36 protein-coding genes are annotated in these 42,320 nt (G+C 48.2%); 18 read left to right on the top strand and 18 right to left on the bottom strand.

Annotation, left to right across the window (positions count from 1 at the left end; all coding sequences use genetic code 11):
- From BUB73_RS14880 to BUB73_RS14860, 5 genes are all read left to right on the top strand, one after another.
- Positions 1–204: transposase (locus tag BUB73_RS14880; RefSeq protein WP_139258420.1), on the top strand; the 204-nt coding region annotated here is incomplete at its 5' end.
- A gap of 231 nt (positions 205–435) precedes the next feature.
- On the top strand, positions 436–1,095 hold the full coding sequence (locus BUB73_RS14875) for a hypothetical protein (protein WP_088658915.1): 660 nt from the start codon (positions 436–438) through the stop codon (positions 1,093–1,095).
- 21 nt (positions 1,096–1,116) lie between these two features.
- Positions 1,117–1,767: a S41 family peptidase gene (locus BUB73_RS14870; protein WP_073287101.1), complete on the top strand. Its 651-nt coding sequence runs from the start codon at positions 1,117–1,119 to the stop codon at positions 1,765–1,767.
- A 286-nt stretch (positions 1,768–2,053) separates the two neighbouring features.
- Positions 2,054–3,061 (top strand): virulence RhuM family protein, encoded by a 1,008-nt coding sequence (locus BUB73_RS14865; RefSeq protein ID WP_073161239.1) that lies wholly within the window; start codon positions 2,054–2,056, stop codon positions 3,059–3,061.
- Between the two features lie 41 nt (positions 3,062–3,102).
- Complete coding sequence (locus BUB73_RS14860) at positions 3,103–4,452, top strand: DUF763 domain-containing protein (protein ID WP_073287098.1); 1,350 nt, start codon at positions 3,103–3,105, stop codon at positions 4,450–4,452.
- Between the two features lie 3 nt (positions 4,453–4,455).
- Here the strand turns inward: BUB73_RS14860 and BUB73_RS14855 are convergent, their stop codons facing one another.
- From BUB73_RS14855 to BUB73_RS17775, 5 genes are all read right to left on the bottom strand, one after another.
- Positions 4,456–4,671 (bottom strand): BrnA antitoxin family protein, encoded by a 216-nt coding sequence (locus BUB73_RS14855; protein ID WP_073161241.1) that lies wholly within the window; start codon positions 4,669–4,671, stop codon positions 4,456–4,458.
- Complete coding sequence (locus BUB73_RS14850; RefSeq protein ID WP_199173968.1) at positions 4,668–4,982, bottom strand: BrnT family toxin; 315 nt, start codon at positions 4,980–4,982, stop codon at positions 4,668–4,670. Before BUB73_RS14850 ends, BUB73_RS14855 begins: the two co-directional genes overlap by 4 nt.
- A gap of 308 nt (positions 4,983–5,290) precedes the next feature.
- Complete coding sequence (locus tag BUB73_RS14845; RefSeq protein ID WP_371523042.1) at positions 5,291–5,896, bottom strand: DUF1349 domain-containing protein; 606 nt, start codon at positions 5,894–5,896, stop codon at positions 5,291–5,293.
- Between the two features lie 5 nt (positions 5,897–5,901).
- On the bottom strand, positions 5,902–6,489 hold the full coding sequence (locus tag BUB73_RS14840) for a fibrobacter succinogenes major paralogous domain-containing protein (RefSeq protein ID WP_170932332.1): 588 nt from the start codon (positions 6,487–6,489) through the stop codon (positions 5,902–5,904).
- A gap of 113 nt (positions 6,490–6,602) precedes the next feature.
- Positions 6,603–8,168 (bottom strand): sialate O-acetylesterase, encoded by a 1,566-nt coding sequence (locus BUB73_RS17775; protein ID WP_249269397.1) that lies wholly within the window; start codon positions 8,166–8,168, stop codon positions 6,603–6,605.
- A gap of 132 nt (positions 8,169–8,300) precedes the next feature.
- Here BUB73_RS17775 and BUB73_RS14830 point away from each other — a divergent pair, with 132 nt between their 5' ends.
- Complete coding sequence (locus tag BUB73_RS14830) at positions 8,301–9,206, top strand: MBL fold metallo-hydrolase (protein WP_073287084.1); 906 nt, start codon at positions 8,301–8,303, stop codon at positions 9,204–9,206.
- A 92-nt stretch (positions 9,207–9,298) separates the two neighbouring features.
- Positions 9,299–10,696, top strand: a complete 1,398-nt coding sequence (locus BUB73_RS14825; protein WP_073287081.1) for a Na+/H+ antiporter NhaC family protein — start codon at positions 9,299–9,301, stop codon at positions 10,694–10,696.
- A 507-nt stretch (positions 10,697–11,203) separates the two neighbouring features.
- Here the strand turns inward: BUB73_RS14825 and BUB73_RS14820 are convergent.
- The gene (locus BUB73_RS14820; RefSeq protein WP_073287078.1) at positions 11,204–12,199 is read right to left on the bottom strand and encodes a hypothetical protein; all 996 of its coding nucleotides are present in this window, start codon (positions 12,197–12,199) and stop codon (positions 11,204–11,206) included.
- Between the two features lie 125 nt (positions 12,200–12,324).
- Here BUB73_RS14820 and BUB73_RS14815 point away from each other — a divergent pair, with 125 nt between their 5' ends.
- Positions 12,325–13,356 (top strand): hypothetical protein, encoded by a 1,032-nt coding sequence (locus BUB73_RS14815; protein ID WP_073161248.1) that lies wholly within the window; start codon positions 12,325–12,327, stop codon positions 13,354–13,356.
- Between the two features lie 70 nt (positions 13,357–13,426).
- On the opposite strand, the gene BUB73_RS14810 is transcribed toward BUB73_RS14815, so the two are convergent.
- Positions 13,427–13,981, bottom strand: coding sequence for a M48 family metalloprotease (locus BUB73_RS14810; protein WP_073237719.1), 555 nt, complete (start codon positions 13,979–13,981; stop codon positions 13,427–13,429).
- A 3-nt stretch (positions 13,982–13,984) separates the two neighbouring features.
- Positions 13,985–15,871, bottom strand: a complete 1,887-nt coding sequence (locus BUB73_RS14805) for a DUF4954 family protein (protein WP_073161250.1) — start codon at positions 15,869–15,871, stop codon at positions 13,985–13,987.
- Between the two features lie 28 nt (positions 15,872–15,899).
- Here BUB73_RS14805 and BUB73_RS14800 point away from each other — a divergent pair, with 28 nt between their 5' ends.
- Together BUB73_RS14800 and BUB73_RS14795 are read left to right on the top strand one after the other, a co-directional pair.
- A complete protein-coding gene (locus BUB73_RS14800) occupies positions 15,900–16,379 on the top strand; it encodes a hypothetical protein (RefSeq protein WP_073161251.1) in 480 nt (159 codons plus the stop codon).
- 1 nt (position 16,380) lies between these two features.
- On the top strand, positions 16,381–17,592 hold the full coding sequence (locus BUB73_RS14795) for a glycosyltransferase (protein ID WP_073287075.1): 1,212 nt from the start codon (positions 16,381–16,383) through the stop codon (positions 17,590–17,592).
- Between the two features lie 10 nt (positions 17,593–17,602).
- On the opposite strand, the gene BUB73_RS14790 is transcribed toward BUB73_RS14795, so the two are convergent.
- The 4 genes from BUB73_RS14790 to BUB73_RS14775 all read right to left on the bottom strand — a co-directional run bounded on the left by BUB73_RS14790 (position 17,603) and on the right by BUB73_RS14775 (position 22,902).
- On the bottom strand, positions 17,603–19,774 hold the full coding sequence (locus tag BUB73_RS14790; RefSeq protein WP_083539816.1) for an ATP-binding protein: 2,172 nt from the start codon (positions 19,772–19,774) through the stop codon (positions 17,603–17,605).
- 96 nt (positions 19,775–19,870) lie between these two features.
- Positions 19,871–20,485 (bottom strand): chromate transporter, encoded by a 615-nt coding sequence (locus BUB73_RS14785; RefSeq protein WP_073161254.1) that lies wholly within the window; start codon positions 20,483–20,485, stop codon positions 19,871–19,873.
- Positions 20,482–21,102, bottom strand: coding sequence for a chromate transporter (locus tag BUB73_RS14780; protein ID WP_083538281.1), 621 nt, complete (start codon positions 21,100–21,102; stop codon positions 20,482–20,484). Before BUB73_RS14780 ends, BUB73_RS14785 begins: the two co-directional genes overlap by 4 nt.
- A gap of 18 nt (positions 21,103–21,120) precedes the next feature.
- On the bottom strand, positions 21,121–22,902 hold the full coding sequence (locus BUB73_RS14775) for a DUF6788 family protein (protein WP_073287072.1): 1,782 nt from the start codon (positions 22,900–22,902) through the stop codon (positions 21,121–21,123).
- Between the two features lie 194 nt (positions 22,903–23,096).
- Here BUB73_RS14775 and BUB73_RS14770 point away from each other — a divergent pair, with 194 nt between their 5' ends.
- The 4 genes from BUB73_RS14770 to BUB73_RS14755 all read left to right on the top strand — a co-directional run bounded on the left by BUB73_RS14770 (position 23,097) and on the right by BUB73_RS14755 (position 28,200).
- Positions 23,097–25,565 carry a hypothetical protein gene (locus BUB73_RS14770; protein ID WP_073287069.1) on the top strand — a complete coding sequence of 823 codons (2,469 nt, stop codon included), beginning with the start codon at positions 23,097–23,099 and terminating at the stop codon, positions 25,563–25,565.
- Positions 25,566–25,707: 142 nt separating this feature from the next.
- Positions 25,708–25,950, top strand: coding sequence for a hypothetical protein (locus tag BUB73_RS14765; protein ID WP_073161259.1), 243 nt, complete (start codon positions 25,708–25,710; stop codon positions 25,948–25,950).
- A 16-nt stretch (positions 25,951–25,966) separates the two neighbouring features.
- On the top strand, positions 25,967–26,968 hold the full coding sequence (locus tag BUB73_RS14760; RefSeq protein ID WP_073287066.1) for a viperin family antiviral radical SAM protein: 1,002 nt from the start codon (positions 25,967–25,969) through the stop codon (positions 26,966–26,968).
- A gap of 488 nt (positions 26,969–27,456) precedes the next feature.
- Positions 27,457–28,200, top strand: coding sequence for a hypothetical protein (locus tag BUB73_RS14755; protein WP_073287063.1), 744 nt, complete (start codon positions 27,457–27,459; stop codon positions 28,198–28,200).
- Positions 28,201–28,272: 72 nt separating this feature from the next.
- On the opposite strand, the gene BUB73_RS14750 is transcribed toward BUB73_RS14755, so the two are convergent.
- Positions 28,273–29,523, bottom strand: a complete 1,251-nt coding sequence (locus tag BUB73_RS14750) for a dicarboxylate/amino acid:cation symporter (RefSeq protein WP_073287060.1) — start codon at positions 29,521–29,523, stop codon at positions 28,273–28,275.
- A 154-nt stretch (positions 29,524–29,677) separates the two neighbouring features.
- Here BUB73_RS14750 and BUB73_RS14745 point away from each other — a divergent pair, with 154 nt between their 5' ends.
- Positions 29,678–31,129, top strand: coding sequence for a hypothetical protein (locus BUB73_RS14745; RefSeq protein ID WP_073238843.1), 1,452 nt, complete (start codon positions 29,678–29,680; stop codon positions 31,127–31,129).
- Between the two features lie 212 nt (positions 31,130–31,341).
- The gene (locus BUB73_RS14740; RefSeq protein WP_073287057.1) at positions 31,342–32,913 is read left to right on the top strand and encodes a hypothetical protein; all 1,572 of its coding nucleotides are present in this window, start codon (positions 31,342–31,344) and stop codon (positions 32,911–32,913) included.
- Between the two features lie 41 nt (positions 32,914–32,954).
- On the opposite strand, the gene BUB73_RS14735 is transcribed toward BUB73_RS14740, so the two are convergent.
- From BUB73_RS14735 to BUB73_RS14720, 4 genes are all read right to left on the bottom strand, one after another.
- Entirely contained in the window at positions 32,955–35,774 is a 2,820-nt protein-coding gene (locus BUB73_RS14735) for an AAA family ATPase (protein ID WP_083539815.1), read from the bottom strand.
- Positions 35,774–36,958, bottom strand: coding sequence for an exonuclease SbcCD subunit D (locus BUB73_RS14730; RefSeq protein ID WP_073287051.1), 1,185 nt, complete (start codon positions 36,956–36,958; stop codon positions 35,774–35,776). Before BUB73_RS14730 ends, BUB73_RS14735 begins: the two co-directional genes overlap by 1 nt.
- 105 nt (positions 36,959–37,063) lie before the next feature.
- The gene (locus tag BUB73_RS14725) at positions 37,064–38,083 is read right to left on the bottom strand and encodes a DUF4435 domain-containing protein (RefSeq protein ID WP_073287048.1); all 1,020 of its coding nucleotides are present in this window, start codon (positions 38,081–38,083) and stop codon (positions 37,064–37,066) included.
- A 6-nt stretch (positions 38,084–38,089) separates the two neighbouring features.
- Entirely contained in the window at positions 38,090–39,622 is a 1,533-nt protein-coding gene (locus tag BUB73_RS14720; RefSeq protein WP_073161269.1) for an AAA family ATPase, read from the bottom strand.
- 146 nt (positions 39,623–39,768) lie between these two features.
- On the opposite strand from BUB73_RS14720, the gene BUB73_RS14715 reads away from it, so the two are divergent.
- The gene (locus tag BUB73_RS14715) at positions 39,769–40,767 is read left to right on the top strand and encodes a hypothetical protein (protein WP_073238829.1); all 999 of its coding nucleotides are present in this window, start codon (positions 39,769–39,771) and stop codon (positions 40,765–40,767) included.
- A 444-nt stretch (positions 40,768–41,211) separates the two neighbouring features.
- The gene (locus tag BUB73_RS14710) at positions 41,212–41,391 is read left to right on the top strand and encodes a hypothetical protein (protein ID WP_073287045.1); all 180 of its coding nucleotides are present in this window, start codon (positions 41,212–41,214) and stop codon (positions 41,389–41,391) included.
- 131 nt (positions 41,392–41,522) lie between these two features.
- On the opposite strand, the gene BUB73_RS14705 is transcribed toward BUB73_RS14710, so the two are convergent.
- Entirely contained in the window at positions 41,523–41,855 is a 333-nt protein-coding gene (locus BUB73_RS14705; RefSeq protein WP_073287043.1) for a hypothetical protein, read from the bottom strand.
- Positions 41,856–42,320 lie beyond the last annotated feature (465 nt).

Here is a 42,320-nt window from a genome sequence, read left to right as displayed (position 1 = left end):
CTCAACACAATCAGGCTGGGCGTGTCAAACGCAAGGATCGAGGCGACGAACAACAAGATAAAGCTACTGATACGGACTGCCTATGGCTTCAGGAACATGAACAACATGCTGTCGCTGATAATGTTGAGCTGTTCCTATGTAGATGTAAAGATAGCCTACGAATGGGAATCGGAATCGAGAGAATCATCTAGCAAGGCTGCCTAAATGCTTCCACACATGTTGATGATGCCTCACTTTTTTCATTAATTCACCTCCTAATGGTCATTGAATACAAACTATTTTTTCTTATTCAACAACAAAAAACATCGTTTGGCGCGCAAATATAAAAACATTTTTAATTGCATACAACTTAAAAAAAGATCGTTTTATTCATGATGCTTCAAAAGCGTTAGACAATTTGTTATCTTTTCACGAAAATCAAACATGTCATCTATTATGAAAAATCTTCTTTCAGTTGTCCTTATTCTTCTCACACATACTATTGCGCAGGCCGAATCTATCAGGAATGCCGATATTACAATCTGCGAAGTCATTAGTCATGCAGGTTTCGCAATAGTTGACGAAAAAACATTCAATGAAGCATTCAGTTATCTAAAAGATTCGTCCTTTACACAACTGAGTTTCACAGTAAATGTAAGTGGAATGATAGACTCTGTATACGAAAAGTATGATCGTGTACATGATATGAACAACACAACTACATCTGTTCCTATAATAGGAATCGTTGATCACAAAGTCACAACCGTAAAGGCTGTAAAACTGAAGAATAGCAAGCTAACCTTGCCCAAAGGCAACGATTCAACAATGGTAAGGCGATTTAAGTCGGACCTTGTCTTTATTCCCAGTAAAATATCCGTTACGCCAGGTGACATCATTGATATTAAAAATTACGGCGCTCTACTGAACGACACCTGTTACGTAGGAGAAACAACACAGCAAAAGGCGCTCGTTTACGGAGAATACTCTCTATCGTCCACACCATCTTCCCTACCAGCCAACAGTCATAAAAAAACAGCTAAGGTTATTTTGCATCACAATCGTGACGCCCAAGGCAAATTTTCAAAAAACGACTCCAAGTATTCAGTAAAGTTTTAACACCATTTTTTAGGAGGATAAATGATCAATGTAAGTAAAATAATTGCCACCTTTTTTTTCGCAATTGGCGTAGCTGTCGCATCCGAAAGTTTTGGCGGCATCGGCATTTCGTTTCAAAAAGAGAATGACGGCATCAAAATAGTTGACATTATTCCCAATACACCTGCAGCAGAAAGCAATCTCCAGGTCAGCGACCGGATTATAGCCATTGATGGAATTTCCTTAAAGGGAAAATCCAGCGAAGAAGCAAAACTTATGTTTCGCGGTCCCAAGAACAAGCCCATTGAAGTGACCTATGTCAATAACGGTGAAACCTACTCTACAGTTCTCTCTCGCATTCAAATTACCGTCAAGCCACTGAAAAACATTGAAGACTGGTACGACGGAAAAGAACAATTCAGCACCCACGAAGTCAAGGCCTTTGCTTCCTCTACGGAAAATGACAAGGAACTCCTGGCAGTCCTAAAGAAAGGATCGGTACTCCAGACGGAGGAATCAACTTCTGCAGACAATTTAGATGGCGTATACATCGAAAAGGCCCCAAAAGACGCACCTAAAAACAACAGAAGCGATATAACTAGGCCAGCAGCAAATAGAACTCAAACGCAACACTATCGCAACATCAACGGCGAAATTGTGAAAAAAGAGACTAAGCACTCCGTAAAGTTTTAATTCCCCGAGAGATTATTTCCAGCGGGAATAGCGTTCTCAACACAAAAAGAGCTAGGCTTCTTGGCTTAGCTCTTTTCATACAGTTTCGTCGGGTTAGTTGCGGACGCAACGGACGGAATAACCGTAGTCCTGTGGAGAGGTGGCATCAAGGGTCAGTTCAAGTGCAAATTCTCCCAAAACCGTCTAAACGTAAACTTGGGGCAACATTTGGGTTGGATTTAAACATTGAGGGTAAACAAAGTCAATTGGCTTGACACAGCCCCTTCTTTAGTGTACATTTGTATATATGAAAGAAGTCCGTCCTGAAGACAATTCCATATTGCTGTACAAAGATGAAAATGGCAAGACAAACGTCTCTGTCCGTTTTGCCGATGAAGATGTCTGGGTGACTCAGGTCCAGCTTGCGGAGCTCTACGAGACGACGCAACAAAACGTTAGTCTCCATATCGACAATATTTATAAGGACGGCGAATTGCCTCGCGAGTCAACTCACAAGGATTTCTTGTTAGTTCGGCAAGAAGGCAAGCGGAATGTTCAACGCGAAATTGCACACTACAATCTCGATATCATCATTGCCATCGGTTACCGCGTGCAATCTCCAGTGGCGACTCGATTCAGGACATGGGCCACAACGCGTCTGCACGAATTTATCCAAAAGGGTTTTGCGCTAGATGACGAACGATTGAAAAATGGCCGCAACCGCTATTTCAAGGAACTACTCCAGCGCATTCGCGACATCCGTTCCTCTGAACGAAATTTTTATCAGCAGGTGACAGACATTTACGCCACCGCCGTAGACTATGATCCCCGTAAAAAGATCACGCTGGATTTTTTTGCAACCGTGCAGAACAAATTGCACTATGCCGTTCACGAGCATACAGCCGCAGAACTGATTTACGAACGTGTGGATAGCGAAAAACCGTTTGTCGGCATGACTAACTTCAAGGGAAATTACGTTACCGAAGAAGATGTAAAAATCGCCAAGAATTATTTATCTGAAAAAGAATTACAACGTTTGAACCTGATGGTTTCTCAGTTCCTGGATTTTGCAGAATTGCAGGCCCTTGACGAAAAGCAAATGCGCATGCAGGACTGGATAGACGCCCTGGACAACCAGATTGTCATGAGCCAGAGAAAATTACTCGAGGGCAATGGTAAGATTTCTCACGAAGATGCCATGGAAAAAGCTGAACGCGAATACAAGCTCTTCAAGCGAAAGGAACTTGCAAATCTGAAAAGCGACTTTGACAACTTTTTGGAACTTCGCGAAAAGATTGCCTCTTATAAAGCATAGGAAACTTTAGCAGCACACAACCCAAACCTCAATAACTTATCATGCCTAAGCGTACTGGTGTTGCAGACTTGCCTTTGCATACGGGGACTGTTCCCCGTTGGCTCGCAGACCGTATGCGTGACTTGGGCAGACTCATTGCCGAATCCATTGTGGAGAATTACGGCAAGAAGGAATTTCTGGTTCGCCTAAGTGACCCGCTGTGGTTTCAGTCCTTCGGGGCGGTCATGGGCATGGACTGGCATTCCTCGGGAATTACCACCAGCGTGATGTATGCCCTGAAGCGTGGGCTGAACCCTATTGCAAGGGACCTTGGGATTTATGTGTGCGGCGGTCGCGGAAAGTTTTCGCGGGAGACTCCTACGGAACTGCTGCAGATTGCAGACCAGACCGGCGTGGACGGGAATTACCTGAAGCGCACCAGCTGTCTTTGCGCCAAGGTGGACAACACCGCGGTGCAAGACGGATTCCAGCTTTATCAGCATAATTTTATCGTGACGGATGAGGGCGACTGGGCGGTGGTTCAGCAGGGCATGAATACGGACGCCCGGGCTGCAAGACGTTACCACTGGTGTTCTTCTAACTTGCGTTCTTTTGTAGAAGAACCCCACGCAGGCGTGGTAGGCGAAAACCGCGGGCAGATTCTGAACTTGACTCATCAGGAAGCAGGCATTACCCGCAACTCCATTCTGGAACTGACTCACGAAAATCCCGACAGGATGATGCGTGAGATACAGCAGATTGTGGCTCCCAATTCTTCTGTCATTGTTTCGCCCCAAATGGATTTGTTCGCCCCGCCAGAATCCCAACTTGTTGACGCCTCCGGCAATCCCCTGTCAAGTGCAGCCCCGTGGGAAATCGCTCGCGCAGGAATGGACGTCGCAAGGGCAACCTGCCGAGACCCTATCGTCGCAAATTCTTCCCGGGATTGCATTATGCCCAACCGCCATGAAGTCCGCGCAGAAGATGTGGACCTGAAGCGCCTTGGGGGCGTACTTGCAACCGCCTACGAATCCAACCCCAAGGATTTTGAAAGTCTGCTGTTAACACCGGGACTTGGCCCCCGCACTTTGCAATCCCTCACTCTCGTCAGCGAAGTGATTAACGGAACTCCTTCCCGCTTTAGGGACCCTGCCCGCTATTCCTTCGCCCACGGTGGCAAGGATGGGCACCCCTTCCCTGTTCCCACCAGAGTTTACGACGAATCCATTCGCGTTCTGAAAGGCGCTATTGAAAAGGCGAAAATCGGCGACCGAGATAAAATGGATTGCCTCAACCGCCTTCACGCCACCCAGCTGGCCATCGAAAAAGACTGCGAACCCCTCGCCGACTTCGATAAAACTCTGGAGCATGAAAAAAACCACTCGCAGGAGTGGGGCGGCAGAACGGTTTAAGGCCTATTTCCATTCAATTGAAATCTTTCTCTTTTTGACAGCACAATCTGTCAAATAAGAATCAATCAAAGTCTGATAAGGAATGCCCTGATCCTTTGACATTTTCTTGAAATACTCAATGGTTGAAGAATTCAACCGAATGGTAATTTGTTTTTTTAATGCAGCCGCATAAGGATTTCTTACAGCCTTCATTTTTTCAAAATCATACTCTTTCTTCATGGTTCATCTCCTTTACGCGCATTCCAATAATACTGAAACTCTTTCTTCGTCGCTTTCCGGGCACTAATGATGCGATTGACAATCAAATCATCATCATCATTAACACGTTCCGTATAGACAACAATCAAGGTTCTTAGTTCAGAAGACAATCCTATAAGAATAGAACGATCTTCATCTTTTGAATGTTCTACATCAAAGAAAACTCTAGCATGATCATCTTCAAAGCAACTCTTGGCTTCTTCAAAAGATACGCCATGTTTTTTCCGATTTATCTCATTCTTCTTTTCATCCCACTCGAAATCTATTTCCATAATAGACCTCGATGTATAACTACAATATAATTACATTCAAAAATAAACGCAAGTGCCTGCAATGCGATTGCGGACGCATTTAACTCCATTCTGAGTATTTTCACTTTTTTCCTGAAGAACGCATTTCCCTTTGAGATTGATCTCTTGGGCCCTTGTCAAGGACGGACAGCACTTAGGAATTTATTCCTTAGTGCGCATGATCCCCTTTAGGGGAGATATAAAAAAAAATCAGTATTTCTGATTGAGTCAAATATACAAAAAAAATCCCACTCGCAAGAGTGGGGCGGAAGAACGGTTTAAGGAGCGTTCTAGATTTTTTCGTCTGGGGCTTGTCCGTTATGGGCAAGCCATTTGCATTCCGTCAATTCCATGTCGGTAAATACAGCCCTAAAGGAGGAATCTTCGGGACTGCAAGCGTAAATGCCAAACTGGATTTCGTCGGTAGCTTTCCACATGTGGCAAATTCGCATTTGTGAAAAGTTGGAACCGTCTTCGGAACATTCAATGCAGAAATCATTTTCGCGACGGCTGAAGCGATACCACATGGATTTAATATCGGCACTGATTGCGGTGGTAGCCCAGTCGGAATAGCCCATGTTGGTGGCCACACTTCCAAGATGCTGGAATTTTTCATTCTCGTATTCGATGGAAGCCTTCAGCCAGTTTTCGCTATCCAGATACATGGCCACGCCGCACTGGTCAAAACGCTTCTTGCTTTCGAAAGAAGTCTTCACGACGAAAGAGAAAAACTTCTCTGCAGTCTTGATTTGAAGAACCGGTGCGTTATCATTTCGGAAATGATAATAGGTTCTTTGCCAAAGGTCCGTATGAGGTTCCGTAATGATTTCAATAACATCATCCGTAATGGAAAACTTTTTCGGAGCCCTAGTCCAGAACCAATCCTTGGCATTCATTTTCATTATTCATCCTTCACACAGCGAACGGAAAGTCCGAAGTTCTTTGCATAAGGGTAGACGGAAACATCCTTGCGGCCAGCCATCATGTGGACGCCGATTGCTTTTTTGCTGGGCGCGGCATCACCATCCTGCAAGTTTGTGCCATCCTGCGACACACCCTCTTCCGTGGCGCTCCACAGATAAGCGTACATTGTCTGGCGATCGAAGCGACCGCGGTAATCGCGGAAACCCGAGGGCGTTGCGTTAAAGCCGTACTCGTCGGAACCGTTGCCGTAATGGCTCCAGCCTTCAGCGGATTTCAACTTGACGCCTGCGGAGTCCCGACCGCCTACGTCTGCGAAAAGCTGTTCAAATTCTGCGGCCGTGGGCAGGTGCCAACCGGCGGGGCAAACATCCTTCGCCACATCCCAAGTATAAAAACGGCCGTACTTGCGACAGTCGTAATTGAAACGTGTATAGCACCAACTTTCTTCCGCAGCAAAACTCTGGTTCTCCGCCATCCAAACCTGGGAACCAATTTTTACCGTCCTGTATTCCTGATTATCTCGGGAATCTTTTAAGATGTCCTGCGCAAATACTTGCAAACTCATCAGAAGGAATACAAATATGCCAAAGCGAAATTTCATCATCAGATATTAAAATAAAAAAAGCCGATGCCGATTTTCATCGGCATGACTTCAATCATCAGGAACATGAGCTTTTATCAACGATTCAATCGGACCGTTCGCCTAATTCCATCAGCAGATTGCAACAGGTAAATGCCCTTGTTATACCCTGCAGTCTTCAGGCTCGTTTCAAAAGCGGAGCCATCCACGCGGACACTTCCCAAGACCTTGCCCATCAAATCAAAGACTCGGTAATTCTTGGAAGCAGCATTCATTGCATAGCTACGGATAATTCCAACACTGGAATCAGGAGGAGTGATGGGGTCACCGGATACAGCGAACGTAATATAATCAATATCCATCCAGCTGCCCGTTACCGTGAATCGCAGGACATGTTCACCTTCGGTGAGGTTCACGCCACTGGCCGCAATAACACTGTTAAAATCATCGTAGTTGTCTTTGCCCTCATTCTTGGGGACCGCAATGGATTCCGTAATGTCCTTGCCATCCATGGAAAGCTTGAAACTGGAAGTATTGTTGGCGGAAGCTACGGAAGCAAATACATCGTACTTGCCGGTTTCTGCAACCTTCACCGTGTATTCCAGCCATTCCCCTTCCTGGTTGTAGCCCACCACAACCTTGTCGCCTTTCTTATAAAGGTCAACGCCAGTATCCTTGCGGTAACCGCTGTCGCCGTGATTTTCAGAATCGTTATCCTTGTAGGAATCGTTACCGGAACCTACGCCGGGAATGTCAAAATCTTCCGCCTGGATTCTTCCGGGAATAGTCGCCGCCACACCGTGAAACGGCTGCTGAGGCACAGGTTCAACAGGAGCACGGTTCATATGTTCCAGCATCACCTTAGCGTAACGCTTGCCAAATTCAATGTAACCGTCGCGGTTAAAATGATAGCTATCGCCAGCGCTTCCAAGACCAGATGAAGAAACCGGCCAGGCATTATCCATCACCTTGGTAATGCGCTGCACCTGACTTGTGCTAAAGCCCCTGCAGCAGCCATCTTCACGCATTTCGCCAGCCAGCAGCGGCACCGTATCGGAACTGAGTCCAAGATCGGTCAGCATGTCGTCGCGAATTTTCTTGAGGTCTTCGGCCCAATGGTTATTGTTCCAGTCCGATTCACCCTGGTGAACAATGATACCCTTGATGACACCATCCTTCTGGGCAATCTTTGCAAGATCAATAATTCGCTTGTACAGATTGCTATCGTAAGCCTTGGCCCAGTTAATAATCCAGTTTTCCTTTTGACGATCAGGATCTTCAAGATAAGCCTGCCAGTTGTCCTTATCGAACAACTTGAGTGCAGTACCACCCACAGCAACTGAAATAATGCCAACGGTTACATCGGGCAAGGAATCCACCAAGGTGCGGCCAAAATAATCTGCAACAGAAATGCTGGGAGGATTATCGCAGTTTGCCAACTGGGAAGTTGCATCGGTCCAAACACCCATGGTGCGACCCTTTGCGGGGCAATCCATAGAAGGCAAAAGTTTAAATCGTGGATAAGGCTTTGTTTCTGGTTCTGCAGCGCCTGCGGCACCCGCCATATTAGACTGACCAAAGGCAATGTAGATGTGGAAATTCGGATCGGGTGCAGCGCTCGCCAAAGTGGCCGCCGCAGCCAAGGACAAAATCAATTTTTTCATATTGGTACCCATACAATCTTAAGATACCCTTTTGCGCCACAAAAAAGCCCATATATATGGAACTTCTCCTGGACAAATTATCCACGAGGTCCGGCACTTTTTCAAGGGACATATTTTTTATCATTGTGCAGGATGAAAATTTCAGTTCTTATAGACAATCGTAAATTTTCGGGAAATCCAGGTGCCAAAACCGAAGTCTGTTCCTGCGACGCATTGACGCCGGAATGGGGACTCTCCGCATTCATTGAATTCAATGGTCATCGAATTCTTTTGGATACCGGAGCGTCAGCAAACTTTGCAGAAAACGCAACTGCACTGGGAGTAGATTTAAGCACCGTTGACGCAGGCGTTCTAAGCCACGCCCATTATGACCACGCCGGTGGCATGGAAGATTTTTTCAAGGCAAATGACCACGCCTGTTTTTACCTGCGGGAAGGTGCCGGCGAAAACTGCTACAGCAGGCATAAATTCCTCAAGCTGTTTTCCTATCAGAAATACATCGGCATACACCGCGGCTGGCTCAAGCGCTACGCAGACCGCATCAAGTTCGTTGGCAGTTCCTCTCGCGAAGCCGCGAGTAGTCCCACGGAAATCCTGCCGGGCGTTTTTCTGATAGGTCACAACGACACAATATTCAGCGCAGAAAGCCGCGCCGCAATCGCCGCCCGCAACGGCCTTTCCATCAAGCTGAACGGCAAATACATTCCCGACAGTTTCAATCACGAACAGAGCCTTGTCTTCGACACTCCTCAGGGCCTGTTCATCATGAACAGCTGCAGCCACGGCGGTGCCGACAACATCGTCAAGGAAATCCAGCTGGCCTTCCCCAACAAAAAGATTTACGCCATCCTGGGCGGTTTCCATTTATACAAGACGCCGGATTCTAAAGTCCGTGAATTTGCAGAACGCCTCCGCGCCCTCGATGTCCAGAAAATTTATACAGGCCACTGCACTGGCGATCGCGCCTACGAAATTTTAAAGGGCGTTCTCGGAGACCGCGCAGAGCAAATGTACACGGGCTTGGAAATAGAAATTTAGCCTTTCGGCTACACTCAAGGATATGGATCCTTCACTACGTTCAGGATGACGATTTTAAACAAATAATCAAAAACAATACTATCTTATTGAACATGAAAAACGAAAGTATTTCCCTCGACCATCTTGAAAACATCAAGGGCAATCCCAAGGCCCTTTTGCCGATCGCCATCTTCCTAGTGCTTTATCTTGGACTTGGCATCACCTTTGAATACGTCCTGAAGGTCCCCATGGGATTCTACAACATTCCCATTGTAGCAGCGTTCCTCATTGCCATTTTTGTGGCTTGCATTCAGAACCGCAAGTTGAATTTTGACAAGAAGATGAACGTGATGGCAGGCGCTTTAGGTGACCGCAACATTTTCCTCATGATTCTGGTGTTCCTGTGCGCCGGTATCTTCGCTGGAATTCTGGGGCGTTCCAGCGCCAGTGCGGCAGCCTACTTGCTATTGGATTTTATTCCGTCCCAGTTTGCGGTGGTGGTCTTGTTCGTAGTGGCGGCCTTCGTCTCTACCGCCATGGGAACTTCCGTAGGCACAATCGCGGTGGTTTCGCCAATCGCCATTGAAGTGGCAGGTGCCGCAGGATTCAGCATCCCCTTCTGCGTGGCATCTGTCATTGGCGGCGCCATGTTCGGCGATAACTTGAGCTTTATTTCTGACACCACCATCGCAGCCACCTCCACACAGGGCTGCAAGATGAAGGATAAGTTCAAGGTGAATTTCTGGATCGCCTTGCCTGCCGCCTTGGCAGCCATCGTGATTATTACAGCCATCTCCTTCGCCACCGACGCCCACGAAGTAGTAAGCGCCGACTACAAGCTGATCCAGCTGATGCCCTACGTTTTGGTACTGGCTTTGGCTCTGGTCGGCATCAACGTCTTCATGGTCTTGCTGGTGGGTATCGTAGCGGCCGCCGTCGTTATGGTAGGTAGCGGCGAGCTCAACTTTGTCGGACTTCTCTCCCACATCGGCAATGGAATTTCCGGCATGTACGAAACCATCATGGTAGCCGTTTTGGTCAGCGCCCTCTGCGGACTTATTCGCATTCACGGCGGATTCGCCGCTCTGCTGGATTTCATCCACAAGGTTTTCAAGGGCCATAGAAGCGGTCAGCTGGGCGTCGGCCTTCTGGTAAGCGCCATGGACGTAGCCACTGCCAACAACACCGTAGCCATCGTCATGGCGGCTCCCATCGCCAAGCAGATGAGCGACGAATACAGAATCTCCCCGCAAAAGACCGCCTCCCTCCTGGACATTTTCGGATGCATTTTGCAAGGTCTGCTCCCCTACGGTGCCCAGATGCTGGTAGCCCTTTCCGCCATCGCATCGGCAGCAACCGCAAATACCGCAGCCGGCGCAGTGGTCAACGGTGTCGAAGCGGTGAACGTCAGCGCCTTCGACATCATCCCCTACATGTTCTATCCCTTCCTGCTCTTGATCAGTGTGCTGGCCTTTATCGCCATCTCCCCCAAGAGAAAGAAGAATGTCTAAGGCCGCTTTTCACGCGATCCTGGCAATTCCACATTGGAATAGCGATTTGCAGCACTCCCCCTTGCGTCCACGAACATTCTGCCGTATATTATAGACATAGACCGGATGTTAACCGGAACGCGGGGCCTGCGGGACCTGCTGAGATAGAAACGAGTCGGCCCTTCGGCGCCGACCGTTTTTTTTGGGGACTTTTTTCAAAAATAGGTTACTAAACAAGCGTTTTAATACGATTTAGTAACCCCAATTTTAGTTTATTCAAAACGAGAACCACATTCACGAGCTATTTTACAAGGTGCACAGGTTACTACTATCTATTTTTTATCCATTTTAGTAACCCCAAAAACGTATTTTTCCTCATCAAAGTAGATAAAATAATTAATTTATACAAAATAAAGGTTACTAAATGAACTTTTCTTGCCCATTTAGTAACCTCAAAATGAAAATCTGACTTTTTAAAATCGCTTTTCGAATTTAGCGAATGGCACGAAGCCTTGTTCCCTCGCGGGGCTATTTCTTCTTTTTCTTGGCGGCCTTCACATTGGCGAGAGCGGCTTTCAAGGCTTCCTTTTCGGCCTGCTGTTCTTCGGGAGTGGGCTTGGTATCTTCAACCAGACGGTCGGCCCATTCATCCCAGAAGCGGCAACGTTCGCCGTCCAATTTCATCTTGGCGAATTTGACGGGTTCCGTTTCTACAGCCAGAGTTACAACAGATTCCTTGTAAGCCTGCGGGAGGCCAGAAACGTGAGCCATGCGCTGCTTCAGTTCCGCCACAGTAGCGTCAAGAATTTCTACGCCAAAGCGACGTTCAACGTAACGGCGGGTAATGAAGCCCATAGACATAAAGTAGTCGCCCTGGTTTCCTTCGGCAAGGTAATTGCGAACGCGAAGTTCCTTGAGAGCCAAGACCGCTTCTTCGTAAGGCGGCAGACGGGGAGCCGCACCCTGCTTGCGTAATTTCTTGTGCAGGAGCCAGCCAGCCACCACCAGCAAGATGGCACCAAGTACACCCAGCAAAATATACAGCCACTGAGGCAGGCGGGGGTCAGCCATGGGGTCTTCCACTTCCAGGATGTCCTCTTCTTCGCCGGTGGTGCGGGGAGCAACCTTCACGGCCACGGGGTCTGTATTGGTGCGCACGGTATCGCTACCCACAACAGCCAACACCTGCTGGGGAGCGATCATGAAATCGCCGCCGACAAAAGTGTTCAACGTTGCAAGCCAGGTAAATTTTGCAGTGCCCTTGGGCATACCCTCGGTAATACGTTCATTCTTCATTTCCTTCACTTCGAAGCTACCGAGATTTCCTACGAAGCTGGGCAAATCCACAATGGCGTTTTCGGGAGCGGTCACGGAGATTTCGTAATTGAACATATCACCGATAAACACCTGGGCGTTATCCACGTTGGCCTTGACACTTACATCGAAGGCGAAACTCCAGGAAGCCACAAGACATACCAGCAGGGCAATCAGCGAAAAACGACGTACCAAAATAATGTTCTTCATAAAAATTAGCGTTCCAAAACCGCGATTTCAATATTCTTCAAGGAATATACAAAATTTCGACTATGGCAAGCCAACCCAAAAATGTGGACTCGGGAAAGAAAAAGCTAGATTGAAAGAACTACGTTATGAATGGATCCGTTTTCAAGAAGCTGGCAATTGCGCTATTGGGCTGCACCCTTTTTTGGGGAGTGCCCGCCTGCGCGCAGACAGATTCTACGCAAACGGATTCCGCCCAAACAGCCACGGTCCAGACCGAGGCGGCCATTGACTCTAGCTTTCGAACCAGCGTAAACCACAACTTTACCTGGGCAGCCTTTGTACTGACTCACAAGGCGCTCCGCAATTCGGAATCCCTGCACAATTGGCCGTTCTTCCCGCTGGCAACCCCCATTGCCTGGAACAGCGATTTCCGTGCCGAAAAGGATCTGGGCAAACTGCTGACTTTGAAAGGAATGGTGGGTTCAAACCTGAGCATCATGGACCTGGGATTCAACAGCGACATTACCCTGGAAGCAATCCACTTGTTGGAGCTGGGCATATCCGCAAACATCCATTCCTCCTTCAACTACGGAAGTTACGCCACCTTCATGGGCGTATACAATGCTGAGGAAGGTGCGTTTGACAGGGATATGTTCATGACGGCTTTTTCCTACGGAATCAAATACCGAGTAGGCGCCACCATTCCCTTGATCGCCTTTTTGCCCAGGAGCAAATGGACCAGGATTGTATTGAGGCCAAACGCCAACTGGACCTTTACCAAGTACACCAATGCCGAAGAGGGTGAAATCTGGAAATGCGGTTCGGAGTATTCTGCAAACGGATACCGCTACCGGTATGGAGGAACATTAATTTATATGTTGCCATTCCAGCGATTCCCCATGCTCATGGTCAACGCCGGTGTAGGCGGATTTTTAAGGTCCACCAAATTTGACGAAGTTTACGATGGTTATGATCCCTACTTCAAGACCTTTAGCATCATGCCCATGCTGAGCATAAAGGTTAACGAAAAATGGAATGGCATGATCATGGCAAACTTCTCCAGGGATCGCAAATACAGGAATTACCATTACGAAGTCACTGAGGAACTTCTACAGGAAAGAATCGGAAGCGAGTGGGGCACAAAAGTCATCATGGCGACTTTTTCCCGAAAGTTCTAGGGGATCGACTAAACGCAAGCGGCCAAGCGATTTGGAATCTCACCTAGGCGAGACTTTGGCAGCCCGACGTTTAACGGCCCAGCAGTCTTTTCTTCCGCAACGCTGCAGACGGATGTTCACGATAAATTAACGAAAAAAGAATCGTATGCGGAATCTCGCAAGAGGCAAGTTCGCGCAGCGCCTTTTTAGCCACCTGCTTGTCAGTCGCTTCCAGAGCATACTTGTCGCATTCGTATTCCTGATTCCAGCAATAGAAATGGAACAGCACGCGGCCAGGAACCGCCACCACATGGAGCCAGAGGATAGCCGCCCACAGAGGCAAACCGTAGCGTCCCATCAGCATGGCCAACAGACCCACCGCAAGCATAAGCACCGCCACCTTGAAAAGGTTCCGCAAAACACTGTGGTGATAAACACCGTGAGCTTCTTCATGGAACTTCACGAAGTTCCCGACCAGAGGTTCCTTGCGGCTTTCGGGCAATGGTACAATATCGTTCACCAGAGGAATCAGGCGAAGCACCCCAAAGGCGCCAGCCTTCACCTGCGTCAGGCGGGCTTCACGCACTTCGAGAACAGCACGGGCCACCACCTCCACAGCAAGCAAAATCCAGAGGGCCACCATCATGGGCTAGACCTCAAGCTTTGAAACTTTAGCCACAGAGGTAAGCTTACGCAGCTTCTCTTCGACGCGGGCCTTTTCCCATTCCGTAAAGCCCTTGTCCACAGGATGGGCATCGTCGTAGTCGTCAAAGATTTCGCGACCGCGTTCGTTATCCTTGTCAAGACCGTGAGACACGCGTTCGAACCAGTCCTTTTCTAGCTGGCGGTAACGCTTCAGAAGATCTTCCAGAGTTTCGGGCAGGGGCACCACACGGACAACATCCTTGTTGGTTTCAGTTTCCGTCATAATCAGGCGGCGCAGTTCCTTGACCGGCTGCATCTGCAAATTGGCATCGCCCGCCACAAAGTTGATGATGGCATCCAGGACGTAACGTTCCAGATATTCCGCATAAGTATGCAGAGCCTGCTGACGTACTCGTTCACGCAAAAAGTTTTCGCCAAGGCCATCGATATGTTCCTTGGTGTAGACATCGCGAATAGTGGACACCTGCAAACGGCAATAGGCATCGTAAACATAGCGCACCGTTTCGGGGCTAAAGATGCTATAGAATCCGACAGGAATAATACCCTTGCCGCGAACGGAATACTTATAGGCATTACGGTCCAGGGCGTAGGCATTGCGGGCATAGTTCCAGCCCGGTACAATTTCGTTCAGGCGTGCAGGCACACCCATAAGCTGCGGATCGCCGGGGCGCACCAGGGAGAAGGGGAACTTCAAACGCTGGGGCATGGTGGTCACGCCGGTGGCAATCAACGAAAACGGTGACTCGCGATAGTTGGCGGGGAACTTGATGTTCACGCCCAGGCCAAAGAACATCCCCTGACCAGGCATCACTTCCTGATCGGGCATGCGGCCGGTATGGTTACTACCCACGTTGGCGCCATAACCCAGGTTGCCGCAACCATCGGGCCAGAGAGCAGCAATCAACAGGGAATGGTGATGCATCTGGGTCATGGGACCCATATAGGAACTGTTGACCTCACCCTCTTCGATATGGCAGCAGGGGGCGATAATAGAAGACTTGACGATGGCCTTGCAAGCCACCTTCACGCGGTTCATCAGAACGGATCCCTGAACTTCGGCACCGGTGTGGATGGTAACGCCCATCTGCACATTGGAGTTTTCAAGAATCACGGAGTCATAAACGTGGCTGGGATCTTCCAGAGAACTGAGCACCACAGAATTTCTGATCTTGGAAGCGCCTTCGATACGGGCGTGGGAACCAATCCAGCTGTTACGAATGATATTGGTATTGCTTACGACAGCGCCCTTACCCACCAGACCAAAGGGAAGATCCATCTCTTCGCGGTAGGCGGCCAGCTGTTCGGCAAAGGCCTTATTCACTTCGGCATCGGCCTTGTGGAAAAGCTGGGCATCCACAAGGTCCATGGTAATTTCCGGGAACACCAGAACAGAGCGGCCACCCATCTCGTTACCCACAGACATGGACGAACCGATTTTATAGCTGATCTTTCCACTGCTAACAATGGAACCTACGTTGTGTATGACAGCGCTACTGCGAACAAGAACGTTACTAAGCATGGCCACCTTATAGATCAGCGCATTCTCGATAATGCAACCATGGACCATGCTGTCATAGACACCTGTCGGGAACGAAACGTCACCCGGGAGCAACAAAGTTCCAAAAAAGCGGGGCAGGTACACCTCACCTACAAAAATGGACCGATGAATACGACCGGCATCGAAATCCGGTTCCACCATCACCTTATCCCAAGATTCAGAACGGTTGCCGTTACCTTCCAGAATCTGAATTTCTTCGGGAGTCAACGGGCGATATTTGGAAGTGGCGGCCTTAATTGCCTTGAAGTTTTCAACGGCAGCAGCCAAAACACTATTCTTCAGCACTTTTTTCAATTTCAACAGTCGTTGCATGGCACAAAAATAGCCTAAATTTGTGCCGATGATGAAAGACCTGCTATTCAATTTGATTGGAAAACACAAATACGATATTTCTATCTACACAGAAGAAATTTTTGAAAGACGTTGCCAAGAAGAAATTATCCGTAGCGATGAGGATAACAGTTCTTTCGTGTATATCGAATTTGACTTCGAAACCGTTCGCAAGGAACTGGGCAGCGACGAAGCCAACGATAAATTCTGGGAAGTCTTCCTAGCCTCCCTGCACAAGAGCAATCGCGGAAGCGACATTATCGGTTTCCTGGAAATGGGATCCGGACTAGGCATGCTCTTGCTGGATTCTAAAATCGAAGGCTGGAACAGAGTGAGGGGCCGTATCGAACAGATGGGATCCACCATGGGTTTCAATCAGGTCAACAAGCTGCTGAACAGCGTCGTAAAGCCCATCGTTTACCCAACCTGCATCCAGGTTTCTGGCGACACGACCACCATGAATGTCGTCAACGCAGATATCACAGGTTAAGATGGTCCGGAAAGTTCTTGTCATCGGCTCAGTCTATCCCCGCTTTCATGAAGACGCCGAAGTCCCCTGGCTCCGAGCCTCCATCGCCCACTTGAAAGAAGCGGGCATCGACGTACAAGTACTTGCTCCTACATACAAAGGTCTGAAGAGCCACGAAATTGACGGCGTGCCGGTCAACCGATTCCGCTACGCCCCCAAGGACTGGGAAATGCTGACCCACGAAGAAGGCGCCCCCAGCAAGATGGCCTCCAAGCCCTGGCTGCAGCTTCTGGCAATTCCCTATATCATCAGCGGTTTCTTCCGCTGCATCAGCCTTTGCCGCAAGTGGAAACCGGACGTGATTCACGCCCACTGGCCCTTCCCCCACGCCTACATCGCCCTAGGCGCCGCCAAGCTTTTTAGGATTCCCCTGGTGCTGAACTTTCATGGTGCGGAACTCCTTCTGATCCGAAAGAAGAAATGGGTGAAGCCCCTATTGAAATTTGCAATCGGTCAAGCGCAAGCTGTTTTTGCCAACAGCAGTTTTACCGCAGGCAAGATCAAGGCCATCCGCAACGTGAACGTGGAATGGAGCCCCTACGGAACAACGCTTGGTTCAGACGAGAGGGACGGCAAGCCCGAGAATCAGATGCACCCAGTCAACGGAAAGTTCAAGATTCTTTTCGTGGGTAGACATATTGAACGTAAAGGGATCTGCTACCTGATCGAGGCCGCCAAACACTTGCCTGCAGACAAGTTCGAAATCCGTATCGTCGGAGTAGGCGACCTGACCGAAGAACTGAAAAAGCAGGCGGCTCTGTTAGACGAGAGCGCAGGTCAACACTGCGACATCATTTTTACAGGTAAGCTTTCTCCTGCAGACCTGGAAGCGGAATACCGTAACGCCAATGTCTTTACCCTACCCGCCATCGTAGACCACAAGGGTGACACCGAAGGTTTGGGTGTGGTATTGATCGAAGCCATGGAACTGGGACTCCCTATCGTGGCAAGCAACGTAGGCGGAATTCCCGACGTAGTTGTAGACAACGTAAGTGGTCTGCTAGTTCCGGAAAAAGATCCGGTCGCCCTGGCCGACGCCTTCAAGCGACTGGCTGCCGAACCCGAACTGGTCCAGAAACTCCTTGCAGGTTCCCGCAAGCGAATCCAGGATTGCTTTACCTGGGACGGCATCATCCAGAGACAGATTGCCGTTTACAACAAAGTCATTAAATAATCAATAAAAGTTAGACGTAACAGGCCGGCTTTCTAAACCCTTCTGTCAAGTTCTTGATCAGGAGCTTCACGTCGATGGGCTTAGCCAGGTGACCATCCATACCAACCTCAAGAGCCTTCTTCTTGTCTTCTTCAAAGGCATTTGCAGTCATGGCATAAATGGGGATGTTGGCCTTCAGGCGGTTTTCCATATTCCTGATAACGCGGGTTGCCTTGTAGCCATCCATGTTGGGCATCTGGATATCCATGAGGATCAGGTCGTAGTAGCCCATTTCAGACTTACCCAGAGCATTGACACACTCGACACCGTCTTCCACATGATCCACCAGCAGGCCAAGGTCTTCGAGAATGGTCCTGGCGATTTCGGCGTTGAGTTCGTTATCTTCCGCCAGAAGGATTCGCTTACCCTTGAAGTCCATGTTATCTTCGTTCTGGCCAAGGCGCTTTTCCAGGAACTTTTCCGGAGAATCGATAATCTTGTGGGTGTTGATGACACGGAATGTGGTACCCTTTCCAAGTTCACTTTCCATCTCGATCTGGCCACCCATCAGGTCCACCAGCTTCTTCACGATAGACATGCCGAGACCCGTACCGGAAATACCGCAGTCCGTAGTGTTGCGTTCGCGGGTAAAGGAATCGTAAATCTTTTCCTGGAATTCCTTGGACATGCCGATACCGTTATCGCGGACGGTAGTCACATAGGTGCCGTAACCTTCGCGATCGCAGGGCAATTCTGTAAATTCAAGATGGATCTCGCCACCTTCACCGGTATACTTCACGGCGTTGCTGACCAGGTTCACCATGATCTGGCGAAGCTTGGCGGAATCCGCATACACATACCGGTGCTTGATATCCGATGTGGGATAAATCTTGATGTTCTTTCTCTTCAGCTCACCTTCGATAATGGCGTCGAAACTGTTGGAGGCATCCAGCACATCCATGAAGCCTTCGTCCAGCTGAACCTTTCCGCTATCGATACTGGCAAGATCCAAAACGTTGTTGATAATGGCCAGCAGGTATTCGCCAGAGAAGCGGATCTTCTTCAGGTAGTCCGCCACCACCACCGGATTGTTCACCACACCTTCCATCAGCCTTGCGAAACCAAGGACTGCATTCATGGGCGTACGGATGTCGTGGGACATGTTGCTCAGGAAGTTGGTCTTTGCGATGTTGGCCGCTTCAGCCCTTTCCAAGGCGTCCTTCAACTGCTTCTGTCTTGCGTTCTCGGCAGCCACTTCGGCATCGGTATTCACGTAGCCCACAGAAATTCTAGTGGGAGCTTCGTTGATGGCGTCAAACTTGATGACAATGAAGTTCACCCAGATGTAGTTGTGTTCCAGATCCAGGCAGCGGAACTTGGTAGAGAATCTCTTCTTGTCCTTCAGGCATTCCGTAATGTAATCCCTGCTGCTAAACTTGAGCATCTGTTCAAGATCTTCGGGATGGCAGAGGAACTGCATGGCGGTAACAAAACCATCGTAGAAGAGCGGGGTCCCCTGGCCGGTGAAATCCATAAATTCCTTGGAAGCTTTCTTACCGCCAATGTAAGCGTCAAACTGACCGGATTCCAGATCCACTACCATAAGCTGGTTGTATTCGCTGGCCAGACCGCCAATTGCAGAAATATCGTCTTCCAGCTGCTTTTCCAGAGCCTTCTCCTGCTTCTGGGCACGGGAGTACTGGATACCACGGAATATGGCGCTAGCAATAACGGAAAGAAGTATCAGGTGCTGGCTGTTCCTATGGGGGTTCTCCACAGACAATACGCCCACCACGCTATTCTTATATAGGAGGGGAGATACAACCAGGCGCTGAACGTTAGACTTGGAGAGAATGTCATAGGCTTCAGGACTTTCAGCACGGAAAGCCTCGTTGACTTCTACATAAAGACCGGTCTCATCCTTAAAATACTCATCCCACTTCCTGAAAGTGCTCTTTGCCGCGTTTCTAGGATTTTCCCTTACAGAAACGAGTCCTTCCTTACACCATTCATAGGTACTGATGGACACATCACTATTGCCGTCCACCTCGAAAATGCAGGTACGATCGGCATCGTAATGTTCATTCAAACGCTTCAAAAGGTCGTTAATGGTCACATTAACACCGTCAAAGCCGCTGAGCAGATACATAAACTCTTTTATTGCTGCAGCCTGTTCATCTAAAACGTTTGAAGATTTGTCCATAATCAATCACCTCGGCTTATGAAAATACAACTTTAAATTGTATTTATCAATATGCCATGTTGGAGTATGGGCATTTTTGTGGTGCTACACAACAACTTACAGAAGAACTGCACCAATAATGGCGGCCAAGACAATCATTTTTATAGGGCTGACTTTTATTTTGTGATGTCCAACCGAAAAACCCTTGGTCAAGACAAAGGAAATCACAAAAAGGGCCACGGCCACGGCAAACTGCTTCGCCTGAAGGGGATCGCCACCAAAATCAGCAAAGGGATTGCCAAAGTTCTCGCCATTCATGAGCATCAGGGTCGCCGAAAGCAACAAACCTACCACTACCGGACGCAGTCCATCAAAAATGGATCGCACCTTGGGGTGATTGGCATATTTCATAAAGAAACGGCTGATCAGGAGCATCAGGATCAAGGAAGGCAGCACTAGGGAGAAGGTTGCCGCCAGGCTCCCCAGGAAGCATACCCAAGGGTCCGCCCCGGTATTCTGCAGGGCCGTATAGCCGGCGTAAGTGGCACAGTTGATTCCTACGGGGCCGGGGGTCATCTGGCTAATGGCCACGATGTCGGTAAAGTCGGCAGAACTCATCCAGGGGTGATTGACCACCACATCCTGCTGAATCAACGAGAGCATGCCGTAACCGCCACCGAACCCGAACAGGCCGATCTTAAAGAATGTAATGAACAGCTGAAGGAAGATCATTTCTTGCCTCCGCGGCCCAGGATGTAGCCAGCGATTCCTGCCGCGATAATGATCAGGATGGGAGAAACTCCCAACTGCCAAATCAGCAGGGCACTCACAATGGGAACCCAGAAGGTGTAGCGGTTCAACTTCGCCTTCTTCGCCAGGTTGTAAGTGGGAACGGCAATCAGGGCGACCACCGCAGGACGAATGCCGCGGAATGCCGCCGCGATGATTTCATTATCCTTGAACTGATGGAAAAACAACGCGATCAGCAGAATGATAATGAAGGAGGGCAGCGCCGTGCCGATGCAACTTACAATGGCACCCTTCACGCGACGCAAACGGTAACCGATAAAGATGGCGATGTTTATAGCGAACACACCCGGACAGCTCTGGGCAATGGCCATCAGGTCCAGGAATTCTTCCTTGCCCACCCACTTCTTCTTCTCGATGATTTCCGCCTCGATCAGCGGAATCATGGCGTAACCGCCACCGATAGTAAACAGCCCTATCTTGAAGAAAGTCAGGAATGCGTCGAGATAGATGTTGCGGGAGACCGCGACGTCATTTGAGGCCTGTGCGGGATCCTGTGAAGGATGCTGCGCGGACTTTGACTGAGGCACTTTTTCGGGCATAGAACAAATTTAGCAAAACTAAAGTTCGCGCAAATATTCTTCCACATTCAAGTAATTAATACCATCAATCACCTGTGACGCGCCGCGGTAAATCACGTTCTTGCTTACAATGGTGCCGTAGCGGAACTCCGTATCGCGGCTCTTTTTTGCATCCTTCAAGTGGCGATACTGTTCTTTTGCCACAATTTCGGAATGCTTGATTTCATAGATTTCGCAGGTCGCGCTTTCAGGATCAGCAACAACCATATCGAACTCGCCGACCGCAAACTGCAACTTAAAAACATGGCAATCAGGTCGCGCCATTTTTGTTTCGAGCAGCACGATTTCTTCCATCATGCGGCCCTTGATTTCGTTGAGAATGCGCTCTGCAATAGACTTGCGCTCCACCAGTGAACAACTACGAAAGGCATCGTCCAGCAAAAGGGAATCAATCAGAGCCTTCGCCTGGGCATAGCGAAGTCCCGGCTGTGAAATCGTGGTCAATCGCTCCCGTTGATTGAAATTCCCAAAGTTTTCCACATCAATGTCAACCGTCAAATCCAGCAAGTCAAGGTATTCACGAATTTCCCGTACATGGTCCTGGGAAATAGCGACGCTCATTTCCTGACGATTTTTCACATCAAGATTCTTCATCAGGCGTGCAGTAACCTTCACCACATTCACTCGGTCCAAAATATCCGTAGGGTGGAACCTGTCTCTACGCAAATTCTTTGCCGACAAACTCAAATCACCGGAACGAAAATCACGGGTCAGCACATCCAAGGTAAAACGATGGTTGATGTCTTCTACAATGCGGTTGATGGCGTTGGTCAGCTCACCCGCCTCGTACAGAGATTTCAACGAACGAAAGTGACCTTCGTACTGGTAGCACTTCAGGGAATGCTGAATATTCTTCGCGATGGCGCTGTCCACATACTCATTGGCGCTCTTCACATTCGCAAAGGTAAAACGGTCCTTATTGTATTCACGGCCGCCCATGCTCATGGTACCGCCATATTGAATGTACTCGTCAATACCATTCAAACCAAGAACACGCTCAAATTCGCGATACGGAATAAATGTGGTGTGCAACATTTCCGCACGGTCGTAAAGCTGTTCATCCTCGGAAAAAACAAAACCCAGAGAGTCTGTACCCGAAAGAACAATCTTCATGCCGCAGGAAGCGAACACATCTGCAAACAGGGCCGCCCCCTCGATGAAATCGGCAAGCATCGTCACCTCATCGATGAACACATACTTGAAGCCCGCACCCTCCAGAATTTTAAGATCAGCGTTCAAGTCCGCAAGACTGTTCCTTGAATTTATCTGGACGAAAGCCGTCTTCACCAAGTCCCCAGGCGCCATCTCTCCAAACAGCTGGCGGATCAAAGTCGTCTTACCCGTGCGGCGAAGCCCATACAGAATGAAAACACGGTCATTGCCAGGACCATAAATGTAACCACGCAGACGTTCAAAGCCATCGCGTTTTTTCCACTGCAAAACATTGGCTGCAAAATTCGTGAGGGCAGCGCCAAGCTTCACATCCGTCTTGAAAGACTGTCCAGCCGAGCCATTCGTCACGGCGACAAGAGCTCCACCAGCAAAATAAGCCGCCCCATTATCGCGAAGCAGCAAGCCATTCGTAAGCGACGCTGCAACCGACTTCGCCGCCTTGCGTTGTTCAATCTCTGCCAAAAGCGACGGCAGTTCCTCATCCTTCACGCGGCGGGAACGCTGCTTGCCATCTTCCGTCCACTGGTAATACGCATAACGCTTACCGTTGATAGTCTTGTAGGTGATTCCGCCGACGCTCTTTGCCATAATGTTCCGCCCCTTTGCACTTCATCGCTTTTTAACTTAAAATTTAACTTAATAAGTTAAAAGAAGCAAAGCAGCTTGTTAAAAAAGAGGCCAACATATCAACATCTTTCTCTATTTATCCACAACTTTTTTTCAAAGACATTTGCTAAGCAAAAAGAAATAATATTGATTTGTAATGTGGAGGTAGTTTCCTTATGTCAATGAAAGAGTACAATGATTTTTTAGCCTGTCCCATGAGATTGAAAGAGCGGTTCCCTTCCTTAGAAGAGACTTTACTGGCATTAGATGATTTTCTTCCTTGTTCAAAAAAAATTTCAGGTTACGAAACAGACCATGAGGATTCTTTTGAAAAAGTAAAAATGAGAATCTCAAATTGTAACTTGGGAAGACAAAATATTCAAGTAAGAGACATTCAAATTTACCTAAACACATTTGAATTGAATTACAAAAAATTTAGAGATGACTTCATCTCTGTTGTAAAACATGAATTTGATCCACTATATGAAAAAAATGCACACTTGGTCGGTTTAATGCACCTTTTTTTTCGTGATACCTTTAATCTATGCGAAGACAACCATAGTGACATTTGGATCAAAGATCGTCCGAAAGAGAAAAAGCCTTTTACAAAGTGCATCAATGAAATAGAAAGGTTAAGTTCACCTTTACAGTTATCACAGCAAAACAATTCAGATGTCCTGGAAAACTATTATCAGTGGAAGCAAGGGGTTACTCCTCAAATTGATACCTTGCTCTCTTTTCTTGATCGTGTAGAGCAATCATCCATACAAAAGGTTTCTTTTTTCAGAGAAAAACTGCTGTCACTATGGTTCTGGCAAAAATCATTTGAAAAATACCCTTTTGAAAATACTTCCAAAGAAATACGACAAAAAATTGATAAAGATTGCATAGAAGCAGAGAAAACCTTTGAACTAGTCAAAGGTCCCAAAATGCCCTACTCCCTCAAAGATAATGACGAACGAATCAATAAATTAAAAGACTGTTGCCATTCTTATGTTTATCCTTACCTCATTCTTATGGATTTTAAACATCTGTTATTGCAACACAAAGACAAAGAGGCTCTTGTTCTTTTAGAAAAAATGGTTCCGCTCTATTTCTATAATGGTAGCCCTGAAGTTGAGGAATTAAATTCATCATGGGAATGGTATAGCCTATTCCTGTCTTTCATTGCTGATCTTTGCAGCCGTAATAACGTAGACAAAAACAAAAAGAAATCTTTAAAAGCTCTATTTAAAAGAATATACTCCATGGGATGTTTTCTAAAAATAGAACTTAACGAATTCAACTTGGAAGAAAAAGACAAAGAAACCATTATTATGAATCGATACCAAAAGCGATTCAAGGAATGGCCTCTTTTTCAATTTTCATACATTAAGCTTCCAAAATACAAGGCAACCATTCCCTCACCCGATTATAAAAAAGTGAACCAGAAAAAAATTTCATTCGGTAACACAAGCAATTGTCCCCAGCTCATTTTCTTTACCCAATTAAATGAACCCGAGATTGTTGAAAATCTGTTGGAAAAAGGCGCCTATGTCGCCAACACAAGTCCAGTGAATGATTCTGCGTTGTTTTGGAACCTTACCTATCTAAATTTATCCCAACATCTTTCCTACGGAAGGACTTACGTTTGTCCACCCAAATCCCCTCTGCTTTACGAAAACAAAGAATTAACCGAATACATATACGCAGACAAAGAGGCGCCCTACCATACATTTCTTGAATCATATAAGGCTTGCAAAAATATCGATGACTGCATCAATGATTCGTACAAGGTTTTTAAAGAACGAAAAGACAGCCAATGGAAAAATGCCTACAGAATTTTCAAGGCCCTCATTCCCCACTATAAACAAGACAAAGGTAATTCCCCTTCTAGAACTTTCCGGGAACTAACTTCATCCTATGAATCCATTCTAAATCAAGCAGCATGTTCCGGAAATTTAGAAGTTTTATGCAAGGTTATCGATTTGTACAAAATCTATTGTGGAAATGATCAAAAAAAATGGATCAACAAGCTTGCCGAAAAGGTTCAACCAAGGCCACCCATTTATTGGATTATCCGCCAATACCATTATATTTACGATTTGGATCTTTATCTTAAAGATTTTAAGGAGCGCCCTGACTCATCATTTTTTAGAAAACTCGGTCACAACGCAGACGAATTATTGGCAAAACATCGGAACATCACTGAACCAAATAATTCCGCAACCTTCGCAGAGCAAAGAATGGATGCCTTTGTCAAGCTAAATTCACCAATCGACTGTTGGGCGCAAAACCTTTTAGAAGTCTGGGAACGAAAATATATAAAGGAAACCCTATCCGAACAAAAAATGCTAAGCATGCTCAAACTACTGTTAGAAAACCATGCAAATCCTCAAGTCGCCATGGACGGAACAACCGTTCAACGACAAAAAGAGTACAACCCGATTTACGAAGCGATTGAAGTCGGTTGGCTCGATGGAGTACGGTTAATGATTGAGTCTGCCCAAAAACAGGAATCAGACTACGGCGCCCCTGATGTAGAGAAACTTAAAATTTACGCCCAAGAATGGGAAAAAAAATTCCGTTCCAACGATTATCCTAATCACGAATACAGATCAAATCGTTGCAGAGAAGTCAAAGAATACCTAGCTTCCTTGCAATAATAAAAAACAAGTAAACAGCAAAAACGGTGATTTTCATTGAAAATCGCCGTTTTTGCTGTTTAGAAAATTTTCGTCAACATTCTACAGTAGGATTTGGTTTCTCCTTTTACTCCATTTGTTCGCACCCAAAAAGGAGTTCTAAATGGCAAATCTGTCAACCGACAAAGAAATCAACACCCTCTGCAACCGCCTTTTGGCTACAGGCCTTTGGCAAGTCGTTCGCAAGGGAAAACATACGGTAATCAAGCATGTCGCAAAAGGAGCGAGAATGTTCTTCTCTGTTCCGTGTACCCCCAGCGATCCACGCGCCTATTCCAACTTCAAGAGAGACTACCTCAGATATCTACGCAACTATCTCATTCAAACAGGCACTATCATCCGATAAACCCAGGAGCCCACCAATGAACATCAAGACCATCGTCATCAACTGGCACATCACCGAATCTTGTAACTACAAGTGCAAATACTGTTTTGCGAAATGGAATCGAGTCAAGGAAATCTGGACAAACCCAGACAATGTCCGAAAGATACTTGAAAATCTTAAAAGCATTCGCCTCGAAGATTGCCTCTTCACCCAAAAGCGTCTCAATATCGTAGGCGGAGAGCCCATTCTGCAGCAGGAACGTCTTTGGCAGGTCATCAAAATGGCTCACGAAATGGACTTCGAAATTTCCATTATTACCAACGGAAGCCATCTTGAATACATCTGTCCCTTCGTCCACTTGATTTCCCAGGTAGGAGTTTCCATTGATTCCTTCGATCACAAAACCAATGTGAGAATAGGCAGGGAATGCAATGGTAAGACTATTTCCTTTCAGCAGTTGAAGGAAAAGTTGGAGGAACTCCGCACTCTTAATCCTGGCCTCAATATCAAAATCAACACCGTAGTGAACGAATACAACTTCAACGAAATTCTTGTGGACCGTATGGCCGAACTGAAAATTGACAAGTGGAAGATTCTTCGTCAGCTGCCTTTTGATGGAAAAGAAGGCATTTCTGATTTCAAGTTCAACACCTTCCTGTTCAACAATCTCAAGGAAGAAAAAATGCCAAAGAAAGATCCTCTGAGCAATTTCTTGGCGGCCTTCAGCGCACCCCAAAAACAAAACAACGTCATTTTCGTTGAAGACAACGATGTCATGACAGAAAGCTACCTGATGATCGCTCCCGACGGAAGACTTTTCCAGAATGGTCACAAGGAATACGAATACAGCCACCCCCTCACTGAAATTTCTATTGATGAAGCCCTGGAGGAAATCAACTTTGACCAGGAAAAGTTTAACAACCGTTATGAAAACTACGCCACCGAAGAGGCCAAATATCGCATGGAGGAGTTCTTCCTTATGAACGAATACGAAGACGTTTCTTTCGACTGCTGCTGCCCATTTGGAGACAAGGATTAAGTCACCACGCCCCAAGAGCATCCCTCAACGGCTCATAAATTTGGTGCAACCAGGTTATCAAGGAGACTGGAATCGGCAAATAATTACGCCCTTGATAGCTTTGGTTGCACCATCCCTATCACCACCAACGTCCAAAATTCACTGTCGTCTAATACTATTTATTGACCTACTAAAAAATTTTATCTAACTTTCGTTTTACATAGCGAGAAACCGCGACCGGATTTTTTTGAGCTTTGCTCTTATCTTCTAGACTGGAATCGGCAAAATTCACAAACGCAGAAGATAGCAGGCAAACGCTCACGTCCCATTGGGGCGTGGGTTGTTGTCGTTTATTTATGCGTAATGGCTTTGCCGAGCCTCAGTCTGTAAGTAAGCGAAGAACGACACCACGCCTTTTTTATTTGAACGAAATTCATTCTTCATAAAAAGTCGTCAAGTTCTTCTTAAGTTCGAAAAGGTTACATTCACAACAAAGTAAAGGAGCTTTTATGAAGAAAATATTACTTGCAGCAACCGTCACCGCATTTTTCGCAGCATGTTCTGACGATTCGTCATCATCAGCAGCAAACGATTCTTCTGTTTCCAGCATTTACGAACTGGGCGCTTGTAACAGTAGCAACAGAGGTGAAACAAAATACGTCCAGGATAAGGACGACAACTATGTGTGCATCGGTGGAGAATGGATTGCAGAAAAGGATGCCTCCACTCCTAAATCCAGCAATTCAGGAGGTTACGCGGATGCAATTACAAGTTCTGATTCCGGCGAAAATCCAAAGGAAGAAATCAAGGAACCTGCAAAGCAAGAAGTTTCCGTTTACACTACGGCGCGGACTACCCTAACCATCAACCTGCTCAAATACGAGCAGCTAAAAGCTATGGACGAAAAAGACAAGGAAGATGGCGAACCCCGAATTTCCTTTACCATAAAGTCCAGCAAAGACGGCATCGATGAAATGGATCCTGTCAAGACAACAACGATCAATCTCGGTAACGATGTGGGCTACTGGTTTGGCAGCAAGGAAGTTTCCGTACTATTGCCCAAGGGTATCAATATCATTCAGGTATGCCCCAAGTTTGTCGACGAAGACGCATTCTTTGACGACGAGGAATACACATCCACCAAATGCTACGCAATCAATGATGTAGGACAGAAAATCGACAAGACCATAAAACAGACCGACGACGGTTCTGCCTACTACACCATGGATTGGGAAGTAACGGTTACCTACTAAAATAAAATTTCACTAAAAAAATCCAGTCCCAAAATCTAGGGCTGGATTTTTTATACATAGTCTTAATTTATCTTACTTGCTCAGATCCTTGTTGGTCATGGCGCAGACGCAGGAGTCGGACCAGACGTTTTCAGCAGTCTCGATCATGTCGATGACAGCGTAAAGCGGGAGGATCACGCCCATGACGCCGATGTTTGCATTCATGCCCACCATGAGGGAAAGGGTCAGGAAGTAACAGCCCATGGGAACGCCAGCGTTACCCACTGCAGAAAGAACGGAAATGAACACCCAGGTGATCATGGTGCCGAGAGTCAGTTCCACACCGCTGTTCTGCATCACGAAAAGGCTGGTCACCAAAATGAAGGCGGCGCAACCGTTCATGTTGATGGTGGTGCAGATGGGGAGCACGAAGCGGGCCACTTCCGGCTTTACCTTCAGGTTGTCTTCGGCAGACTGCATGGTCACAGGCAACGTTGCGGCGGAACTCTTGGTAAAGAAAGCCATCATCACAGCGGGGCTCATCTTCTTGAGAACATGGATAGGATTCAGGCCGCGGGCAATAAGGAAAAGGGGCAGCACAATGAGGAACTGGATAGCGTTTCCGCCCATGACCACAGCCAGGTACTTACCCAGGGAACCCACCACCACGCCGGCATTCACCTGTGCAGAAAGCTGGGCGGCAAAGGCCACAACGCCAAGGGGCAAAGCCCAGACGAGAGCGCGGATCAAGGTAAACAGCAATTCGCGAAGACCGAGGATCACCTTCACAAGAGCATGCTTGTTATCAGAATCAGGCATAAAGGCGAGGCCCAGGCCCACGGCAGCGGCCACCATCAAGATACCCAGCACGTTACCGCTGAGGAAGGGCTGCACCACATTGTTGGGAACGATGCTGAGGAAATGATCGTAATAGCTCATGGCGCTCAGGTTCTGGGGAACTTCGGCGGCACCGCCACTGACCAGATCCATGGGCAGGTTGCCCGGTCCGATAATCTTATAGAGAAGCAGTCCCACGAAGGCGGCCGCAAAAGTGGTCAGCAAGGTGTAGATGATGGTACGGCCAAAAATGCGGCCGGTATTCTTCTGGACACCCAGGGCAGAAAGAGTGGTCATGAGGGCAAGCGCAATGGTAGGCACGGCCACAAACTGGAACAGGCGGGTATAAACAGAAGCGATGAAGTTAATCAGGTTCTGCAGACCTTCACTCTGGATCAGACCCAAAAGGGCACCAAGCACCAGCGCAACAACCCAGACAATAACCTGCGTCTTGACAGACTTGACTTTCCTGGCGGCTCCGGCCATAGCATTTTCGTTCTGAGACATTTGGACCTCACTAAAAAAAATCTGACCGAAAATTTAGAAAGATTAAAAATTCATATGGTAAAAACTTTTACATCTGTTATAAAAAATCAGACGGACCCATTTGACAAATAAACTCTCAATTTTTATCTATTCAGCAAATCTTTTTGGAGGTTTAATGAGGATTTCTTTTTTTAAAGGTCTGGCAAAAATTGCCGGCATCGTTCTCGTATTCGCAGCTACAATTTCCCTTTCCGCATGTTCCGGCGACAACGGCAGCGACGGTATCAACGGCGCAGACGGTAAAGATGGCAAAAACGGCAAGGACGCCAAGGAAGTCAACGTAGATTCCCTGGCAAGCGCCATCCGCGACGAAATCACCGGCACCCTGTGGGATTCCCTTTACGCAGAACCCTACGTAGACACCGTCTACAAGATTCTCTTCGACAACGCCTTTTCTGACGCCTGGATGGACTCCGTCCGCGAAGCCCTCATCGACAGCCTGAAGGAAGCCGATTTCGACTCCATGTACGCCAAGCTCTACGACAGCGTCTACGCCGATATCTACAGCCAGGCAGCCATCCGCACCCTCAATGCCTGGACATGGTCCGTCAAGAAGGACATCTACGGCGCCTTCGCCAATCAGTACCCCCTGATGTACAAGGACTACATCAATTCCAAGGGCGAAGTGCTTCCTGTGCCGGTATCCATCACCGTCAAGAACACCTGCGAAAACAGAACTTCGTTCAGCGAGCCGGAGATTCCCTGCCGCTGGAAGAAAATCACCGTCAAGTCCTGGATCGACGGATTCACTGACACAGCCAGCGTTACCGATTTCGTTAACCCCGACACCACAAGAATTTTCGCCCCCAGCCTCAAATTCAACAACAAGGCATTGGCTGCCCTTACCGCCCCCGAACAGGTGCAGATCCAGATCCGCGCCTACGCCCTGGAAAACGATCACGAAATCCTCTTCTATTCTTCATCTGAGCCGTCTACCATCCACCCCATGCAAATCAACGGCGCCGAATACGTCAACGTGCAAAACCGCTCGCTATGGAGCGCCGTATGGGTAACTCCCAACATGGACTCCATTACGGCAATCCACAAGGAACTGGAAGCCAAGCTGCCCAACGGATCCGTAAAGGCCTACCAGCTCTACGACGGCGACGAAAGCATGACCGAAAGTTCGGCACGATTGGTAAAGGCTGTATACGAAGTGCTCAGCGCCAAGGGCATCAACTACGTCAACAATACCGACGCAGGCTCCCCTGGCCAAAAAATCAAGTACCCCATCGAAGTGCTCCGTACCAAGCAGGCAAACTGCATCGAAGGCACCAACCTCTTCGCCAGCATCCTGGAATCCCTTGGAATGCACACCGTCATCGTCAACATCCCCGGTCATGCCTTCCTGGGCTGGTCCACCAACGAAGAGGACTCCAACTACAACTTCCTGGAAACCACCATGGCCTGGGGCAGTAAGCCATCCACCTTCGCTGCCGCCTACGAAAAGGGCATGTCCACCTTCACGAACGAACAGGAAGAAGACCACTTCACCGACGGCTCATCGGAAATCATCCTGATCGAGAATGCCAGGGCCTTCGGCATCAGGCCCAACGACATCCCGTAAAAAAGCAACAATTGTTTGCAAAATGAACTAATTTTCTAAAAAAGATTGAATTTATCTAAAAATGTGCTTATTATTGTAGGCACATTTTTTATATCGTCATTTTTTACATAACATAACAAAATCAAGAATAAACTATCACCCAAGGATAAGGAATAGAAATTTCCTTGTTTTTGGGGACGCATAAAAAACAAAGCTAACCTTTTAGAGGCAATATGAAACAGGCATTCACCTTGTCTGCTGTAGACCTTACTGTACTCAAAAATCATAACGTTCAACATTGCAATGGGCTCATCCCCCATACCTTCCACATCGAAATTCCACTTGAGGAACTCCCGCTAGAAAAAATCGCCACCATGACAGTTGGCCAATGGGGCTATAGGAACATCCACCGCGAAAGATTCAAGGAAGTTCCAAACCACTGGCTGCAAGATCTCATTACCTTTGGCTGCGACCAGACCGGCATCTGGAGCGACGTCACCACCTTCGCCAATACAGAATTTCAATCCTTCGAAATGAGACTGCCTTCGCCGTCCATGAACCTCCGGGTTATCCTTCGAAAAAAGGGGAAGAGTTGTAGCGCCAACATCTTTATCACAGCACACTTCCTGCCCGAGGACCTCAGGAATTTCTGGCATTCAGAAGACGCCGAAAAGTATTTCGAGATTTTACACCTTTTCCAGATTTACGCGATCCCCTCTCAATGGCCTCCGAAGATAAGCGTCTGCATCGGAGAACCTTGGCACGTCTGCCCCTGCATTATCGGATTCAAGATTTTCTACGAAACGATGTTCCGAAAACCAAACCCAATCAAAATTCCCGATTTCTACTTCGGCAACAAGGACAGTTCCTGGACGCTGAACATTTCAAAAATTAGCGGTCAAAAAATCGAAGGTTCAAAGCCCATCAAGGAAACCATCAAGACGCCCCACGGAACATTCAACATCACCCGCCCCGCCACCAAGGAAGAAGCCAAGCAACAGAAAAAAGAGGCCAAAAAGACCCGACAGGAAAAACTGCAGAACCGCATCGAGCGTCAAAAGCAGGAAATGGAAAGTCTCAGGGAACAGCTGACCGCAGCGCAAAAGGCCTGCGCCCTGGCAGCAGAATCCAGCCGGCAAGCCGCCAACCGCCAAAACCGTGAATTGGAAGAACTGCAGAAAAAGCTGGAGCGCCTCAAGAAATCCAAGGAAAGCGCCATCGCCATGAAGGATGCCGAAATCGACGAAATCCAGAAAATCGCCGACGAGATCATGACCGCCAGCGAGGACGCCCAAAAAGAGCTGATGAACGCAGACTGGCAAATCCAAAATCTGAACGCCCAAGTCCAGGGACTTAGGCAAAGACAATCAGGCTCAGGGATTATTGCAGGCCCCGCCCAGGAACAGGAAAAATTTAGCGGAGAGTTCGAAATCGCCCTCATGAGCGCCCTCCATTTCGCCATGGATAACGCCCCCATCAAGGGAAACTCCCACAACCTCCGCTGCCGAGACATCTGGCAGGCATTCATCCAGACAAATGCAGACGCGGAACAATCCTACAGGAACTACAAGGCCAACGCCTCGAACCTTCTCGCTTCCATCAAGAAGAACAACTTCTGGAAAAGTCTCCCCATGCTCACGCCACTGGGAATGTCCTGCGCCTTGCACACAAACAATCATGGCAAGATCAGATTTATGGATGGAGATGGCCGCTACTCCAGCGTCGTATCCAGTACCCCCAGCGAAACGGCTTCAGGTCCCAGCAATTGCGCCGAGGACCTTAAGCACGTATTCCTCTATTACTGATAGCGAAGTGCTAGGCAACCTCAACGCGCCTAGCACTCTGCCTATACATCTATGTTCACCCGGCTAACATGATTTTCGTCTTTCGTCACGCGAACGATCTTGTCAATTTTATTTTCAAGTTCATTTACATGGCTGATAATTCCTACCAGGCGATGCTCTCCGGCAAGGTTCTGCAAAACATGGATTGCAGACTTCAGGCTTTCATCATCCAAGGAGCCAAAGCCTTCATCCACAAACATGGTGTCCAACTGGATACCGCCTGCAGAACTCTGCACTTCATCGGCAAGCCCCAGGGCCAAGGAAAGCGATGCCAGGAAGCTTTCGCCACCGCTCAAGGTTTTCACTTCGCGCTGCTTCCCACTGACATGGTCAATGACATTCAGATCCAAGCCCGATTGAGCCCTGTTATTGGAAGCTTCCGTCCGACGGATCAATTGATACTGGCCATTTGACAGAATGGCAAAGCGCCTATTGGCACGACGGATAATGCGGTCGAAATAGGATGTCTGAACGTAAGTTTCAAGCATCAGCTTTTCGCGACCGCTAAGGCCACCGTTTGCCGTATCGGATAGATTCTTCAGCCACTGACGCTTCTTGCTGACTGATGCGAGCCGGGTCGCAGCGGTCCTGATATTATCAAGGGTAGACTTGTTCTGGGAAACTCTGCCCGATGCATTTTTCCAGGCTTCCGTTTTCTGAGTCAACAAATCCTTCAACTGTCTGCTAGCCTCTTCCAATTTAGGCAGGTCATATTCGGGAACGCCTTCCAGAGATTTCACAAAGGCATTGATCTGTCCCTTCAGTGCCTCCACATCACCGGAAGTCGCATTGTAGGCATTTACGGCGTTTTCCAGAGCCTTATTGGAGGTTACCAGATTAGTCCGCAACTTCTGAATTTCACTAGAGGCCGCATCCTTGCTTTCAAAGGCAAGATCCTTCAACTTTTCTGAAATGGACTTGTTCAAGGCTTCAATATCCTTGGCAACGGCATTATTGTCAAGGTTCAAATTTTCATTGGCAACGCGCAATTCTTCCAGTTTTTTTTCCTGAGCCGGAATTCCGGTTTCCTTATTTTCCAATTCCTGCTTGCGGTTCGCTTTTTTGATTTCGGCCTTCAGATCTTCACCCAAAGCATTCAAAGTATCGCGATTCTTCTGGAATTCATCGTTCCCACGGGACTTGGCCTCCTCAATAGGACATTCCCCGAAGAGTTTGTTCAATTCATCCTGAAGGGTTCCCCTCAAGCTATCGCAATTACCCTTCTGCTGAACGGCTGCAGCATTCTTGTCGTTACGAGAAACCTCTGCTACAGAAACCTGATTTTTCAATGTTTCCAATTCCGCCTGAGAGGGAGCCTCTTCAGACTTACAGGCCTTATGGGGATGATGAGTGGAACCGCATACCGGACATTCGCAGCCTTCTTCCAGATTAACAGCAAGGATACCTGCCTGTTCATTCAGGAAGGCTTGATTCTTACGTTCGTATTCATCTCGAAGGGCGGTATAGGCCTTTTGAGCATCCTGGAATTCATCCTGGGCATCCTGCAAATTCTTCATTTCGTCATTGTATTTCTTCTGCAGCCTACCCACATTCTGGATCTCGGCTTGACGTTTTTCCAGTTCCCTGATTTCCGCTTCCAGCCTTGCCTTGTTTTCACCGGCATTAGAAAGCGTTTCAAGTTCTTTCTTCAGGGTCTGAACTTCGGCATACTTCTTCTCGTAAGTAGCCTTGCCAGTTTTCAACTTGTCCAGACCTTTCTCCAAAGTAATCTTCTTTCCATCCAAATCCGTACGATTCTGTTCCAGGCCATCATACTGGGGTAGGGAATTTTGAATGGTGGTAATCTGCTCCTGAAGTTTCTCTCGCTCCGGCTGCAACGCTTCCTGTGCCGTCTTTGCCTTCAATTTTACATTCAGGTCCGCTTCCTTCACAGGAAGTTCTTCCTGGGCTTTCTGCAAGGCACTACGATTATTGACCGCAGTACTAGCCTTGCCCAGTTCCTTATCCTGATCAGAAATCCTGCTCCTAAGATTTTCCAGTTCACCAGCGCAGCTGTTGACTGTAGCCTCATCTTCCTTCACCAGATTCTGCAGCAAGACACAAACCTCTTCCCAATCCGCAATTTGCAAGTTCTGGGCCATGGCCTTCTTTTCAGAAACATCTGCAGCAAGGTTCGATTCTTCAGCACACTGGATTCCGGAAACATGAGTGCAGGCCGTCTGTACCAGGGAATCGCAATTCCTGCTGAAACTGGCCGCCTCTTCACTAAGCCTCTTCTGAAGCTTTTCAAAATTTTCCGTCTTGAAAATCTTGCGGAAAGTTTCGCGACGATTCTTGGTATCTTCCAGAAGAATCTTCATAAAATCGCCCTGGGCAATCATGGCGATCTGGGAAAACTGATCCCTGTCCAGGCCACCCATTACCGACTTTACAGCCTCCGCCACATCCCTGTCCTTGGACACGCTACGGCTAGTTTCAGAAACATGTCCATTTTCGTCAGGGTAATAGAACGTGACAGAAGCAGGCTTCGTCGTCATCCCCAGCCCTTTCACCTTAGGCGTTTCATATGCGGGATTGCGGCGAATACGGTAGTCCTTTCCGTCGTAGGCAAAAGTCAACTCCACCTCGGTGGAAGTTTCGGGCTTCGCATTGGTGCAGCGGAAAAGCTTTGCATCATCGCGATTTTCACCGCTAGCCTTTCCAAAAAGTGCGTAGGTAACGGCATCGAAAATAGTGGTTTTTCCGGCACCGGTATCACCGCTAATCAGATAAAGACCATGAGCGCCCAGCTTCGCAAAGTCAATCTCGGTACGTTCCGCATAAGGGCCAAAACCCGTAATCACAAGTTTTAACGGTCTCATTATCGGTTGCCCTCCCAAATAGATTTAATCAAATCCTTAACGAATTCGCTTTCCTCCTCATCCATTTCGCGATTGTTCATTTCCTTGAAGAAATCACTGAATACTTCCTCAGGAGTTTTCTGGTCTACATTCTCAGAATCAAGGTTAGCGACACTCCTCGTGCGGGAATTGTTATAAGTCAAAGCCATCAAGTTCGGATAATACCCACGCAACTTTGCAGCAGCATCCGACACATCGATTTCATCGGTAAGCACCGCATAGATGTAGTCGTCAAGACTCTTGCCCTCCCGCACCTGGGTTTCACGGAATTCCGCCGAAACCAGAGTTTCAAAACTCGCCTCGATCTTGCGAACATCTCGCATGGGTTTTAGCGGGATTTCACGTATTTCCAATTCGTCACCAAGTTCCACCACCGTTACGGACTTCTTGTGGGGCGCCTCGGAAAGGGAATACTTCAATGGCGTACCGCTATAGCGGACATAGCCTACTCCCGACTTATTCACGGCAACATTCTGCGGGCGATGTATATGGCCTAGGGCTACATAGTCAAAGCCTTCAAAGACGTAGGAATCCACATTGTCCAAGCCTCCCACGAATTCCTCGGAGCCGGCTTCATCCACCTGGGCACCGGTTACAAACTGGTGGGCCAGCAAAACATTTCGGCGTCCGGGAATACGATTCATCTTGCTTAAGGCCATCCCTATGGCGCTTGTATAATCAGTAATCTGTTCCCGTTCAGCATCAGCCTCTTCACCTACCCCAAGGGACGCCTTGATTGTCGCCGGACGCACAAAGGGAAGCATCCAGACATCCACCTCGCCAAACTCATCTTTCAAGGTCACAGGTGCAAACTCACCCGTATAGACTGGAGACATAAAAACGTTGCGGCTAGCCATGAGACGACCGCCAAATGCAATTCGCTCGGCGGAATCATGGTTACCGCTCAACACGAAAACCTTCGTACCGAAATCGGACAGCTTAACCAGGAAATCATCCAACGCTTCCACAGCTTCGGCACTGGGCACAGACTTGTCATATACATCACCGGCAATCAATACACCATCCGGCTTTTCTTCTTCTACAATCTTCAGGATTTCAGCTAGAATATACCTCTGGTCTTCCAGCATGGAACGCTCGCAGATGCGTTTACCGATATGCAGGTCCGCCGTATGGATAAACTTCATTTTCTCTCTTCTCCTAAAAAATATGCGTTGTAGAACCAGACTCTTTTTCGGTCTACAAATATACTATCGAAAATTGACACTAAAATGTCAGATATGGGAGAAAAATTATTTCAGCAATCTGCCCAGGGGGAATTCCTTGATCCGCTCCATGGAATCGCCTGCCGCCTTTCGAAGGTCCGATTCCAGCTCTTCGCGGAATTTCTCGAAATCCACCTTGCCGCCATCGGGCAGTTTTTTCCTGGACTTGAATGAACTCCCCTTGCGGTTCCTGTCAAAGGCCATTCTACGGGCAAGCAAATCCATCAGGTCGTGGCCCCGCAGGAAATTGGCAAAATATTTCGGGTGGCCCTCGATAAAATCCAGGACCTCCGCCGCCCTCTTTATAACGGCAGGCAAGTGTTCAGTATATTCATTCTCCGAAAAGGCCAGCATCAAGTTCTCGCCGATCAGTTCCAAGCTTGCAGAAGTCAGATGTTTCAGGTCCAGCAAGCCGAAGGAATCCATAAAGTCCACATCAAACTTCAGGCAGCCATGATTCCCGCCCTCCCGCTGACACAGCATCGAGGCATCGTCAGGCAAACCCCATTCCTCGCGAACCAGGATATTCGCCACCCGCAAAGCCCCCATGGTCACGCCCACCGTCTTGATCCCGTCACGGATACTCTCGATGATTTCGTCATCGTCATAATATTCCACCATCATGCCAGAATAGGAATCCGACAGGAACAGGAACGTTTCAAGATCGTTAAAGCCGGCGCAGGCGTCTACATCAAAAAGCTGATACAGCAGCTGTTCATCATCGATGATCCGCGAACTGTCATCCCTTGATTTTTTCAAAAGTTCCACGGCAAAGTCAAAATCCAGATCCACGCAGAACACCGCAAAATGGACCGTCGGATTTTCCAGGTATTTCCGGTAGCGGGCAAGCACGCCCTTCTTCTTGGGGCCGAATTCGATTTTCCATTTAAGACGGTCCTTCAGGTGACTCCGGAAGAATGTGCGGTCGTCATCCCCTTCTACAAACAACGTAATCTTATCCGAATGGGCGTCATTGCGCATTCGTGCCAGATTCACGTCGTAAGCGGGACGCTTCCTGCCAAAATCTTCCAGGTACTCGAAAGCCATCCGAACCTACTTGACCATCTTGGCCAGTTCCACAGTCTTGTCCCAGTGATCGCCGATAAAGGCCGGCGAATGAGTCGCCACGATAAACTGGCGCTTGGGCCTTGCGTTCTTCGCATCGCGGGACTCGTTCTGAATCTTGAAGAGGATCTCAGAAAACTCCTCCTGCCAACTGGGGTGGAAGGAAATTTCAGGTTCGTCCATCATCACCAGCGCCTCGGAATTATTGGCATCAAAAAGCAGACGCCCCAGAAGCACAATCAGATGCTGTTCACCAGAAGACAGGGCATCCAGGGGAATGGCTGCACCGGACCTGGAATTCTTGATTCCCAGGATACTTTCCCAGTCCGAGAGATTGATGGTAACCGTCTTCAGGTCCAGCAGTTCCTTCAGCGACTCCGAGAAAATCTTCAGCTTCTTGATCAGCGGTTCAAAAACATCCATCTTGGCCTTCACATCATCCAGATACATGCTGAACACGATCAATGCGGAATCGTCATCGGTCTCGGGATTCTTGCTCTTCTTCTTGTTGGCCGAAGTAATGATACCGAACTCGTTGCAACTCTTCTCCAGCCTGGCGATGGAAGTCATCTTGGAGGAAATCTTCTTGCGGGTCTCCTCGGCGGAAGGACGATTTTTCTGGTTCAGCGTTTCCACCACACGGTCCACGAAGTTGGATTCAAGATTTCGGGCAATCTGGAGCTGCGCCCGCATGCAGCGGTTATGAGCCGCACGGATATCGTCACTGATACTGAAAATCTTCAGAAGGTGAGGGTTCAGCCCCAGGTCCTGCCCCTCTTCGATCTGACGGCCACGAACGCGTCCGGCGAAACCCGAAACCGACCTTTCGATCTCTTCGTTGTACAGGCGGTTGGTACTGATGTAGTTCACCTCGAAATTCAGGCGACGCACCAATGTGACAAGCCACGGGAATATCCTGCGGAAGTGCAGACTGTACCTGCGGAACACACCCGACATGTCGAAGACTTCCCCATCCTTCTTGTCTTTCCAAAGTCTGCAGGACCCATTTGACATATATTGGTACATGGGCTCCAATGTCTGGATGGAACCCACCACCTCGCTGACGGAACGGTCGATATCCTCATCCGTAAAGAAATTCTCGAAGTCATCGCAACAGATGCGGCAAACGTAAGGCTGGAAAGTCTCCTCGTCGCTATTCTCAGAAGATGAGGCCTCCTCTTCCGACTCCTCCACGACACGGGCCGTCTTCTCGATGAACAATATGGTTTCCTTGGGCCTTGCCGCCTCCTCGTCACTGAGAGGTTCCGATCCCGGCCCCATTCTAGGTCTCCACTCGTCTCCCATGGTGCCCTTGAACTTCATTTCGATACGGTCAAAAACCAGGCCCGCAAAATAGCAGAAATTGCCCACGGCGGCAGCACGGATAATCTTCAGGACGGTGGACTTGCCGAAACCATTGGGTGCAGTCAAAATGGTAAAACCGTCGGTCTTCTCGAAATCAATTTCGTAGTCGAAAGTACCGAACAGCTTCTCGATCTTCAGGGAGGTAATTCTCTTCATAGACTTAAATCTAATTCAATAAACCCCGATGAACCCCTAAAAATGGCGATATCCCCAAAAAATGCCCGAAAACCGCCAACAAATAATTTCTATTTATGAGTTCGCAGGAAAAGAACTGCAAACTATAAAAACTTACCGAGGGCATTATGAATCTTGACGCAGCAGTCATCCCAAGCTATTATAGCCGCCTAGTCATGGCAAAGAATCAAGGTCATTTCAAGATTGCACAGGCTCTGCTTGAACTGATTGTCGGTTCCTCTGTGGAAGACAGCACTTCAGCAGTAGGCCGCAAGGCTCTTGAAAAGATTGCACAGGCCAAGGGTCATGCCGCAACTATTGCCGCCGGCACCGAATCCGTAGCTGAAATCCCTGCAGGCGAAGCCGCCGACTGGCAGGAATACGCCCTCCAGACTCCGCCCTATACCCGCAAGCTGGCACTGGCACTGGCCACATACTTCGTCCGCGCCAACCTGCTGGAAACCGCCTACGAGATGTACCTCTCCGCCGGCGAACTGGATGAAGACGGCAGCAGCGCAGAAGAACTCTCCGCAATCGCCGCCGCCGAATCCGGCAACATGGCCAACGACTTCGGCAAAAAGTGCGAAGAGGCCGGCAACCACGCCAAGGCTGCCGGCTGGTACAAGAAAGCCAAGGACGCAGGCCTCGCCGATGCCGATGCAGCTCTCGCCCGCATGCAATCCTTCCACGGCGTCACACGCTTTATCGCCCCCTGGCTCGAAATCGCAAAGAAGACCGGCCGCAAGGAACTTGCAGAAGCCATCGTCGCCATCGCCGCCAACGCAAAGGCAGGCAACATGGACGCCGTTACCATCAGCGAATCTGTAGTGCTCCCCTGCTACCAGGAACTGGATTTCTGGGAAAGCGAACTGGATGCCTATTTCAAGTTTTCCGGAGACGACAGCGAAGCCTACGGTAACGCCATCGCCGCCATCGGCAAGATCCTGGAACGCGCCAAGATGTACAACGTAGCCCTCCGCTGGTTCAAGAAGGCAGGAGCCTACAGCAAGGCCGCCAACGATGACGCCCGCCGCATGCTTCCTCTCAAGAGTAAGTCCATTACCATGCGCGAAGCCGACGACATCTACGATAGCACCAGCCCCATCCCTTCCCTCTGGAAGATCTAGGATTTACGCAACGGTTTACTACGAATGAATTGAAAAAAGGCAGGTCGTGAGACTTGCCTTTTTCTCGTTCGGGTAAAAAAAAATCCGGACTTATTTCAACTGCAGTTTCCTTGTCTGATATTTCATCCCATCCTTGATGAAATAAAGTACACCCCGGGATTAAGGTCCTGCAAAATATGAATCTTTTACATACAAACCGGAAATGGAATTCAGTAATCCTAACCAACGGTATTCCATTTCCTAAACTTACATTCTACTGAATCCATAAAGTTCATCTGCAGTAGAAATAGCGTAACAGCCATCGCTATCCAAAGGCGGCTTTACAGATGCCGCAAATGCATTGGTATAGTAAAACGGAGAAATCTAGAATTTTTTCACTTCCACTCGACACTTCAAAATTTCAAAACGATAAAAGTATCGTAAGGCAAAAAAAAGGAAGAAAAAATGGCAAATACGAATCAAGAAGAAAATCCCCTGATGCGCAATCCGGAATACAAACGCCTGGCAAACGAAAAAAACAAGCTGGTAAAGCAAATGACCTTCATGGAGCAGCGCCTAGAAAAATACGCCTACGCTCTCAACGACAAAGAAATCCAGCAGGCAAGCCGCAACGCAGCCCGCTAGGGCAATCACTCATGGGGAATAACCCCAAGCAGGCTTCACACGGTTATTCGTCTTATCCACCATAACACCTAAAAAAGCAAACGCGGGAAACAATCCCGCGTTTTTTGCAATGCCCTTAAGACATCCTGACCCTAATCTTCAGCAGGGGCATTCTCATTAGCGTCTCCTACCTCGGCCTCCTTCACCCAGAACATTCCCAGAATCTTTCCGGTGGAATCCATCTGGATCTTAAGGAATTTACCATCAGGAACCCCGACAGCACCAGTACGGCTACCGTCATAATCCATCCTTGTAGAAGAACCATAAGGTCGAATACTGGACAACTTCGCTGCATCGCGACGATTTGCAGCATCAAGAACCTTTACGCGAGAGGCATCGTAATAGTAAAGGACCTCCCCGTCATGCAGCTCAACTTCCTTGAACTTCAAGACAGCCAATTTCTGTGCGCTCCTGGCGTAAACCATATCTTGCCTTTCAGGAGAACCAGAAGTAAGTCCCAAAACTTTAGGCAAAGTAATCGCACAAAATACAACCAAGATAACAATAGTGATAATAAAATCTTTTCGCGTAAAAGCTCGTTTCATAGACATAAAGATAAAAACAAAAACACTTTTTTGAATGGTATTCGTCGGGCAGGCCCCGCAAACCTGGGGACAGGCGGAAAGGCCGCCGGCAGGGTCCGCCTTTCCCGGTAAGCCTCCTGCGACAGCTCATGGCCTGCGCCTGGCGACGGCAGGTGCGGCGGGCCGAAGCCGCGCCCATGTACGGCGGGCGATGCCCGCGTCGACGCCCCGGCGCGACGGCGATGGACATAAAAGAAAGGGCCCCCCGAGGTTTTCCTCGGGGGGCCCGTGAATCCAGCGGCGACCTACTCTCCCGGACCCGTAGGCCAGGTACCATCGGCGATAGGAGGCTTGACTTCCGTGTTC

This window comes from Fibrobacter sp. UWH6 (assembly GCF_900142465.1).
In the GTDB taxonomy this organism is placed as follows: domain Bacteria; phylum Fibrobacterota; class Fibrobacteria; order Fibrobacterales; family Fibrobacteraceae; genus Fibrobacter.
The sequence above is the reverse complement of the archived record's forward strand: the minus strand, read 5'-3'. Positions and strand labels throughout refer to the sequence as shown.

What these genes read in the sequence shown, in the direction of transcription:
- BUB73_RS14875 (WP_088658915.1), top strand. Translation starts at nt 436, where the DNA reads ATGAAAAATCTTCTTTCAGTTGTCCTTATTCTTCTCACACATACTATT.
- BUB73_RS14870 (WP_073287101.1), top strand. Translation starts at nt 1,117, where the DNA reads ATGATCAATGTAAGTAAAATAATTGCCACCTTTTTTTTCGCAATTGGC.
- BUB73_RS14865 (WP_073161239.1), top strand. Translation starts at nt 2,054, where the DNA reads ATGAAAGAAGTCCGTCCTGAAGACAATTCCATATTGCTGTACAAAGAT.
- BUB73_RS14860 (WP_073287098.1), top strand. Translation starts at nt 3,103, where the DNA reads ATGCCTAAGCGTACTGGTGTTGCAGACTTGCCTTTGCATACGGGGACT.
- BUB73_RS14855 (WP_073161241.1), bottom strand. Translation starts at nt 4,671, where the DNA reads ATGAAGAAAGAGTATGATTTTGAAAAAATGAAGGCTGTAAGAAATCCT.
- BUB73_RS14850 (WP_199173968.1), bottom strand. Translation starts at nt 4,982, where the DNA reads ATGGAAATAGATTTCGAGTGGGATGAAAAGAAGAATGAGATAAATCGG.
- BUB73_RS14845 (WP_371523042.1), bottom strand. Translation starts at nt 5,896, where the DNA reads ATGAATGCCAAGGATTGGTTCTGGACTAGGGCTCCGAAAAAGTTTTCC.
- BUB73_RS14840 (WP_170932332.1), bottom strand. Translation starts at nt 6,489, where the DNA reads ATGAGTTTGCAAGTATTTGCGCAGGACATCTTAAAAGATTCCCGAGAT.
- BUB73_RS17775 (WP_249269397.1), bottom strand. Translation starts at nt 8,168, where the DNA reads ATGAAAAAATTGATTTTGTCCTTGGCTGCGGCGGCCACTTTGGCGAGC.
- BUB73_RS14830 (WP_073287084.1), top strand. Translation starts at nt 8,301, where the DNA reads ATGAAAATTTCAGTTCTTATAGACAATCGTAAATTTTCGGGAAATCCA.
- BUB73_RS14825 (WP_073287081.1), top strand. Translation starts at nt 9,299, where the DNA reads ATGAAAAACGAAAGTATTTCCCTCGACCATCTTGAAAACATCAAGGGC.
- BUB73_RS14820 (WP_073287078.1), bottom strand. Translation starts at nt 12,199, where the DNA reads ATGAAGAACATTATTTTGGTACGTCGTTTTTCGCTGATTGCCCTGCTG.
- BUB73_RS14815 (WP_073161248.1), top strand. Translation starts at nt 12,325, where the DNA reads ATGAATGGATCCGTTTTCAAGAAGCTGGCAATTGCGCTATTGGGCTGC.
- BUB73_RS14810 (WP_073237719.1), bottom strand. Translation starts at nt 13,981, where the DNA reads ATGATGGTGGCCCTCTGGATTTTGCTTGCTGTGGAGGTGGTGGCCCGT.
- BUB73_RS14805 (WP_073161250.1), bottom strand. Translation starts at nt 15,871, where the DNA reads ATGCAACGACTGTTGAAATTGAAAAAAGTGCTGAAGAATAGTGTTTTG.
- BUB73_RS14800 (WP_073161251.1), top strand. Translation starts at nt 15,900, where the DNA reads ATGATGAAAGACCTGCTATTCAATTTGATTGGAAAACACAAATACGAT.
- BUB73_RS14795 (WP_073287075.1), top strand. Translation starts at nt 16,381, where the DNA reads ATGGTCCGGAAAGTTCTTGTCATCGGCTCAGTCTATCCCCGCTTTCAT.
- BUB73_RS14790 (WP_083539816.1), bottom strand. Translation starts at nt 19,774, where the DNA reads ATGGACAAATCTTCAAACGTTTTAGATGAACAGGCTGCAGCAATAAAA.
- BUB73_RS14785 (WP_073161254.1), bottom strand. Translation starts at nt 20,485, where the DNA reads ATGATCTTCCTTCAGCTGTTCATTACATTCTTTAAGATCGGCCTGTTC.
- BUB73_RS14780 (WP_083538281.1), bottom strand. Translation starts at nt 21,102, where the DNA reads ATGCCCGAAAAAGTGCCTCAGTCAAAGTCCGCGCAGCATCCTTCACAG.
- BUB73_RS14775 (WP_073287072.1), bottom strand. Translation starts at nt 22,902, where the DNA reads ATGGCAAAGAGCGTCGGCGGAATCACCTACAAGACTATCAACGGTAAG.
- BUB73_RS14770 (WP_073287069.1), top strand. Translation starts at nt 23,097, where the DNA reads ATGTCAATGAAAGAGTACAATGATTTTTTAGCCTGTCCCATGAGATTG.
- BUB73_RS14765 (WP_073161259.1), top strand. Translation starts at nt 25,708, where the DNA reads ATGGCAAATCTGTCAACCGACAAAGAAATCAACACCCTCTGCAACCGC.
- BUB73_RS14760 (WP_073287066.1), top strand. Translation starts at nt 25,967, where the DNA reads ATGAACATCAAGACCATCGTCATCAACTGGCACATCACCGAATCTTGT.
- BUB73_RS14755 (WP_073287063.1), top strand. Translation starts at nt 27,457, where the DNA reads ATGAAGAAAATATTACTTGCAGCAACCGTCACCGCATTTTTCGCAGCA.
- BUB73_RS14750 (WP_073287060.1), bottom strand. Translation starts at nt 29,523, where the DNA reads ATGTCTCAGAACGAAAATGCTATGGCCGGAGCCGCCAGGAAAGTCAAG.
- BUB73_RS14745 (WP_073238843.1), top strand. Translation starts at nt 29,678, where the DNA reads ATGAGGATTTCTTTTTTTAAAGGTCTGGCAAAAATTGCCGGCATCGTT.
- BUB73_RS14740 (WP_073287057.1), top strand. Translation starts at nt 31,342, where the DNA reads ATGAAACAGGCATTCACCTTGTCTGCTGTAGACCTTACTGTACTCAAA.
- BUB73_RS14735 (WP_083539815.1), bottom strand. Translation starts at nt 35,774, where the DNA reads ATGAGACCGTTAAAACTTGTGATTACGGGTTTTGGCCCTTATGCGGAA.
- BUB73_RS14730 (WP_073287051.1), bottom strand. Translation starts at nt 36,958, where the DNA reads ATGAAGTTTATCCATACGGCGGACCTGCATATCGGTAAACGCATCTGC.
- BUB73_RS14725 (WP_073287048.1), bottom strand. Translation starts at nt 38,083, where the DNA reads ATGGCTTTCGAGTACCTGGAAGATTTTGGCAGGAAGCGTCCCGCTTAC.
- BUB73_RS14720 (WP_073161269.1), bottom strand. Translation starts at nt 39,622, where the DNA reads ATGAAGAGAATTACCTCCCTGAAGATCGAGAAGCTGTTCGGTACTTTC.
- BUB73_RS14715 (WP_073238829.1), top strand. Translation starts at nt 39,769, where the DNA reads ATGAATCTTGACGCAGCAGTCATCCCAAGCTATTATAGCCGCCTAGTC.
- BUB73_RS14710 (WP_073287045.1), top strand. Translation starts at nt 41,212, where the DNA reads ATGGCAAATACGAATCAAGAAGAAAATCCCCTGATGCGCAATCCGGAA.
- BUB73_RS14705 (WP_073287043.1), bottom strand. Translation starts at nt 41,855, where the DNA reads ATGGTTTACGCCAGGAGCGCACAGAAATTGGCTGTCTTGAAGTTCAAG.